The sequence below is a fragment of the Oceanobacillus polygoni genome (genome assembly GCF_008304605.1).
Taxonomy (GTDB): Bacteria; Bacillota; Bacilli; order Bacillales; family Amphibacillaceae; genus Oceanobacillus; species Oceanobacillus polygoni.
Genome location: NZ_PIJY01000016.1, coordinates 1 through 57,671, shown reverse-complemented (window position 1 = coordinate 57,671; position 57,671 = coordinate 1). Strand labels below are relative to the sequence as shown.

General features: G+C 37.7%; 48 protein-coding genes and 3 pseudogenes (1 of these 51 running past the window's edge). 18 read left to right on the top strand and 33 right to left on the bottom strand.

Features of this window, described 5'->3' with window-relative positions:
• The 5 genes from F1560_RS05770 to F1560_RS05750 all read right to left on the bottom strand — a co-directional run.
• Positions 1-26, bottom strand: the 5' portion of a protein-coding gene (locus tag F1560_RS05770) for a putative hydro-lyase (RefSeq protein WP_149473685.1). The gene continues 754 nt to the left of window position 1, outside the view; only the first 26 of its 780 coding nucleotides appear in the window; its start codon is at positions 24-26; the stop codon falls past the left edge of the window.
• Positions 27-130: 104 nt separating this feature from the next.
• Complete coding sequence (locus F1560_RS05765) at positions 131-1,096, bottom strand: 5-oxoprolinase subunit C family protein (protein ID WP_149473684.1); 966 nt, start codon at positions 1,094-1,096, stop codon at positions 131-133.
• Entirely contained in the window at positions 1,097-1,861 is a 765-nt protein-coding gene (locus tag F1560_RS05760; RefSeq protein ID WP_149473683.1) for a LamB/YcsF family protein, read from the bottom strand.
• 14 nt (positions 1,862-1,875) lie between these two features.
• Positions 1,876-2,598 carry a 5-oxoprolinase subunit PxpB gene (gene pxpB, locus F1560_RS05755; RefSeq protein WP_149473682.1) on the bottom strand — a complete coding sequence of 241 codons (723 nt, stop codon included), beginning with the start codon at positions 2,596-2,598 and terminating at the stop codon, positions 1,876-1,878.
• 72 nt (positions 2,599-2,670) lie between these two features.
• The gene (locus F1560_RS05750) at positions 2,671-3,897 is read right to left on the bottom strand and encodes an NRAMP family divalent metal transporter (protein ID WP_149473681.1); all 1,227 of its coding nucleotides are present in this window, start codon (positions 3,895-3,897) and stop codon (positions 2,671-2,673) included.
• 479 nt (positions 3,898-4,376) lie between these two features.
• Between F1560_RS05750 and F1560_RS05745 the strand changes: the two genes are divergently transcribed.
• Positions 4,377-4,892, top strand: a complete 516-nt coding sequence (locus tag F1560_RS05745) for a GbsR/MarR family transcriptional regulator (protein WP_149473727.1) — start codon at positions 4,377-4,379, stop codon at positions 4,890-4,892.
• Positions 4,893-5,071: 179 nt separating this feature from the next.
• On the opposite strand, the gene F1560_RS05740 is transcribed toward F1560_RS05745, so the two are convergent.
• Together F1560_RS05740 and F1560_RS05735 are read right to left on the bottom strand one after the other, a co-directional pair.
• Positions 5,072-6,250 carry a toxic anion resistance protein gene (locus F1560_RS05740; RefSeq protein WP_149473680.1) on the bottom strand — a complete coding sequence of 393 codons (1,179 nt, stop codon included), beginning with the start codon at positions 6,248-6,250 and terminating at the stop codon, positions 5,072-5,074.
• Positions 6,247-6,897, bottom strand: a complete 651-nt coding sequence (locus F1560_RS05735) for a 5-bromo-4-chloroindolyl phosphate hydrolysis family protein (protein ID WP_149473679.1) — start codon at positions 6,895-6,897, stop codon at positions 6,247-6,249. Before F1560_RS05735 ends, F1560_RS05740 begins: the two co-directional genes overlap by 4 nt.
• Before the next feature lie 731 nt (positions 6,898-7,628).
• On the opposite strand from F1560_RS05735, the gene F1560_RS05730 reads away from it, so the two are divergent.
• The 6 genes from F1560_RS05730 to F1560_RS05705 are packed head-to-tail and all read left to right on the top strand — an operon-like array spanning position 7,629 to position 13,984.
• A complete protein-coding gene (locus F1560_RS05730; RefSeq protein WP_149473678.1) occupies positions 7,629-8,666 on the top strand; it encodes an ABC transporter ATP-binding protein in 1,038 nt (345 codons plus the stop codon).
• Complete coding sequence (locus tag F1560_RS05725; protein ID WP_149473677.1) at positions 8,629-9,648, top strand: ABC transporter ATP-binding protein; 1,020 nt, start codon at positions 8,629-8,631, stop codon at positions 9,646-9,648. The genes F1560_RS05730 and F1560_RS05725 overlap by 38 nt, the downstream gene beginning before the upstream one ends.
• 14 nt (positions 9,649-9,662) lie before the next feature.
• Complete coding sequence (locus F1560_RS05720) at positions 9,663-10,637, top strand: P1 family peptidase (protein WP_149473726.1); 975 nt, start codon at positions 9,663-9,665, stop codon at positions 10,635-10,637.
• A 5-nt stretch (positions 10,638-10,642) separates the two neighbouring features.
• Entirely contained in the window at positions 10,643-12,199 is a 1,557-nt protein-coding gene (locus F1560_RS05715; RefSeq protein WP_246811908.1) for an ABC transporter substrate-binding protein, read from the top strand.
• Between the two features lie 15 nt (positions 12,200-12,214).
• Positions 12,215-13,156, top strand: a complete 942-nt coding sequence (locus F1560_RS05710) for an ABC transporter permease (RefSeq protein ID WP_149473676.1) — start codon at positions 12,215-12,217, stop codon at positions 13,154-13,156.
• A gap of 12 nt (positions 13,157-13,168) precedes the next feature.
• Complete coding sequence (locus F1560_RS05705) at positions 13,169-13,984, top strand: ABC transporter permease (protein ID WP_149473675.1); 816 nt, start codon at positions 13,169-13,171, stop codon at positions 13,982-13,984.
• Between the two features lie 44 nt (positions 13,985-14,028).
• On the opposite strand, the gene F1560_RS05700 is transcribed toward F1560_RS05705, so the two are convergent.
• From F1560_RS05700 to F1560_RS05690, 3 genes are read right to left on the bottom strand one after another with little or no spacing between them, the layout of a single operon-like run.
• Positions 14,029-15,471: an aldehyde dehydrogenase family protein gene (locus tag F1560_RS05700; protein WP_149473674.1), complete on the bottom strand. Its 1,443-nt coding sequence runs from the start codon at positions 15,469-15,471 to the stop codon at positions 14,029-14,031.
• A gap of 14 nt (positions 15,472-15,485) precedes the next feature.
• Entirely contained in the window at positions 15,486-16,232 is a 747-nt protein-coding gene (locus F1560_RS05695) for an SDR family NAD(P)-dependent oxidoreductase (RefSeq protein ID WP_149473673.1), read from the bottom strand.
• Between the two features lie 4 nt (positions 16,233-16,236).
• A complete protein-coding gene (locus tag F1560_RS05690) occupies positions 16,237-17,307 on the bottom strand; it encodes a tartrate dehydrogenase (protein ID WP_149473672.1) in 1,071 nt (356 codons plus the stop codon).
• A gap of 239 nt (positions 17,308-17,546) precedes the next feature.
• Between F1560_RS05690 and F1560_RS05685 the strand changes: the two genes are divergently transcribed.
• Both F1560_RS05685 and coaW read left to right on the top strand, forming a co-directional pair.
• The gene (locus tag F1560_RS05685) at positions 17,547-18,239 is read left to right on the top strand and encodes a FadR/GntR family transcriptional regulator (protein WP_149473671.1); all 693 of its coding nucleotides are present in this window, start codon (positions 17,547-17,549) and stop codon (positions 18,237-18,239) included.
• Positions 18,240-18,393: 154 nt separating this feature from the next.
• Complete coding sequence (gene coaW, locus F1560_RS05680) at positions 18,394-19,194, top strand: type II pantothenate kinase (protein ID WP_149473670.1); 801 nt, start codon at positions 18,394-18,396, stop codon at positions 19,192-19,194.
• Between the two features lie 39 nt (positions 19,195-19,233).
• Here the strand turns inward: coaW and F1560_RS05675 are convergent, their stop codons facing one another.
• A complete protein-coding gene (locus F1560_RS05675) occupies positions 19,234-19,524 on the bottom strand; it encodes a DUF3006 domain-containing protein (protein WP_149473669.1) in 291 nt (96 codons plus the stop codon).
• A gap of 175 nt (positions 19,525-19,699) precedes the next feature.
• Between F1560_RS05675 and F1560_RS05670 the strand changes: the two genes are divergently transcribed.
• From F1560_RS05670 to F1560_RS05660, 3 genes are all read left to right on the top strand, one after another.
• On the top strand, positions 19,700-20,914 hold the full coding sequence (locus F1560_RS05670; protein WP_149473668.1) for an MBL fold metallo-hydrolase: 1,215 nt from the start codon (positions 19,700-19,702) through the stop codon (positions 20,912-20,914).
• Between the two features lie 15 nt (positions 20,915-20,929).
• The gene (locus tag F1560_RS05665; protein WP_187773641.1) at positions 20,930-21,187 is read left to right on the top strand and encodes a DUF3006 domain-containing protein; all 258 of its coding nucleotides are present in this window, start codon (positions 20,930-20,932) and stop codon (positions 21,185-21,187) included.
• 801 nt (positions 21,188-21,988) lie between these two features.
• Positions 21,989-23,425, top strand: coding sequence for a dipeptidase (locus F1560_RS05660; protein ID WP_149473666.1), 1,437 nt, complete (start codon positions 21,989-21,991; stop codon positions 23,423-23,425).
• A gap of 114 nt (positions 23,426-23,539) precedes the next feature.
• Here the strand turns inward: F1560_RS05660 and F1560_RS05655 are convergent, their stop codons facing one another.
• From F1560_RS05655 to F1560_RS05590, 14 genes are all read right to left on the bottom strand, one after another.
• Entirely contained in the window at positions 23,540-24,415 is an 876-nt protein-coding gene (locus F1560_RS05655) for a Fe-Mn family superoxide dismutase (RefSeq protein ID WP_149473665.1), read from the bottom strand.
• A gap of 89 nt (positions 24,416-24,504) precedes the next feature.
• A complete protein-coding gene (locus F1560_RS05650) occupies positions 24,505-25,638 on the bottom strand; it encodes a M20 family metallopeptidase (RefSeq protein ID WP_149473664.1) in 1,134 nt (377 codons plus the stop codon).
• Positions 25,613-26,659: an ABC transporter ATP-binding protein gene (locus F1560_RS05645; protein ID WP_149473663.1), complete on the bottom strand. Its 1,047-nt coding sequence runs from the start codon at positions 26,657-26,659 to the stop codon at positions 25,613-25,615. The genes F1560_RS05650 and F1560_RS05645 overlap by 26 nt, the downstream gene beginning before the upstream one ends.
• 13 nt (positions 26,660-26,672) lie before the next feature.
• Positions 26,673-27,638, bottom strand: a complete 966-nt coding sequence (locus F1560_RS05640) for an ABC transporter ATP-binding protein (protein WP_149473662.1) — start codon at positions 27,636-27,638, stop codon at positions 26,673-26,675.
• Positions 27,639-27,856: 218 nt separating this feature from the next.
• Positions 27,857-28,723: an ABC transporter permease gene (locus tag F1560_RS05635; protein WP_149473724.1), complete on the bottom strand. Its 867-nt coding sequence runs from the start codon at positions 28,721-28,723 to the stop codon at positions 27,857-27,859.
• A 61-nt stretch (positions 28,724-28,784) separates the two neighbouring features.
• Entirely contained in the window at positions 28,785-29,699 is a 915-nt protein-coding gene (locus tag F1560_RS05630) for an ABC transporter permease (RefSeq protein ID WP_223116400.1), read from the bottom strand.
• A gap of 64 nt (positions 29,700-29,763) precedes the next feature.
• Positions 29,764-31,323, bottom strand: coding sequence for an ABC transporter substrate-binding protein (locus F1560_RS05625; RefSeq protein WP_149473661.1), 1,560 nt, complete (start codon positions 31,321-31,323; stop codon positions 29,764-29,766).
• A 412-nt stretch (positions 31,324-31,735) separates the two neighbouring features.
• Complete coding sequence (locus F1560_RS05620; protein ID WP_149473660.1) at positions 31,736-32,971, bottom strand: Zn-dependent hydrolase; 1,236 nt, start codon at positions 32,969-32,971, stop codon at positions 31,736-31,738.
• Between the two features lie 17 nt (positions 32,972-32,988).
• A complete protein-coding gene (locus F1560_RS05615) occupies positions 32,989-33,207 on the bottom strand; it encodes a hypothetical protein (protein WP_149473659.1) in 219 nt (72 codons plus the stop codon).
• Positions 33,208-33,376: 169 nt separating this feature from the next.
• Entirely contained in the window at positions 33,377-34,795 is a 1,419-nt protein-coding gene (hydA, locus tag F1560_RS05610; protein WP_149473658.1) for a dihydropyrimidinase, read from the bottom strand.
• Positions 34,796-34,835: 40 nt separating this feature from the next.
• Positions 34,836-36,104, bottom strand: coding sequence for an NAD-dependent dihydropyrimidine dehydrogenase subunit PreA (gene preA / locus F1560_RS05605; RefSeq protein WP_149473657.1), 1,269 nt, complete (start codon positions 36,102-36,104; stop codon positions 34,836-34,838).
• Positions 36,105-36,131: 27 nt separating this feature from the next.
• On the bottom strand, positions 36,132-37,505 hold the full coding sequence (locus tag F1560_RS05600) for an NAD(P)-dependent oxidoreductase (protein ID WP_149473656.1): 1,374 nt from the start codon (positions 37,503-37,505) through the stop codon (positions 36,132-36,134).
• A 428-nt stretch (positions 37,506-37,933) separates the two neighbouring features.
• Positions 37,934-39,394 (bottom strand): CoA-acylating methylmalonate-semialdehyde dehydrogenase, encoded by a 1,461-nt coding sequence (locus F1560_RS05595; RefSeq protein WP_149473655.1) that lies wholly within the window; start codon positions 39,392-39,394, stop codon positions 37,934-37,936.
• 117 nt (positions 39,395-39,511) lie between these two features.
• The gene (locus F1560_RS05590; RefSeq protein ID WP_149473654.1) at positions 39,512-40,867 is read right to left on the bottom strand and encodes an aspartate aminotransferase family protein; all 1,356 of its coding nucleotides are present in this window, start codon (positions 40,865-40,867) and stop codon (positions 39,512-39,514) included.
• A 218-nt stretch (positions 40,868-41,085) separates the two neighbouring features.
• Here F1560_RS05590 and F1560_RS05585 point away from each other — a divergent pair, with 218 nt between their 5' ends.
• A complete protein-coding gene (locus F1560_RS05585; protein ID WP_149473653.1) occupies positions 41,086-42,711 on the top strand; it encodes a PucR family transcriptional regulator in 1,626 nt (541 codons plus the stop codon).
• A gap of 158 nt (positions 42,712-42,869) precedes the next feature.
• On the opposite strand, the gene F1560_RS05580 is transcribed toward F1560_RS05585, so the two are convergent.
• The 5 genes from F1560_RS05580 to F1560_RS05560 all read right to left on the bottom strand — a co-directional run bounded on the left by F1560_RS05580 (position 42,870) and on the right by F1560_RS05560 (position 49,054).
• Positions 42,870-44,360, bottom strand: a complete 1,491-nt coding sequence (locus F1560_RS05580; protein WP_149473652.1) for an amidase — start codon at positions 44,358-44,360, stop codon at positions 42,870-42,872.
• A 268-nt stretch (positions 44,361-44,628) separates the two neighbouring features.
• Positions 44,629-45,690, bottom strand: coding sequence for a C45 family autoproteolytic acyltransferase/hydrolase (locus F1560_RS05575; protein ID WP_245347664.1), 1,062 nt, complete (start codon positions 45,688-45,690; stop codon positions 44,629-44,631).
• Positions 45,687-47,309: an amidohydrolase gene (locus tag F1560_RS05570; RefSeq protein ID WP_149473651.1), complete on the bottom strand. Its 1,623-nt coding sequence runs from the start codon at positions 47,307-47,309 to the stop codon at positions 45,687-45,689. The genes F1560_RS05575 and F1560_RS05570 overlap by 4 nt, the downstream gene beginning before the upstream one ends.
• A gap of 21 nt (positions 47,310-47,330) precedes the next feature.
• On the bottom strand, positions 47,331-48,836 hold the full coding sequence (locus F1560_RS05565) for a sodium:solute symporter family protein (RefSeq protein WP_149473650.1): 1,506 nt from the start codon (positions 48,834-48,836) through the stop codon (positions 47,331-47,333).
• Complete coding sequence (locus F1560_RS05560; protein WP_095310970.1) at positions 48,836-49,054, bottom strand: hypothetical protein; 219 nt, start codon at positions 49,052-49,054, stop codon at positions 48,836-48,838. Before F1560_RS05560 ends, F1560_RS05565 begins: the two co-directional genes overlap by 1 nt.
• Positions 49,055-49,752: 698 nt before the next feature.
• On the opposite strand from F1560_RS05560, the gene F1560_RS05555 reads away from it, so the two are divergent.
• The 4 genes and pseudogenes from F1560_RS05555 to F1560_RS22730 all read left to right on the top strand — a co-directional run bounded on the left by F1560_RS05555 (position 49,753) and on the right by F1560_RS22730 (position 53,099).
• Entirely contained in the window at positions 49,753-50,379 is a 627-nt protein-coding gene (locus F1560_RS05555; RefSeq protein WP_149473649.1) for a hypothetical protein, read from the top strand.
• A 51-nt stretch (positions 50,380-50,430) separates the two neighbouring features.
• The gene (locus tag F1560_RS05550; RefSeq protein ID WP_149473648.1) at positions 50,431-50,793 is read left to right on the top strand and encodes a hypothetical protein; all 363 of its coding nucleotides are present in this window, start codon (positions 50,431-50,433) and stop codon (positions 50,791-50,793) included.
• A gap of 819 nt (positions 50,794-51,612) precedes the next feature.
• Positions 51,613-52,869: pseudogene (locus F1560_RS22735) on the top strand (Y-family DNA polymerase).
• Positions 52,870-53,015: 146 nt separating this feature from the next.
• Positions 53,016-53,099, top strand: a complete 84-nt coding sequence (locus F1560_RS22730) for a putative holin-like toxin (protein ID WP_420874424.1) — start codon at positions 53,016-53,018, stop codon at positions 53,097-53,099.
• A gap of 641 nt (positions 53,100-53,740) precedes the next feature.
• Here the strand turns inward: F1560_RS22730 and F1560_RS22050 are convergent.
• Both F1560_RS22050 and F1560_RS05540 read right to left on the bottom strand, forming a co-directional pair.
• Positions 53,741-53,914 carry a hypothetical protein gene (locus tag F1560_RS22050; RefSeq protein WP_187773640.1) on the bottom strand — a complete coding sequence of 58 codons (174 nt, stop codon included), beginning with the start codon at positions 53,912-53,914 and terminating at the stop codon, positions 53,741-53,743.
• A gap of 666 nt (positions 53,915-54,580) precedes the next feature.
• A pseudogene (locus F1560_RS05540) lies at positions 54,581-55,812 on the bottom strand (IS110 family RNA-guided transposase).
• A 538-nt stretch (positions 55,813-56,350) separates the two neighbouring features.
• Between F1560_RS05540 and F1560_RS05535 the strand changes: the two are divergent.
• Positions 56,351-57,180: pseudogene (locus F1560_RS05535) on the top strand (ATP-dependent DNA ligase).
• A 124-nt stretch (positions 57,181-57,304) separates the two neighbouring features.
• Here the strand turns inward: F1560_RS05535 and F1560_RS05530 are convergent.
• Positions 57,305-57,671: Ger(x)C family spore germination C-terminal domain-containing protein (locus F1560_RS05530; RefSeq protein ID WP_281292626.1), on the bottom strand; the 367-nt coding region annotated here is incomplete at its 5' end.

Sequence of the window (57,671 nt, the reverse complement as noted above, 5' to 3'; positions counted from 1 at the left end):
CGAATTTCACTTACCTGTTCATTCATACGAGCCCTCCTAAATACATTCATCATACTATACAATTCTTTTCATTCACCTTAAAACATGCAATCATATCGATAAGACATTCATCCAATAGACGTTCAAGTAATTAATCTACCTGACCCGCTCCTAAGCTAATCTTTTTCAATAATCGTTCCCGTTCCACATAAAGCATTTGTGCATCTTCCACTTGCACCGCTTCAAATTGCAATTCACTTCCAGTAAATTTCTGAGCTACAAATGGCAGGTCAATAGAAATAACTGTCGCAATCCTTGTATATCCACCCGTTGTTTGGCGATCAGCAAGTAGTATAATGGGCTGGCCATTTGCAGGTACTTGAATCGTTCCAGCCAACACGGCATCGGATAAAATGTCTGCTCCATCCACATGATTAAGTTCTGGCCCTTCTAACCGATATCCCATCCGATCCGATTGAGCGGACACTTTATAACTGGACGATAGAAGTTGCTCGATGGAGCTTTTCTCGAACGCAGATTGATCTGGACCAGTGATGACACGGATTTTTTCTGCATTCTTGTAATTAGGTATAAATTCCTGAGATAACCCTCTACCAGTCACACTTCCTAATGAAATGTTGAGTGGACGGCTAGCTAAGTGATCTCCCTTTTGTAAATATCGCCCTTTAAAACCGCCTATTGCAGCCTTTGTATAAGTAGATCTACTTCCCATAACAACGGGGGTCTCAATACCGCCTGCCACGGCAATATAAGCATATGCCCCGTCTTGCGGTTGCCCAAAAGTGATAATTTGCCCTTTCCTAACAACAATAGATTTCCATCCGGGAATCCGTTCTCCATTTAACTTAGGCGATAAATCAGCACCACAAATAGCTATTACGGTATCCTCAAGTATGCGGAGCTCCGGCCCCATAATCACAATCTCAAGTCCTGCTGCACCTCGAGGATTTCCCACTAGAATATTTCCAACTTGTAACGCGAAGCTATCCATTGCTCCGGCTACAACTACGCCATATTGCTGAAAGCCAGTTCTTCCAAGATCCTGAACAGAGGTTGCTAGTCCTGGCTTTACAACTTCAATAATTGTATTACTCATTTACTTCCCTACTCTTTTTATAATAATTCCATGCTCCGTTAATGCCGTACATAATCGTTTAGCGAACTCCAACGACTTCGGCTCATCACCATGAATACAGATCGTATCTACATTGATTACAATATCTGAACCATCAATCGCTTCTACTTTCCCATCTTTCACCATGCGAATGACACGACTAACTGCTTCATTTGCATCCTCAACCATTGCATTTGCAAGCGTTCGTGGTGTTAGTGAACCGTCCGGCTGATACGTGCGATCAGCAAAAACTTCTTCAGCAACAGGTAAGCCTGCTTTTTTCCCCGCTTTCACCAATTCACTGCCTGCAAGACCAAATAAAATAAGGTTTGGATTAATTGCATAAACCGCTTCAGCGATAGCTTGTGCAATTTCGGCATCTTTACCTGCCATGTTGTATAATGCACCATGCGCTTTCACATGATTCAATTCATTTTGATTGATATGGGCAAATGCTTGAAGTGATCCAACCTGATAAATCACAAGATTATAAACCTCCTGTGGATCTATTTTCATTGGACGACGGCCAAATCCGATTAAATCCAGAAGTCCTGGATGTGCGCCAATTCCCACCTTTTTTTCTGACGCTTTTTTCACCGTATGCTGCATCACATTATAATCACCTGCATGGAAACCACATGCAATATTTGCTGAAGAAATATAGTTCATCACGAGATCATCCTGACCAATTTTAAACGCGCCAAAGCTTTCTCCTAAATCACTGTTTAAGTCAACATAATAAGTCACGCTCTAAAACCTCCTTATTCCTCAAATGCCTCTACATAAGGAATATACGTTCCTTCATCTACTTCCTGTTTAATCACTTCATATTCTTCCTCACTAATTGGTATAAAACGAATATAATTACCTGCTCGCAAAAGAATTGGAGATAGACTGTTCGGATCATATAATTTTATAGGTGTTCTTCCAATAATCTGCCAGCCCCCTGGCGATTCAAGTGGATAAATCCCAGTTTGTTCACCTGCAATCCCTACAGATCCAGCCGGAATTGCTGAACGTGGACTTTCAAGTCTTGGTGTTGCAATCTCCTCCGACATTCCCCCGAGATAAGCAAACCCTGGGATGAAACCCATCATATAAATTAGGTATTCCGCACTTGAATGCGTCGAAACCACTTGTGATTCATCAAGATTATGCAGGTTGGCAACTGTTGCTAAATCCGGCCCTTTTTCCCCTCCATAGCAAACTGGTATATGCATGATTTCTGCAGGTGGAAGTTCCATAGCTGAAAGTCTATTTTGTAACTTCTCCATTTGAATTATTAATGCTTTATATAAAACCGTACATGGATCATATACAATCGTAACTGCTGTATACGTTGGAATCCACTCGATAACACCTGGTATTTTTTCCTTTTCTAATAACATACAAAAGCTACGGATTTGTTGGTTCGTTTCTTTTGATATATGTTCTCCAAACTGGATCCGTAATCCTGTATCACCGTAAGCACTTATTTGAAACATACGTATCCCACCATTAAAATTAATCAATTTTTGTTTAAAACCCGAAATTTAAACTTATAGAAATACCCTTCACTAGAACAACTGTGGTAATGTTTGAATTAGTGTTCTGATTCCAAGGAATGTTGTCAATACAACAATAATCACACCAAAAACCGTCAACCAGACAGGGTGCTTATAATCACCGACAATCTTTGTATTGTGTGCAGCTAGTAAAATAGATCCTAGTGTTAATGGCAAAATTAAACCATTTAGGGCACCAGCTAATACGAGTAATGTAACAGCCTGTCCAATGAATACAAAGACTATGGTTGAAAATAAAATAAAACCAATTATCCAATAGCGATAATATTGGTCAATTTTTTTGTGAAAAGTCCGTAAGAATGATACAGATGTATAGGCTGCACCGATAACAGAAGTAATCGCTGCTACCCAAAGTACAAGTCCAAACATACGATAGCCGAATTCACCTGCCGCATATTGGAAAACAGTTGCAGCAGGGTTATCCGGGTCAAGGGATACACCAGCTGAAACAACACCAAGCACTGCTAAGAATAGTAAAATCCGTATAGTGGAAGCAATTAGAATTCCCATGATGGATGTTCGATTTACTTCAGGTATGCTTTCCTTACCTGAAATACCCGCATCCAATAAACGGTGTCCACCAGAGAATGTTATGTACCCACCTACTGTACCACCAACGATCGTGATAATCGCATAAACATCAAGCTCCAAAGGTACGAAGGATCGATAAATTGCTTCGCCAACCGGTGGTTGACTAACAAACATTACATATGCAATAAGGAGAATAAGCAATGCCCCAAGCCATTTCACAACTTGGTCCATAGCTGCTCCTGCTTCTTTTGATAAAAATACAAAAATGGCAATTCCTGCTGTGATAACAGCACCGATTCTCGGATCAATTCCCATCATTACATTGATTCCAAGACCCGATCCACCAATATTACCAATATTAAACGCTATTCCACCAATCACAATGAATAGCGCTACAACAAAGCCTAACCCTGGTAAAACTGCATTGGCAATCTCCTGACCACGCATTTTGGAAACTGCAATAATTCTCCAAACATTTAACTGTGCACCGATGTCTAATATGATCGAAGCTAAAATAACAAAGCCAAAACTAGCCAATAGTGCTTCTGTAAAATACGCAGTTTGCGTTAAAAATCCTGGGCCGACTGCTGAAGTAGCCATTAAGAAAGCAGCGCCAATTAACGAATTTCTTCTGCTTTTCTTATCTTTCTCTGTCATCACTTGATGACCTCTATTTTTATCTGTCATGATGTCACTCTCCTATGTTGAAATACGCTCAGATTGATTGTCACTTATCGAATGGATGAATGAAAGATTTTATTATTATAGCACAAAACGTATTTTTGATAACTCATGAAGTAATTATTCGGTAAATATAGATTAAAAGTTGTTGTTGTAGCTGTAAAAAAATGAACAATATAACTCATTTTTCCCCATGTGAAATTGTCAAGTATATAGTTATTATGATGAGGCAAACTAACATTAGATATTTTAAAAATTTATTGTTTACATACAATTTAAACTTTATAAACAGAATAAAGTTTAAATTTTTTATATACAATATTGATCACACTTAGTATAAGCTAATGCTTCCTTATAAATTCTTAGATTTTCTCTATTTTACGCTCTATTATAGGAGTTTTATTTTTTTATATTCTGTGGTAAAGTGGCTTAAGAAAGTTGAAAATTGGTAGGTGAGCCTATTGGAAGAAAAGGCATCTTTAAAAATGATGCAAATTGAAGATAAATTTATTGAAAATATCGCGGATAATATGCGGATGTATGGCATTTCAACAACTGTCGGCAGAGTGTTGGGGATTATTTATATTAATAGAAATCCAATGACACTGGATGAGCTATCTGAAGCTACAGGAATGAGCAAAACGAGAATGAGTCAAGTTGTACGTGAAATGGTTGATCATAATATTGCCGAGAAAGTCTTTGAAAAGGGAGTTCGCAAAGACATTTATAATGTCGAGCAGGATTATTATCAGACCTTTATTTCCTTATTTACATCGGGATGGCAACGCGTAATTAAGCGAAATAGATTGGTTGGTAAAAAACTATCTGCTGAATTAGCAAATCTCCTTGAGAACGAAACAATAAATGAAGAAACCGAAGCTAAGATCAATGACCTATTAAACGAAACAAAAGAATGGCTGAACTATTATGACTGGCTCAACCGTTTAGTTGAATTTTTTGATAGTGGAGAAGTATTTAACTATGTCCCAAAAGAGAAATAGTCGGCAATTATAGAGCTTTTGCCAATTTTAATATAACCCTTCTCCATAAGTTGAACTGTCTTAAACGGTCTTTCAAAATACCCTACTTTTGCCAAACAAAAGCTGTTGATTTTATTAAAACCAACAGCTTTTATTTAATGGAATTCAAGAAATCCAAATTCCTCTCACTCCAAGATATCTTATCGCAATTCTAGTAATTTCTGCTTCAATTCTTCTTCCATGCCTTTTAGCTCTTGCTCTGCTTGATTTCGCTTTGACCGTCCCTCAGTTTGAATTTGAATCGTTTCCTCAATCGTAGAAACTAAATGCTCCTGTGTTTGTTTTAACGTATCAATATCAACGAGACCGCGTTCATTCTCTTTCGCTGTTTCAATCGTATTCGTTTTTAACATTTCTGCGTTTTTCAGCAATAATTCATTTGTTGTTTTCGATACTTGTTTTTGCGCTTCTACCGCATTGCGCTGACGTAATAACGTTAATGCAATCGCAACTTGATTTTTCCATAATGGAATAGCTGTTAAGATAGACGATTGAATTTTTTCGACAAGCGCTTGATTGGTATTTTGAATCAAACGAATTTGTGGAGCAGTTTGCATCGTAATTTGTCTGCTTAATTTCAAATCATGCGTCCGCTTCTCCAAACGATCAGCAAATTGCATGAGATCATTCACTTCTTGAAAATCCATTTGGCTTTGATTTATTTCTGCTTTTCGCTTTAATTCCGGAATTAATGTTGTTTCCATTTCTTCCAGTTTCACTTCACCGGCGGCAATATAAATATTCAATGCATCATAATAATCTCTATTTTGATCAAATAGCTGTTCCAGCATACCATTATCTGTAATCAATGCATCTTTACTTCGATCTAGCTTCACTCGAATACGATCGATTTGAGCACCTGTCTTTTGATACTTCGATAAAATTTCATTTACCGTACCGGAAATTTTACCAAACATTCGAGAAAGCAAGCCACGTTTTTCTGGTCGCAGCTCGTCTGGATTAACTTGCTCAAGCTTCTTCATTAAATCACTTAAAATCGAACCAATCTCGCCAACGTCCTGTTTTTGCACATGATCCAGCATTCCATGTGAAAAATTCAATAGCTTCGACTGTGCCTCTGTTCCATATTGTGCAATCGACCCGTTATTTTTGGGATCAATTTGATCTGCCAATTGTATCGCTCTTTCTTGATTTTCTTTCGATAATGTATGAATCAATTTCTCAGGCTTATCTGTTTCCTGATGTGCTACTGTTTCTGATGACGATTTTGATGACGGGAGTTTGCTCTCGCTCCCAAATGGATTTGCTAATATATCATCAATTGCTTGTGAAGGTTTATGTTGATTATGTTCACTCATTTCATCATCCCCTTGTTGTTCTTATTCATTCGATGAATGGACTGTTTCGCAACATCGAGTTCGAAATGTAACGTATCCATATCATCGTTAAGCATAACATGTAAATCCTTTCTTATCGTTTCTCCAAGGGTTGTAATGGTTTGACGTGTTTCCCTTAGTGAACTTTCCATTTCTCGAGTTTTAGCAGGCTGTGAAGCCAAGAATGCGTATTTTTCTGCTAGTTCAACAAGCGAATCCAAATGATTATAGAAAAAGCCTTCCGCTTGGTAAAAACGATTCGGATCACGCTTTGCATTTACATATATTTTTTGAGCTGTACGTGCAATTTCCAAATTTCGTTTGGCATCCTGAAGTGTCCGAACTCGAAATAATGCTTTTTGCAAACGGGACACCTTTTGCTTTGCTTCTTTCAAATTCGATTCGATAAATTTGTACTCTCTTCTTGTTAACCCATTCCTTTTCACATATCGATAATTTAAAATTTGCTTGGAAGTAATGAAAAACATAATTCCTCCCCCTATCGCAATCAAACTTGATACTAAGAAGGTTTGACTAAATGCAAAAAAGCCAACTAGCCAAGTTAATACAGTACCCATAAAGCCAAGCATGGATTGAATAATAAATTGTAAAAACGCCCTCAAATCCATCAACTCCTATATAAAATCCCTAATAGAACGAAATCAAAAAAAAGATGAAAAGAACAATACGTTTGTGACGGAACAGTTCCCCGTACCAGGGTTCCACAATATGTGCTAACTTCGAAGTGTCATTTTCACCAGACTTTTTGAACTACCTCTAAAGGCAATCGTTTAATAAATTCATTCCCCTACTATTATACTATTACGTCAGAGAGTCGCAATAGGTTTCAATTTTTTAAAATCCAAACAAATATGCCATAAGTTTTGTCGTAAGTTTTTAGTGAAACCATTCAAAACAAGTATCATACAAAAGGTTAATATATATTTGTACACACTTTACAAAATGTCTAATGAAGCGACTACAATTATTTATTATAATTCATATACTAGAATATTTAGAATAAACGTTCAAATTTCCATTTATTGGCAGCGCTTTCAATAATATAGAATTGAAAGCAAGTATAATCTACCATGTGATCTCAAATAAGATGGTGATAAAGTACACGTAAATTGCTATTGAAATTTACTTCTATATCATTTATCTTATATAATAATATCTGAATATTTATTAATTTTTATTTAGGGGTTATGTTTTGAAATTTAAAACTTCAAATACTTATTTAAGAGATCAAAAACAGTAATTCAATTAACAAAAGAACTCATGAAAATCCCTAGTTTTTATAGGTAAACAGTCCTAACAGAAGGCTGCGTTGCAATTCTTAAATGAATGAGGTGGTAGTATGAAACAACTAGGGAAAGAAAAACTACTCGAAGTAAAGGATCTAAAAGTTTATTTTGAAATAGGCCACGACAAAATCGCAAAGGCAGTTGATGGTGTCAGTTTTTCTATAAACAAAGGAGAAACGGTAGCATTAGTTGGAGAATCAGGCAGCGGTAAAAGTGTTACTTCCCTATCCATTATGCGACTAATTCCCACCCCACCCGGAAAAATAGTCGGTGGTTCTATTGAACTGGATGGGCAGGATTTACTTAGCTACACTGAAAAAAACATGAGAAAAGTCCGCGGTGAGGATATCGGCATGATTTTCCAAGAACCGATGACATCCCTCGATCCTGTCTTTAAGATCGAAAACCAATTGATAGAATCAATTATCTACCATCAACGGATTTCTAAAAAGGAAGCGAAACAACGTGCACTGGAGCTATTACAACTTGTTGGGATTGCCAATCCGGAAAAAGTATTACATGAATATCCCCATCAATTATCCGGGGGAATGCGCCAACGTGTCATGATAGCCATTGCAATGTCTAATAATCCAAAATTGCTCATTGCTGATGAGCCGACAACTGCTTTAGACGTAACCGTTCAAGCACAAATATTAAAATTAATGCTCAAAATGAAAGACTCGTTTAATTCTTCTATTTTATTAATTACGCACGACATGGGGGTTGTAGCAGAGACTGCTGATCGCGTGCTAGTTATGTATGGTGGACAAATTGTTGAAGAAGCGCAGGTTAAAGAATTATTTTTAAATCCTAAACATCCGTATACTGCAGCCCTGCTTCGGACCATTCCGAGCTTGGAACAAAATACGCGAAGATTACCTTCCATCCCTGGAAATGTCCCTCCTGCACATAAATTTCCAAAAGGCTGTCGCTTTGCTGATCGATGTGAATTTGCAATGGACATTTGCAGAGAATCTGCACCAGCGTTAGGCCGAATTTCAGATGGGCATCAGGTTCGTTGCCATCTCCCTTTTATGAAAGGAGGGCAAGAAATTGGAGAAGAAACAAGAAGTATTACTGGAAGTGTCTAATTTAAGAACCTATTTTCCTGTAAAAACAAATAAACTCCGGAAAAAAACCGTATTAAAAGCAGTCGATGATATCACTCTAACCGTTTTTAAAGGAGAAACACTTGGAATTGTTGGAGAATCTGGCTCTGGAAAATCCACCTTAGGACGAACTATTTTAAGGCTAGTCGAACCAACGGAGGGTGAAATTGTTTTCGAAGGTCAGCATATCGAAAACTTAAAATTAAGGGAACTGCAAGTGATTCGAAATCAAATGCAAGTGATATTCCAGGATCCATTTGGATCACTCAATCCTCGAATGAGAATTGAAGAGATTATTGAAGAACCTATTAAAATGCATACGAGATTATCAAAAATAGAGAGAAAAAATAGAATAAAAGAATTGATTGAAAAGGTCGGTTTATCGGAGGAAGCATTAAAAAAATTTCCCCATGAATTTTCAGGTGGGCAACGGCAACGAATTGGCATTGCTCGAGCATTAGCCATTAACCCCAAATTTATCATTGCAGATGAACCAGTAAGTGCTCTGGATGTTTCCATCCAATCTCAAGTTTTGAATCTTATGATGGATTTACAAGATGAATTTCACTTAACCTATTTATTTATCTCTCATGATTTGAGTGTCATTAAACATATAAGTGATCGAGTTGCAGTCATGTATCTAGGGAGAATTGTAGAAATAGGTACCAAAGAATCCCTTTATAAGAATCCACTGCACCCATATACAAAAGCACTTCTCTCATCCATACCTGTTGTTGATTTCGAAAATAAACGGGAAGAAATCATGATTTCTGGTGAGTTACCAAGTCCAGTAGACCCACCGGTTGGCTGTGCTTTCCATACGAGATGTCCATTTGCGATGGATATATGTAGGCTTAAACGCCCACAATTAAAAGATAAGAATGAGGATCAACAGGTAGCCTGCTTTTTATATGAAGAAGAACAAACAATTGAGAGAGAACCTAATCATTTAGTAGAAATTTGAAGGTGATTAATTTGCTGAAATTTGAGAATATCACAGATGTCCCTGGTATTAAAGTAGGTAATGTCGAGGATATAGAGGCATTAACGGGTTGCACTTCGATTTTAACTGAAGATGGTGCAAGTTGCGGTGTCGATGTCCGTGGTTCTGCTCCTGGCACAAGGGAAACGGATGCACTCGATCCAATTAATGCAATTCAAGAAGTACATGCAATTTGCTTGGCTGGTGGGAGTGCTTACGGTTTAGAAGCAGCGTCTGGTGTAATGAGCTATTTAGAAGAAAAAAATATTGGACTTCATGTTGGCGTTGCAAGGATACCAATTGTTCCTAGTGCTGTTATTTTCGACCTTGATATTGGTGACCCAAACGTACGGCCTAATTTTCAAATGGGTTATGAATCTGCTAAAAAAGCTATGGTTGGAGATTTTCCTCAGGGAAATGTGGGTGCCGGTTGTGGAGCAACAGTAGGAAAACTAGCTGGCACAGATAAAGCAATGAAGTCAGGGTTAGGTAGTTCCTCTCTTGAAGGAGTTTCTGATTTAATAGTCGGAGCGATTGTTTCAGTAAATGCTGTAGGTGATATTAAACATCCGGATACAAATACAATACTTGCAGGAGCTTGGGACTCAGATGCGTCCGTATTCATCAATTGTGTCGAGTACATAAAACAGAACCTCTCTCTCCCAGCTCAAGCAGGAACAAACACAACAATTGGTGTTGTTGCAATGAATGCAAAACTAACAAAAGCTGAGGCTAAGAAGATTGCTAGCCTTACACAAAATGCATTAGCACGAACAATATTCCCTGTTCACACCATGTTTGATGGCGATACAATTTTTGTGTTAGGGACGGGTACGAAAGAATATCCAGTGGATTACTTAGGGACGCTGGCAGCTGAAGCAATGGAAAAGGCGATTGTAAAAGCTGTGAAAGCAGCAGAATCTATTAATCATATGGAATGTTATGCCAGTATACAGAAAAATAAGGGGTGAATGCAGTGTTAAAGAGAAAACTTTGGTTATCATTCGTTTTGATTTTCGTACTATTTTTAATTGGTGCTTGTTCAAATTCCGAGGGAGATAATAGTTCAACAGCAAAGAGTGGTGAAACAACTGGACAATCATCGTCTGAAGCACAGGAAATTCGCGTTCGTATCAATGACGATCCAGACTTTTTAGATCCGCATCATGCAACAGCATCGATTTCCTTTCAAATGATTTTAAATATGTTTGAAGGTTTATTTATTCCGGAACCAGATGGATCCTTAACTGAAGGAATTGCAGAGAGCTATGAAGTATCTGATGATGGTTTAACGTATACCTTTAAAATTCGTGAAGGGGTTACCTTCCATAACGGTGAAGATTTAACAATAGATGACATTATGTATACATTTGAGCGTTTAATGGGACTAGCTGGTGGAGAAAAGCTATCCAATAACTTTGATAATGTTGATTCCATTGACACACTTGATGACACAACCTTCGTTATGACATTAAAAGAACCAAACTCGAACTTTCTATATTCATTAACAGCATTACAATCAGCGATTATACCAAAAAGTAATGACGAAAAACATAATGAAAATCCAATTGGTACAGGTCCTTTTGCCTTTGTAAACTACTCACCTGGATCAAGTTTGCAAATGAAAAAACATGAGGAATATTGGCAAGATGGATTACCACATTTAGATAAAGTAGATTTTATTTTCCAATCGGATGACCAAGCAGCTGTAATGAATCTATTAGCAAATGAGGTAAATCTAACCGGAATTCCTGGGCATCGTGTTTCTGAAGTAGAAGGAAACTTTAATGTCTCGCATCAACATAATAACTCTAGCTTAATTATTACATTTAATGGTGATAAAGAGCCGTTTAATGATGTAAAAGTTCGACAAGCTATTAACTATGCAATTAATAAACAAGATATTATTGATTCTGTATTTTCCGGCTATGCAACACCAATTGGTTCGAATATGAGCCCTGCGATGGGTGATTATTACTTAGACGGGCTTCAGGAGGTTTATAACCGTGATGTAGAGAAAGCAAAGGAGCTCCTTGCAGAGGCTGGTTATGCGGATGGATTTTCAACAAAAATAACGGTATCTTCACATAACGATATTTACACCAGTATTGCTCAGATTGCTGTTGAAAACTTAAAGGAAATTGGAATTGATGTTGAAATTGAGGTAGTTGAATGGGGAATTTGGTTAGAGCGAGTCTACTTCGGTCGAGATTATGAAATGACAACCATTGATTTAACAGGGCGTCCATCTGCTTACGAAGTTCTAAATGACTATGTTTCTGAAAACGATGCAGAAAATTTCTTCCTCTTTCAAAATGAGGAATTTGACCAAGTCATGACAGATGTTCTAATGGAATCAGATCGCGATAAGCAGATTGAATACTATCAACGTGCTCAAGAAATTTTAAATGAACAAGCACCGGCTGTATATATAGCTGATTATCAAATTCTATGGGGCTCTACGAATAATATTACAGGTCTAAAAAGTTATCCATTCTGGTTCCACGATATGAAGGAAGTTAAATTCGAATAGTGAAGGGCTGGTACTATGTTCTATATCATTCGTCGCATCATTTTACTTTTTATAACGGTAGCACTTGTGTCGGTCATTACGTTTGCAGTCTTTCAAGTATTACCAGGTGATCCAATACGAACGATGCTCGGTACTGAGGCGGATGAGACGCAAATTGAAAACATGAGAAGCGAGTTAGGTTTAGATCGTCCTTTATATGAACAGTACTTCACTTGGATTAAAGGATTATTCACTGGTGATTTAGGGAATTCAATTCGTTTTTCAATGCCCGTCAGCACATTACTAATGGAACGCTTGCCTGTGACATTATCTGTAGCGAGTATAGCATTAGTAATCGTTTTACTTGTTGCACTTCCTTTAGGAATTTTCGCAGCTCGTCGAAAAAATAAAGCTAGTGATGTCGTATTATCATCTGTGACGCAATTGGGGATGGCTATCCCCTCCTTCTGGCTCGGAATGATTTTTATTCTCTATATCGGGATGAATGTAGACTTCTTCCGAATAAATGGATATGTTCCATGGACTGAAAGTATCCAAGGTGCATTAAGTACACTACTATTACCAGCATTAACAATTGCTATTCCACAAATTGCTGTGAAATTCCGATATGTTCGGACATCGATTTTAGAACAAGTTCAGCTTGATTATGTAAGAACCATTCGAAGTAAAGGACTACCAGAGAAAATCGTTGTCTATAAACATATATTGAAAAATGCAATGATCCCGATTCTCACCATTTTCGGATTGATCACTGCCGAAATAGTAGCAGGGACAATTATCGTTGAGCAGGTTTTTGCTTTGCCTGGAATAGGACAATTGTTAATTACATCGATTAGCAATCGGGATTTCCCACTCGTACAAGGAATCGTAATGTATATAACCGTTGCTGTTGTCTTTATAAACTTTGTTGTGGACATTTTATATTCTGTCGTCGATCCACGAATCCGGTTACGTTAGGAAGTGTAAACCATGCAAAAACACAAAAAAAATATCAATCTCCTATTGGGATCGGGAATACTACTTATCTTTGTCGGCGTATTAATTGTAAGTTTTTTCTATACTCCTTACGATGTTAACTCGATGGATATTCCGAATAAACTAAAAGAACCAAGTGCAACACATATCTTTGGGACAGACGAATTTGGTCGTGATATTTTCAGCAGGATTTTAAAAGGCAGCCAAACGGCGTTTTTAGTTGGCATACTGACCATTGCTATCGGCGGATTCTTCGGTGTATTAATTGGAGGAATTGCTGGCTATGTAGGTGGTTGGCTTGATGAAGTGTTCATGAGATTTATGGATGCTCTCATGGCCTTCCCAGGCATTATTTTAGCTTTAATGCTTGTCGCCGTTTTTGGTCCAGGAATAATTAACACTTCTATCGCACTTGGCATTATTGCTATTCCAAGTATCGCAAGGGTAACAAGGAGTGGTTTTGTACAGCAAAAGGAAGCAGAATATGTGACTGCAGCCAAGCTAATTGGAGTGAAAAACTACAAAATAATGTTTAAGCATATTTTACCAAACGTTTCTTCACAAATTATCGTAGCTCTATCCATTGCCTTTGCAATTGCCATGCTAGCAGAAGCAGCACTCAGTTATTTAGGTTTGGGCGTACAGCCTCCAGATCCAAGCTGGGGAAGAATGTTAAAGGACGCTCAAAGCTATTTAATCAACTCTCCTTGGTACACGTATGCACCTGGTGGGGCAATCACATTACTCGTATTAGGTTTATACCTATTAAGCAACGCATTAAGGGATTTAATGGATCCTCGTTCAAAATAAAGGGATGGTTCTTATGCAACTTTCGCATAAGAACCATCCCTTCTTTACATGTCATATTTCACGGCAATATTTTTAATTTGAACATAATTATTCAAAGCTTCAAACCCTTTTTCTCTGCCTATTCCGCTTTTCTTATAGCCTCCGAATGGCATTTGAACCCCGCCACCTGCACCATAATTATTTACAAATACTTGACCAGACTTGACTCTAGATGCTGTATAATGAGCTGTATTAACATTTGAAGTCCAGATTCCTGTTACTAAACCATATTCCGTCTGATTAGCAAGCCCAATTGCTTCTTCTATATCTTCAAAGGTAAAAACAGTAAGAACCGGGCCAAAAATTTCCTCCTGTGCCAATATGCTATCATGCGACACTCCGTCAATAATGGTTGGTTGAATATAATAGCCGCCTGCACCTTCAACTGTAATCGGCTCTCCCCCAGTAAGAATTTTCCCTTCTTTTTTACCTAATTCTAAGTAAGACAATACCTTCTCATATTGACATTTATTTAAAATTGGTCCAATATCTGGATCATCTATTCCTCGACCAACTTTTAGTGCAGCAAATTTTTCTACCAATTGATTAACAAATGTCTCTTTAATCGATGAATGGACAAGTAATCTTGAGCCAGCTGAACATGTCTGCCCTGCATTTTGGACGATTGCATTCTTAACACCTTCTGCAGCCTTTTCTAAATCCGCATCCTGAAACACGATGTTCGGAGATTTTCCTCCTAACTCCAATGTTACTGGTGTAACACTTTCCGCAGCAGACTTCATGACAGTAATTCCTGTTTGTACAGAGCCAGTGAACGTAATTTGGTCGACACCTTCATGGGAAACCAGATAACTTCCAGCATTTGCACCAAGCCCTGTCACATGTTGGAAAATTCCTTTTGGCAGCTTACTTTCAGAGAAACCTTTTGCCAAGGCATCAGCTGTTAATGGCGTATCTTCTGCGCTTTTGACAATAACAGCATTCCCTGTTGCAATTGCAGCAGCTACACTTCTGGACATAATTTGAATCGGGTAATTCCAAGGGATAATATGCGCTGTTACTCCCATTGGCTCGAGTACGGTTACATCAAGAAGTCCATCCTCAATCGGAATGCTATCCCCCATAAGCTTATCTGCTGCTCCAGCATAGAATTCAAAGTACCTTGCAGCTGCCTCGATATCATTCCTGGCTTGTGTCATCGGTTTTCCAACATCAAGACATTCCAATTCACTTAGCTTATCTGCATGTTCACGAATGTAAGTTGCCATCTCCATTAACAACTGTCCACGCTCATGCGGTTTAAATCCCTTCCACTCCTTACTTTCAAAAGCTGCACATGCAACTTCTACAGCATTATCAATTTGCTTTTTCGTTGCATTCACAATTTCCGCTAGCTTTTCACCTGTTGATGGATTATATACTGGAAGCCATTCATCTTCCTCAGCTCCAACCCATTCTCCATTAATTAGCATTTTTATCTTTTCCATTTCTTTTCCCCTTTCTACAAACTTCTTCCACCATCCACATGGAGTGTTGCCCCAGTAACCATCTTTGCTCCATCTGATAACAGATAGTTAATCGCTTCCGCAATATCAGTCGGTTTAATTAATTCACCTAATGGTACACTCATTTTAAAATCGTCTAGTGTTAATCCATTCTCTTGGTCCTTCTCGGATGGAAATTGCACCAGCATTTGTGTTTCCGCTGGCCCCGGATGTAGTACGTTAACACGAATTTTATCTTGGGCAACTTCAATTGCAAGTGCTTTTGAAAAAGCTTCTACAGCACCCTTGGTTGCGATATAAGCTTGGAGACCTGGTCTTGGTCTTGCAACAGAAACAGAGCCAACATTTACAATTGCCCCTCCTTCTTGATTTTTCATGTAAGAAACGGCTTCCTTACATGTTAAAAATATAGAAGTAGCATTAATACCAATAATTTTATTCCAAAAATCTAAAGAAACATCCTGAATTGGAGTCGATGGTTGGGCTATCCCAGCAAGATTCACTAGCCCATTTATTTTTCCATATGTTTCAAAAACCTGTTTAAACACTTCTTTAATTCGGTTACTATCTAAAAGATTTACTTCTTCCTTTTGGAAGTTTTCATGCGTTATGTGTGTCATACCTTCTAGCGAAATATCAATACCAACAACGATTGCTCCTTCAGAAAGTAATGTAGATACGACTTCGTTTCCCATACCTCCCCCGGCACCGGTTACGATAAAAACTTTTTCCTGCTGCTTCATTCTCTCACCCCTCTAGAATTTTATTAACAATCTGATCAGCCAACTCAGTTGTCGACGCATTTCCACCTAAATCTGGTGTTAAGTTATCACCTTTCATTAACACGCTTTCAATTGCATTTAAAACTACTTCGGCTAATTCGAAATAACCAAAATGATCCAGCATCAAACTGATACTCCAAATTTGTGCAACCGGATTAGCTATTCCTTTGCCCGCAATATCCGGTGCGGATCCGTGAATTGGTTCAAACATAGATGGATACGTACCTTCCGGATTGATATTTCCAGATGGGGCAATACCAATACCTCCCGCAACCGCTGCACCTAAGTCCGTTAAAATATCTCCAAATAAATTACTCGCAACGACCACTTCAAATTCTTCTGGCTTTAAGACGAAAAAAGCAGCCAGGGCATCTATATGATATAAATGGAACGGGATCGAAGGATAGTCTTTCGATATTTCGCGGACGATATCATCCCAAAACGGCATCGAATAATTCATCGCATTCGATTTTGTCGCAACGGAAAGCTTGTTCTTCCCCTTTTGTTTGGCATACTCAAATGCATACTTAACAATCCGTTCTGTCCCATACCTTGTGAATACACTATTTTGGATAACCGTTTCATGAGGTGTATTCTCATGAAGTTTCCCACCGCTATTCGAATATTCACCTTCTGTATTTTCCCGAATCACCGTAAAATCGATATCTTCTACCGACTTGTAACGCAGTGGACTCTCAATCCCTTTTAATAGCTTAATCGGGCGTAAATTGACATACTGCTGGAAAGCTCTGCGAATGGGCAATATTAGCTCCCACACAGAAATATGGTCTGGAACCTCCGGTGCGCCTACCGCCCCAAATAGAATGGCATCATAGTCTTTCAGGATCTCTAAGCCATCCTCCGGCATCATCTCACCAGCTTCTAGATAACGCTTACAATTCCAATCAAATTCGTTTCGCTCAAATGAAAGACCCCCATGCAGCTCTTCTAATGCTTTTAATACTTTATACCCTTCGTTCATAACTTCTGGACCGATACCGTCACCTGGAATTGAGGCGATGTTAATATACTTCATTTTTTCAGCTCCATTCTTAGTACATCATACGTATTATGTATATGGTATAATAAAAAACAAGTGTTGTAAACGGATAAATCAAAAAATTCATTATACTCTCAAAAAACGAATACGTTGAGCTAGTTAAAGGAAAACAAGTACGAGGAGCGACTAGTTTTTTTGGTCTATAGCTAACTATGGAACCTCGTCCATTTTGTTAGAATTTGGTTTAAATACAATATAAATTTGGAGTGAATAGAATGAGTCATTTTAAAAAATTAAGTTCAGCAAATAAACGATCAACAGAGATTGTGTCACAAATTAAAACCCATTTATTAAATGGTTTATTAAAGCCTGGTGATAAACTACCAACCGAAGAAGAATTAGTAGAACAATTTGGCGTAAGCAGAACACCAATCAGGGAAGCAATTAAAACATTGGAGGCAATCGGGATTGTTCAAATTAAACGAGGAGAAGGCATGTTTATTACCAAACAACCTACGAGTGTTTCGCTTAATCCATTGATTTTCAGTCTTTTATTGCTCAATGAAAGTTTGGATAAACTGATTGAGTTCAGACAACACTTTGAAGTCATGATGATGAATGTAATAAAATCAAATTGGTCAGAAGAAAAAATTGCGAAGATTAGACAAGTATATGAAACTCAAAAAGAAACGCTAGTATCCGATATTTCTACTGAAAAATTAGTAGAAATTGATTTAACGTTCCATTTTGCGATACTTGAAACTACAGAAAATGAATATATGATGGAGATCGGTAAAACCATTTATGAATTGTATAAACCAAAAATGCTCCAGGCCAAACATACATTTGATGTAGAAAAAACCTTAAAAGCGCATAAATACCATCTAGAGCTACTTTCAACTAAAGAACCACTCACACAAAAGCAGATAGATGAAATGATCAAGTATAATAAAGAATGGATTGGATAAATGATCCAGTCTAGTTATTTACCATTTCTTATCAATATTCTAGATAAATCGCTTTACTTAACTTGAATTTTGTCGGGATTTTCTTTTTGGTGAATCCAACTTAATACGTTATGCTATTAGAAAATCAATAAAGGACAAAGTGAGGGATTATACGATGGAAAGAATCGGAATTGATGCTGGAGGAACGCTTATAAAAATAGCCTATGAAGAACGTGAAAATCTTCACGTTAAGACGTATTCCATCCAAGAAAAAAATGAGCTACTTCAATGGTTACAATTCATTTCTCCCAATGCTACATTACATGTAACTGGAGGCAAGCGTAATTTAATTTCTAACCAGCCAAGCCAAAACATCCGTCTTTTAGATGAATTCCAATCCATCCTAGAGGGAACGCGCTATTTATTAAACTTAGAAAAGCAACAAAGGAAAAAGGATTATCTTGTTGTAAATATCGGTACTGGTACATCCATTTTTCATGTCACACAGCATAAGTTTGAACGACTAGCCGGAAGCGGTGTTGCTGGAGGAACATTAATGGGGCTTGGTTCATTAATTACAGGAAAGAGCACATTTCAAGAACTTATTACATTAGCAGAAGAAGGTAATCATGAAAACAGCGATTTATTAGTGAGGGATATTTATGCACCAAATAAGCCTCCTATTTTTGGAGATCTTACTGCAGCTAATTTTGGTAAAGCCAATAACAATACAACAGCTACAAAAGCAGATCATATGGCTGCACTTATCCAATTAATCGGAGAAATTACGATATCACTTACTAGTCAAGTTGCATTCCAAAAAAATATAGATACCATTGTTTTTATTGGCAGTACGTTAAATGGTAATGCTCCTTTAAAAAATGTTTTAAGCAGTTTTCAAGATAAGCTATCCTATGAGCCGGTCTTTCTTGATAAAGGAGCATATACTGGAGCAATTGGCGCCTTACTAGCTTGATTATCGTCGCAGAGATTCAGTCATCACGCTAACAATTTCTTATCTATTCATGGAGTTCAATTGCTTTGGTTCATCGTAAACTTCAAATCGGAGCCACATGTTGGCTTCGATTCCGGATGGGAAAAGGTTTTTTGAAACAATCATTTCTTCGCCTACGTCCTCTAGTAAAATAACAGCTTGATTATTTTCAAACCGGTCGACTACTCCAGTAAACTCCCCCACCTTCTCCATATAATTATGACTACTTGTTTCTATACATATAAAGAGTCCACATACGAACACGTAAGCTAGGATAACGACGCTTCGTTTCTTTTTACGTTTACTTACCATCTTTAAGATACACCACCTCTTTTATTTTGTTCATGTACCAACAAACCATTGCTAAACTTGTCTGTACCGCTCAATAGAGTTTCGTAGTTTTTCATCCTGTCCTATTAACAAGCATAGATTTCACTACTATTTTTTGGTACGCTTAATGTGAACATTACGTAATGGAGGTTTACAATTGAATAGAAGATTTTTTCTAACTATGATTTGCATCATCTTTCTAACTGCTTGTGGACAAACTAGCACTGAAAGCAGTCAATTAGAGACAGCATCACTGGAACAGACTACAAATGATGAGCGAACCACTACGAGTGAAAATGAAGATGAAGATATAAGCCACACCTCCTCCCTTTCTGATTTAAAAGTTCATTACATCGATGTTGGGCAAGCAGATGCTACGCTTTTCCAATATTCCGATCAGGATAAGTCGTATACAATCCTTTTTGATGCAGGTGATTGGAAAGGCGATGAGGTCATCGATCACCTCCAGGCACAGGAAGTTTCTGCAATTGACCTTGTTGTTATTAGTCATCCAGATGCTGATCACATCGGCCAATTAGCTGATCTCGTTCAACGTTTTGAGGTTGGTGAGGTTTGGATGTCTGGAAATGAAAGCTCATCGCAAACCTTCAGGCGTGGTGTAGAAGCCGTTATTAACAGCGATGCAGATTATCATGAGCCGAGAACTGGTGAGGAATATGATATCGGTCCTCTTAAAATTAAGGTTCTTTATCCGGATACAATCACTGGAAAATCAAATGAAGAATCCATTTCCTTACTGCTCACATATGGTAGCACAAAATTTTTATTTACAGGTGATGCTGGAAAAAGCGACGAACGAAACATCCTAAACAGTGGAGTCGACATAGGGGCGGATATTCTTCACCTCGGTCACCACGGCTCAAACACATCAAGTGACCCTGCTTTTATTCATGCAGTTGATCCAGAAGTTGCAATCTATAGTGCGGGTATAAATAATAGCTATGGACACCCTAGTCAAGAAGTCGTCTCACATATTGAAGATGCTGGCATTAAACTGTACGGAACGGATAAAGATGGAACAATTGTAGTCACATCTGATGGAGATAACTTTCATATTGAAACAAACAAGAAAGATACAGCGACAGCAGATTCCAATACATCAAATAGTTCGGAGCATGATACAGGCGCGAATGCTGAAACTGAAGAAACGACAGGTGATAATTCTTGTATTAATATGAACACCGCTACGGTTTCTGAAGTTCAAGCAATCATCCATATTGGCCCAGAGCGAGCTGCTGAATTAATAGATTTAAGACCATTTAGTAGGTTAGATGACTTAACGCGTATTCCTGGAATAGGGCCAGCTAGAATTGCAGATATTAAGGATCAAGGTATAGCTTGCATGCATTAACAAGGAGGTATTCATTTGAAAGGGATACTAGATCGATTTGAAGGTGAAAAAGCAGTAATTCTGATTGAAGAAACGAAAGAGGAGTATATTGTAAACAGAAGTGCACTTCCAGAGGGAAGTAAAATCGATACCGTATTTGCTCTTGAAAAAAATCGTACTACATACAAAATAAAGTGTATTGACGTTTCTAACACAAAGGTTGCTTCACAACAATCGTCTGATTTAATGGCAAAACTTAGAGCGAAAAGCAGGGGTAGCAAATTTAAAAAATAGAGATACTATTTGTTGGAAAAAGGTTAGCTTTATCATTAATTTAGAGGATAGAGCTAACCTTTTAATTAGCTTCCTAGGGTAATTTAGTAAATTACCCCACTAAGTATAGCTTCGAAATCAAGCTTTACCATTAATGATACGTTGCAAGCTTACATTAAATTCTTTGCCCCAAATCATGATCTCATCAATGATAACTCCCTCTTGTTCTGCAATTTCCTTTGTTGACTGGACACCCTGATCTGGCTGAAATGCAAATATACTCCCTATCCCAACATCAACGTAGGTATCATAAATCTCTAATCGATAAATGTGATAATAAAACCTTCTACGATTCTCTTAAAAAATCCCCTCTAGGTAGAAACTCTTTACAGTCTCTATTACTTCGCCTCTTTCCTCTCTATTAATCTTTTATATAACATCAAAAATTTAAATTTTTACATATTTCCCACCCAACATCCATTATAGGAAATAGGTAATGCAAATTCAACAATAAAAACTAAATTTAACCAAATTTTTAGACACTTAGAACTTTTAATTTCTATCCAAAATAAATATTATGTGTCTATTAACACGAAAACCTACATTTATAAAAGGTTTCGCAAAACGAATAACTAGTAAAAAAAGACCATTTTCGATAAGTGACAGCCTTCTAGATTTTCTGTACAATGAAGTTAATTCTATCTACTCTTATACCACGCTACCTACTACTTTATTGGATAGATTTATTTTAAGCTACAAGTTGAATTTTGATCTAGTTAGAAAATATAGTGTCTGTTCCAATCCATGAAAGGAGTTACAGCAATGCCTGTTTCTTTATTTTGGCTACTCATTACGTTGTTCTTAACTTTCCCTACTACATTGGGTACCCTTGATCATTTTCCTATCCAATTGAAGCACGAATCCATCGAAAATGCGGACCGTATACATAATGAAGCAATAATCGTTGATAGTCATATCGATACGATGATGAACGTACTTCATGAGAACACATGGCTCCCAGATATCGATATCGGGGAAAACACTTCCCTCCATGCTGATATACCAAAGCTTGAGGAAGGTGGAATAAATGTAGGTTTTTTCGCAGCATTTACAGAGGGATATTATGATAATAACCCACGCAGTATTAGTCGTACACTTGCATTAATTCATGCACTTTATTGGATGGAGGAAAATAATCAGGACCATTTTCAAATTGCCAAGACAACATTTGATATTTGGAATACTGTACAAGCAGGTAAAATTGCAGCCGTCCCTACAATTGAGGGTGCTTATTCTTTAGAAGAGCACAACGCAATTGAATTGCTCCATCAATATCACGACCTTGGTATTAAAGCGATTGGTTTTAATTGGAACTATTCCAATGCGCTCGGTGAAGGTGCGAATCAAATATATGGAGATCCAGCAAGAACTCCTTCAAACGGTGGATTAACGCAGCTTGGTGCACAGGTTGCAAAAGAAATGAATAAGTTAGGCATGGTTATTGATGTCTCTCATATGTCAGAAAACACGTTTTGGGATGTATTAGAAATTACCGATGCACCTATTATGGCAACACATTCTGGTGTAAAAGCGTTAAAAAACCATCAGCGCAACCTAACAGATGAGCAACTAATAGCCCTAGCTGAAAATGGTGGTGTCGTTGGAATTGTCTTTTATCCGGTATTTTTAACGGATAATCCATCTGCCTATGTTACCGATATCGCTGATCATATTGATTATGCTGTTGATCTAATTGGTATTGATCATGTTGCAATTGGATCTGACTTTGACGGTTCGGATATGCCTTCAGACCTACAAAGTGCTACCGAGCTTTATAAACTTACAGATGAATTACAAAATAGAGGATACTCTGATGAGGATATTGAAAAAATCCTTGGAAAAAATACACTTCGATTATTACTTGAAGTTGAAAAGGCTGCAACTATCAATCCATATGCAAAAGGGTTAAATATCGAAATTAATCCGGAATATAAAATGGGAGAAATAATTGAGGAGACAACGCCAACTATAAAAGCAACTATTGATGCACCAGCAGATGCAATTAAAACGTTAGACTTCCGAGTGATTGTCGATGGCATTGCTTATGAAGCCGATGTTGATGAAAGCTCTTCTACGTTATCATTTAAACTAACAGATTCATTAGTCGAGCAATTTCATGTGGTAACATTTGAAGCTACCGACAAGGATGGAAAAGTCGAACGAACTACGCGGATTTTCTACTTGGACGAGGAAGCATAAATTAATAAAGGCAAAATAAAATATCAACAGAGATCAATCGTAATCCTGTTGATATTTTTTATATTTTTTGTAGAATATTTTACTACAAGTTGATTACTACTAGTGTAACCCCTACTAGGCAAGTTTCCAGCGAATCGTTTTTGCTTTATTATATCGGTCTGCAACTGCTGGCCAATTGACGAGGTTCCACCACGCTTCAACATAATCTTTTTTCTCATTTAAATACTGCAAATAATAAGCATGCTCCCATACATCAAGGACTAACAAAGGAATCATATCTTGTTGGGAGAGGTTTTGGTGCTTTTCGGCTTGTAATATTTCCATTCTTCCTGAACGTGGCGCCCAAACAAGCATCGCCCAGCCTCCACCTTCCACTTGATCAGCTGCTTGAGTAAAATGCTCCTTAAACTGTTCAAAACTGCCAAAGTCACGCTCGATTGCTTGAAGTAATTCTCCTTCCGGTTCTCCTCCCGCATCAGGTGCCATAATCTCCCAAAATATCGTATGCAAATAATGGCCAGCACCATGAAAAGCAGCCTCTCGCTCCCAATGTTTAATCAGGTCAAAATCACCTGTTTGTCTCGCTTCTTCCATTTTCATTTCAGCTTTATTTAGTCCATCCACATAACTTTGATGATGTTTATCATGGTGTAAATACATAATTTCCTTCGCGATATATGGTTCTAATGCGTCATAGGGATATGGCAGTGGCGGCAGACGATGTCCACCTATTGGCACAAATGGCTGCCTTCCCTCTGCACGCACAAACGCTTTGTTTTGCTCATACAACGCATAAACTTGTTCAACTAATTTCGAGATATCCTGTTCCCCAATAGGTTCTCGATCTTTATCTGTAAACACGTTTTCAAATTGAGCTAATATGCTAGCAAACGCTTCCTTTGTCCGTCCTTCAAAATACTGTAAATCATATTCGAGTTGTCCTTTGTTTTCCTGATACCATTTCTGCACTTCTAATAAGTATGAATTCATAAGTCCCTCCTAGATGCCATGCTGATACCATCGTATGTGTCAATTGCCTATACGTTCCTCCAACAAAATTTATGTTGTTAGCTTCTTACTTATTCCGAAAGCTTTGATATCGTCTCTGCCAACAAGAAGCATCTTTCTGTCAATGAATCTATTTCTAAATATTCATCCTCATTATGAAGACCACCACCAACGGGACCTAATCCATCAACGGTTGCTACTCCTAAATTAGCAGGGAATGAAGCGTCAGAGCCACCTCCAGTATGAACGGCTTTTAATTCAATTCCTATCGCATCTGCAACATCTTGAATCACATGTAAAAGTTTCTTGTTTGCTTGGTTTAATTCAAGGGGAAGCCGGTTAATTCCTCCCTTTAATGTAATATGCGTACCTTTAATATCAGGTTTAGAGCAAATCTCTTCAATTCTTTTTCTTACATACTTTGCTTGATCACGACTCGTAATTCGAACATCCACCATACCCTTTGCTTCAGATGGTACAACGTTAACCGCATCTCCCCCTTCAATCACACCGACATTGATCGATATTCCTTTTTGTGCATTATTCAGCTGCTGCAGCTTAATGATTTTATGAGCAAGTTCTTCAATCGCACTTTTCCCTTCTTCGGGGGAGACACCGGAATGTGCTGCTTTTCCTTTCACAGATAAAATATATTTTCCACCACCGCGCCTTGCCGAGACAATGGAGCCATCTTTTCGTGCTGGTTCCATAATCAATGCATATTTTTTAGTAGTAGAAATTTCCTCAATCAGCTTTCTGGATGTTGGTGAACCGATTTCTTCATCACCATTTAAGATAATCGTTATGTTTTTATACGCATCGTTATTGTGATGGTATAGCGCTTTTACTGCATATAGTAGTGTTATTAGACTTGATTTCATATCAATAATTCCTGGTCCATAAGCGCGATTGCCCTTAATTTCGAATGGGCGGTCACGTACCGTTCCCACAGGAAAAACAGTATCCATATGAGCTACTAGTAAAATATCTGTTGATATATGTTCATCATATTGAATGACAATGTTATTTCCATACTGTTTGTTCTTTTGCATCGTAATCTTAAAGCCCATTTCTTTAAATGGTTTTAGCAGTATTTCTGCTACTGCATCAATGCCTTTTTTATAATTCGATCCACTATCTATGTTAACTAATTGCTCAATTAACCCAAGCATTTCCTTTTTATGATTCAAAATGTACTTCTCCATCATGGTTACCTTCCCTCGAGTAGATAGTCCCTTTCCCCTCACTTAAAGGATAGTGACAGGCTACAAAATGCCCGGCTTCTTTTTCTTCAAATAATGGTTCTTCCTGTGTGCATAGCTCTGTAGCATATGGACAGCGTGGATGAAAAACACAACCTGAAGGTGGATGAACTGGGTTTGGAATATCTCCTTTTATTAATACTCTATGTTCTTTCAAATCCCGCTGTGTGGGGTCTGGTACTGGAATAGCGGATAAAAGTCCTTCGGTGTACGGGTGCTTAGGCTTTAAAAACAGATCTTCCTTTGTTGTTAACTCAACAATTTTACCTAAATACATGACAGCAATGCGATCACTAATATGTTTCACAACAGGAAGACCATGTGCGATAAAAAGATACGTAATCTGAAACTCCTTTTGAAGCTTTACAAGTAGATTTAAAATTTGTGATTGAATCGATACATCAAGCGCAGATACAGGTTCGTCGCATACAATTAGCTTTGGGTTTAACGCGATTGCTCGGGCAATTCCGATACGTTGCCGCTGTCCTCCGCTGAATTCATGAGGAAAACGCTTTGCATAAGATGGATTTAATCCAACAACTTCCATTAAATCCAGCACTCGTTCTTCTAGCTCTTTTTTAGATAATGACTCGTGGGTGCGAATTGGTTCTGCTATTAAATCAAATACACGCATTCGTGGGTTAAGGGAGGAATAAGGGTCTTGGAAAATAATTTGAATATCAGATCGCTTCTTGCGTAATGCTTCCCCTTTTAATTTTGTAATATCTTCGCCTTCAAAGTAAATTTCTCCTGCAGTTGGTTCTAACAACTGAACAATCATATTCCCTGTCGTAGATTTACCACATCCAGATTCTCCAACAATCCCAAGTGTTTCCCCAGCATCAATAAAAAAGCTAACATCATGTACTGCTTTTAAATCATTTTTATTCCTCTTTAAAAAGCCACTTTTGATTTCAAAAAACTTCGTTAATCCTTTCACCTCAAGTAAATGGTCTTCACGCATCACTACCCCCCTTTCATTCATGTAACCAACATCGAACCGTATGTCCTGGTTTAATCTCTTTTAATTCTGGATGAACAGTTCTACACGTTTCCATAACTGATTCACAACGGTCGGCGAATCGGCAGCCAATTGGGTAATCAAGTGGATTTGGTACAGTGCCAGAGATCGATATAAGTTCTTCTTTTAATTCATGCACTTTTGGTGTACTAGCGAGTAGTCCCTTCGTATATGGATGTTTCGGATGCTTAAATAATGTATAGACATCCGTCTCCTCAACGATTTGACCACCGTACATGACAATGACTCGATCTGCCATCTCTGCAACGACACCTAAATCATGGGTTATGAGCAAAATTGACGTTTCAAACTCACGAATTAATTCTTTCATTAAAGTTAAAATCTGTGCCTGAATCGTGACGTCAAGTGCTGTCGTTGGTTCATCTGCAATTAATAATTCGGGATTACAGGAGAGTGCCATCGCAATCATCACCCGTTGTCTCATCCCACCACTTAAGGCATGTGGATAGGAATGGAACACCTTTTCAGGCCTTGGGATGCCAACTTTTGTTAACATCTCAATTACTAACTGTTTCGCTTCTTTCTTACTTTTATTTTGATGTTCGATAATAGATTCTGAAATTTGATTCCCCACCGTAAACACTGGATTTAAAGAGGTTAGCGGCTCTTGGAAGATCATTGCTATTTTATTGCCACGAACTGCTCGCATTTTTTTCTTTGAATAGTCTACTAGATTATGACCTTCAAAGAGAATTTCTCCTGATTCGATACGACCTGGCGGCTCAATTAAACGCATCAACGATAGCGAGGTTACACTTTTACCGGATCCTGATTCCCCTACAATCGCCAGTGTTTCCCCTTTTTTTATCGATAAGGATACATCATCAACCGCAGGCACAGTCCCTTCTTCTGTATGAAAATAGGTTTTAAGATTTTTAAGTTGAATGAACGATTCCCCCATCATTATTCCTCCTTAACATGCGTGTTCAAAAGGAAGATGAAAAGACCGAGCAGTTCGAGGCCGCGTAGCTTTGAGCAGCGGAAAAGCAAGCCAACGAGCTTCCACAGGATGTGGTGACTTCGACGTTCGACACAGGACGTGTCGGTAATTAGTCGAAGGTCTTCTACTCCTGATGCGTCATTTTCACCGGACTTTTTTGAACAACCTCTTACCAGTATCTATTTTGTACGTGGGTCTAGAACATCACGGAGCCAATCACCTAAAAAGATAATACCGAGGACCGTTATAGTTATTGCAATACCCGGAAAAGTTGCTAGCCACCAGCTTGTAGCTAAGTAGTCCCTTCCATCACTTAAAACCGTTCCCCATGATACAGTCGGGGGTTGTATGCCTAAACCAAGAAAGCTTAAAGAAGATTCTAGGATAATCGTTGACGCTACACTCAATGTTGAAATTACAATAAACGTGGAGATAACATTGGGCATCAGATGTCTCGTGATAATTTTATTATTTTTTACACCAATGGACCTGGCCGCTCTTACAAAATCTCTTTCTTTTATCGATAAAACCTCACCTCGCACCAGCCGTGCATATGATGTCCAATTTGTTAAGCCAAGCACAACAATTAGCGTCATAATACTCGGACCAAAAACGGCTAAAAAGACGAGTGAAAATAGAATTGTTGGTATGGCAAGAAATGAATCTACAAAGCGCATTAAAATATTATCTAAGAACCCACCGTAAAACCCGGAAATTAACCCGATACTAACACCAATTATGCCAGACAAGAGAACTGCCGCAATGCCGACAAGCAACGATACTTGAGAACCATAAATAATTCTGCTTAAAATATCTCTCCCAAGATTATCCGTTCCTAGCAAATGCGCTGTGCTTCCCCCTTCCATCCATGAAGGTGGCACATGCAAGCTACTTGGATTAATAGCATTTGGATTATATGGTGCAAGTAGTGGTGCAAAAACAGCTACGAAAACAATAAAGAGAACAATGAGCAGTCCTACTGTTCCTGTCTTACTTCTGAGTAATAGCTTACTCCATCTTTTAAACGTTCCATTTCGCTTTCTCATATATGCTTGAGAATCCGCATCTATTATTGTTTTCGATTGTTCCCCCAATCATTCACACCTCCTAATCCAATTTAATTCGGGGGTCTAGAATACGGTAAATGATGTCGGCTAATAGGTTCATTAGTATGACGATTGCGGCTATAATCATGACACATGCTTGAACAATTGCCATGTCACGCGTATTAACAGCCTGTATGAGTAATTGCCCAATTCCCGGCCATGCGAATACTGTTTCGGTGATTAAGGCACCGCCAATCAGTGTTGATGTTTGTAATGCTGTTATCGTTACAAAAGGAATAAGTGCATTACGAAAGGCATGTTTATAAATTACTTGCACCGACTTAATTCCTTTGCTTTTTGCAGTGCGTATATAATCCTGATTTAATATTTCAAGCATGCTGGAACGGATCAACCTTGTCATTTCAGCAGCAATCCCTGTTCCTAATGTGATAGCAGGAAGGATAAGATGAGCAAAACTCCCTCTCCCCGAAACCGGTAATACACCTAAGGTTACGGAGAAGAATAAAATCAGCATAATACCGAGCCAGAAATTCGGCATCGCTTTTCCAACAACTGCAGCACCAGTAGCGATTAAATCGATACTTGAATTTTGCTTCGTCGCTGACCAGATTCCAAATGGTATAGCGACCATAATCGCAATAATAATTGCGGCAATCGCTAACTCAAACGTAGCTGGCAGGCGCTCCCAAACGACAGACAATGCATCTTGTCCATAGCGAAAGGATTCCCCAAAATCTCCCTGAACCACACGAAAAACATAGCTGCCATACTGTACATAAAATGGTTCATTTAGTCCGATCGATTCTCGTAACTGTTCAATCTCTTCCAATGTAGCATCGTCTGGAAGCATAAGCGCAACAGGGTCACCAGCAATGAAAACGAGTGTAAAAACAATAAATGAAATGATAAGTAGGACTGGAATAATTTGCAGCATTCTTCTAACGATATAATTCACCGGCTATCGTCACCTCCGAATTGCCTTTCATGGAAGAATGGAGGCCTCCCCACTCTTCCAACAGTTATTTTCTAGTGATCGATTCAATATAAATCATCTCATCCATTGTTGGTGTATAATCAATCCGATCAACCACCCCTATATTTATTGACTCCTGATGCAGGACTAGATGGGCAACATCTTCAGCAAGCAGTTTTTGAATTTTTATATATTGTTCATTTCTTTCTTCGACATCCATATTTTGCTCAGCAGCGACTAACAATTCCTCTACTTCATCATTTTGATAATCAAGCTGTCCAATAAAACGGTCATATCGGTAATAATCCAAGGCATTAGCGGCATCAAACATCGAGTTACCAAGCCCTAATAAATAGGCATCTTTGTTCTCTCCCGCGTTTCGCAGCTCAAGATAATTACTCCACTCCATAAACTCGATATGCATGGTTACCCCAATTGCAGCTAACATTCCAGCTACCATCTCTGCAATTTCTGCATCCTGCAGGTAACGTCCTCTTGGCGAATGAAGTGTCATTTCAAAACCATCTTTAAACCCGGCTTCAGCTAATAATTCCTTTGCTCTTTCCGGATCATAATTGTACGTATCATATAAATTTGCTGCATGGCCAACATCTCCCGGTCCAACACGTGTTATCGATGGTGTACCAGCACCGCCTAAAATATTGTCTACAATTGCCTGATTATCAATCGCTAAATCCAACGCTTCTCGCACTCTTTTGTCTTCTGTTGGATACCCTTCCGTCGACCTTAAGAAAATCATTAACGTTCGGTTAGAAATTCCTTGTGCCAAATAGGTCCCTTCATTTTCATTTACCCGCACCCAATCACTCGGCGGAATATTGACAGCCATATCCACCCCAGCTGTTAGCAATTCCGAAACCCTCGTTGAATTCTCTGGAATAATCCGATATACAATTTCATCCCATTCTTCATTTTTGCCGTTAAAATAATCCTCAAAAGCTGTCAGCACAATGCGATCATCCCGAACCCATTCGACAAACTCGAATGGCCCAGTCCCTATAGGATTTGCAAGAAAGTGATCAAAACCATTTTCTTCAATATAATTTGCAGGTAAAATACTTGAGCCAATTCGTGAAATACGATTTAAGAGGGCAGGATCCGGTTCATGTGTATGAATACGAAACGTAGTATCATCGATAATTTCAACTTCCTTAATTTGTCTGTAGTTTGCATGATCCAGAAGTGTCGTATCAGTTGCTGCACGTTCTAGGGAATACTTAACATCTGCTGAAGTTAAGGCGTCCCCATTATGAAACGTCACTCCATCCTTCAATTTAAATTCCCATGTTAGGTCATCGATATTTTCATAGCTTTCCGCTAAATCCGGCTCCATTTCTCCTGTGTCGTTATTACGTTTAACCAAGTAGTTAAACATATTAATATGAATCGCTTCTGTTGAGGTATTATTGTGATTATGCACATCGAACGATACCATGTCTGTTCCAAGTGCAATCGTTAGTGTACGATTATCTTCGTTAACCTCTTCCGTTTCACCAGTTTCGTCTTTATTCTCACCTGTACAACCAACTAAAAGCCCGATTGCAACAAACAGCATACAGATAAACCAAAGCTGTTTTCTCTTCATTTTATTGCCCCCTTTGGATAAAAAGTTCTATTTCTATTGAAAATCAGTAAACCCATTATTTTTTCATTAAGTTGTAAAGTGATTGAGAGAACTAGTGGATTTATACGATGGTTGCACTGTGAGAGTTGGCTAGCGAGAGGATAGATTAAGACTTCGATTATATTCAATTGATTATATGTTGTTGGATAAAAATTGATGATTATTTTTCTATAGGGCTATGTTCGAAACTTTGGGATCTAAATCAATGTTTTTGTCCATTAAAAAGATGAGTAAGAAATAATCATTCTACTCATCTTTTTAATTCTTTATTTAAGGAAGTTTTTCCAAATTACTATCGGTCAAGTGACAGGAAACCTATCTATTTTAGGTTTTATATCTAGCAAACATAGAAATCGCCTGCTTATATATTGCTTTAAATGCTGGATAAATCCAAAACTGTCTGTAAAACGACATTTACCCCTTGTTCGCAATCTTTCCAAGTAGTCAGTTCATCTTCGGCATGACTTTTTCCATTCACACTTGGCACAAAGATCATAGCAGCAGGTAGATACGTCGCAATAAATTGTGCATCATGTCCAGCACCACTCGGCATGCGTTTATATGAATAGTCTAGAGATTTACAAGAATCTTCTAAAGCGTTTACAAGTTTATCATTAAACCATACTGTGTCACGCTCCCAGAGTTTCCTAGCCGTTACTTTACATTTCTCTTTACCTTCCGATTGTGTTAACCTCTGAATAATTTCCTCCACCTGCCAAATCGTAGTCGCTTCTTTATGGCGTGCCTCAAGTGTAAAAACAACTTTATTCGGAATCACTGTATGGATATTCGGACTTACATTCAGCCGACCAATGGTATAAACAAGATCACTGTCCAATTTGCTCATTTTCTCTCGTATTTCATTGATTAAGGAATTGGTAGTAAATAAGGCATCTTTTCTCATTTGCATTGGAGTAGTTCCCGCATGGTCAGAATCTCCAACTACTTCAATTTCATAGCAGCACATGCCTACCACACATTCTACTATTCCGATATCGATGGATTCACTTTCTAAAACAGGCCCTTGTTCAATATGCAACTCCAAAAAAGCCTTTGCATCTGTCAAACGGTTTTCTTTGCTTCCTTTATAACCACTTGCATGTAAAGATTCAGCAAATGTTATGCCATTTTTATCGGTCGATCTCAACATCTCATCTTTATCGAACCTTCCTGATAAGACCCCTGAAGCCATCAGCGAAGGTTCAAATCTAGCACCTTCTTCATTGGTGATATTGGCTACCACGACCGGAATCTGTGGCTTGATATTATTTTCGACCAATATTCTTACTACCTCAAGGCCAGTTAAAACACCTAGTACACCGTCAAATCTCCCACCTTTTTCTACGGAGTCTAAATGCGATCCGATAACAACTGGTGGCTTGTCATTTTCCACTCCTTCTAGCGTTGCATACATATTACCCATATCATCCCATTTCACCGTCATCCCTAACTCTTCACAGACTGATTTAAAATGATCCCTTACTTTTATATCGATTTCGGATAATGCTAAACGAGTGACACCGTTATTTTTTGTTCTTCCAAAGTCTGCAAATTCTTCCACGGTTTGTTTTAATCTTTCTCCATTAATTAATACTTTTTGTTTCTCCACTGGAACTCCTCCTGCGTTTATTGTTTTTGAAGTTGTCGTTTAATTAGTAGTGTCGTTACATACTTTCTACTGTCAGCGTTCAAAAGCAGAATGGACTTCATTTTCATTAAGCCCTCTTTTTGGAACTCCACCTTATCACCGTCCAGGCTCCCTGTAATCGCAGTGATTTTATAACCATTTTTAACAAACTCATCAATTAGCTGTTTTTCTTGTAAAAACGCTTGATAACTTGACAATGTGATACCCCCTAATCTAATCATTCTATTATTTGCCTGCTAATTTAGCTTTTTCTAATCATATCCCTTTACCGAATACAATCGACCTCTTCTTCATTTAAAATAAAACCGAATAGCTGCTTAATTTTTTTTATTCATCAAGCAGCTACGGGGAATTTCATAAGTTCAATTACACGCTTTTAACTTTTTCTTCTTCATTCGTTTGCACAGAATTAAATTTAGCTCGTTTTAAAAACTTTCCTGTCCCTGGTTTGGCAACTAATTCCTTGTCCTTGATGACAAATTCTCCACGAGATAGAACTGTTACAGGCTGACCAATTATCCTCATTCCTTCTAAAGCGCTATAATCAACGGCCGAATGATGTGTATTAACGGAAATCGTACGTTCCATATTTGGATCAAATAAGACGATGTCAGCATCTGTCCCAGGCGCAATCGTTCCTTTTTGCGGGAATAAACCAAACAGTTTGGCAGTCTGCGTCGAAACCATGTCAACAAATTGATTAATTGTAATGCGTCCTTTTTTCACACCTTCTGAGAACAGAACGCTAAAACGATCTTCGACAAATGGCCCACCATTTGGAATCTTTGTGAAGTCACCTTTTCCCAAATCCTTTTGTCCATCAAAGTCGAAGGAACAATGGTCGGAACCGATTGTTTGCAACTCGCCACTTTTCAAGGCATTCCACAATACTTCATGATTTGATTTATCGCGTAATGGTGGAGACCATACGTATTTTGCACCTTCGAAATTAGGTTTTTCCAAATAGGTTTGATCAAGTACTAAATATTGTGGACAAGTTTCTCCGTAAACAGAGAATCCTTTGCTTCTAGCTTCGGCAATTTGTTCTACTGCTTCTTTACAAGTGACATGAACTACATATAATTGAGAATTAGCTAATGCCGTTAATTTCGCAGCACGGCCTGTTGCTTCACCTTCCAGTTCTGGTGGACGAGTTAAGGCGTGATAGATTGGATCGGTATTGCCTGCTTTTAACGCTTCTTGTGTCAAGTGTTCAATAACATCCCCATTTTCTGCATGTACCATAACTAATCCACCATGGTCTCTTGCAGTAATCAGGGTTTGGAAAAGTGTTTCATCATCTGCTTGTAAAACATTTTTGTAAGCCATAAATACTTTAAAGGAAGTAACTCCTTCTTCTTCAATAATAGAGGGTATTTCCTGTAAAATATTTTCATTTGCTTCTACGATTTGCAAATGGAACCCATAGTCAATCACTGCTCTGCCTTCTGATTTGGCATGCCATTTTTCCAGTGCACTTTTCAGCGTTTTTCCTTTTTCCGTTAAACAGAAGTCAATAATCGTCGTTGTTCCACCGTGTGCAGCTGCAATGGTTCCGCTTTCAAAATTATCCTTTGTTACAGTTCCGCCAAATGGCATTTCCATATGAGTATGCGGGTCAATGCCCCCAGGAAAAACGTAAAGTCCTGTTGCATCAATAACTTCTGCATAGACATCACTTAAGTCCTGTCCAATCGCTTTCACTTTTTCATCTTCAATTAACACATCCGCTTGATAAGTGTCTGTTGCTGTGACAATCGTTCCATTTTTTATAATTTTTTTCATCTATGATTCCTCCCTCAAATAAAAAATCTGCAGCCAGTAATTAGCGTCTTTCCAGCATTTGAATTGCTGCCTGACGGTCATTCCAGGACATCGGGGCTTCAGTTGGAATTAAATCAATCATGTCAATCGCGCCATCCACCGGACAGACGATGGAGCATAGGTTACAGCCAACACAGTCATCTTCTCTTACTCTCAGAATATCATTTCCATTTTCATCTGTAAGCATATCAATACATTGATGGGATGTATCTTCACAGGCAATATGACATTTATTACAATTAATGCAAACATCATTATTAATACGGGCAACCACTTTATGATTTAAATCCAGGTTACTCCAGTCCGTATACTTGTCAACAGATTTTCCTATTATGTCACTTAGGGAATCAATCCCTTTTTCATCCAGATAATTTTCCAAGCCCTCTGTTAAGTCATCAATAATCCGGAATCCGTGATGCATTGCTGCTGTACATATTTGTACACCACCCGCACCCATCAGCATAAATTCCACGGTATCTTGCCACGTAGAAATTCCACCAATCCCTGATATTGGGATATTCACTTCTGGATTTCTTGCGCATTCTCCAACCATATTTAATGCAATTGGTTTCACTGCTGGTCCGCAATATCCACCATGTGCCCCTTTTCCGTTCACATTTGGAAGCGTGTTCCATGTATCTAAATCTACACCTATTAAACTATTAATCGTGTTAATTAAACTGATGGCGTCTGCCCCACCTCGAGCAGCAGCCTTTGCTGTTGCTGTTATATCTGTAATGTTTGGGGTTAGTTTAGTGATGACCGGTACCTCAGCAGCTTCCTTGGCATACATCGTCGTCATTTCTACTAAATCTGGATGCTGACCAATAGCTGAACCCATTCCTCTTTCAGACATGCCATGTGGACAGCCAAGATTCAGCTCAAACCCATCAACTCCGACGTCCTGAACTCTTTTTACAATCTCATGCCATTTTTCACGCTTAGGCTCTACCATCAAGGAAGCGATAATGACTCGGTCAGGAAAAAGCTTCTTCGTTTCATAGATTTCTTTCAAATTAACATCTAATGGTCGATCTGAGATTAACTCTATATTGTTAAAACCAGCAACTCGCTGTCCGTTAAAATGAGAGGCGCCAAATCGAGAGGTAACATTTAATACTGGCTCTCCTAATGTCTTCCATACGGCCCCTCCCCATCCTGCTTCAAAGGCACGCTGTACTTGATATCCGGTATTCGTCGGGGGTGCAGATGCCAGCCAGTACGGATTAGGTGATTTGATTCCAGCAAAATTAATACTTATATCAGCCATTTACATCCTCCTAATTAATTAAATCTATTATGCATAATCTGTTACAGATTCTTTAAAGCGTTCGTGAATTGCTAATGCCGTATCTTTTCCTTGTTGAGCAGCAGTTACGACCATGGCTTCTCCAAGCCCTTTGCCAAAAATCATGTCTCCTGCAGCATACACTTTTGGATTAGATGTTATAAAAGTTTCTGGATCGACTTTTACAACCCCACCATTATGCTTCAAACCAAAATCCTCAATCATTTTCATATGTCTTGTTTGACCAATGGCTTTGACAACTATATCTACATCCATCAAGAATTCGGAGCCTTCTTTTTCCACTGGTCGAGGGCGTCCGTCCCCACCAACCTCATGTAACTCCATCTTCACACATTCCATTTGTTTTACATGACCATTTTCATCACTGATAAGTCGTTTTGGGTTGGTCAGCCATCTAAATTCCACACCATCTTGTTTGGCAAACTCATATTCAAAATCATAAGCGGTCATTTCTGCTTCTGTTCTACGATAAAGAATTTTCACATTGTCAGCACCAAGTCTAACAGACGTTGTCGCACCATCAACCGCGGTATTCCCTGCACCGATAATAACAACACGTTTTCCAATAAACTCCTCTGCATAATCACCATTTTTCGTTCTTTCTACCAAGTCAATAGCGTCGTATATTCCTTCTAGTTCCTCGCCTTCAATTCCAAGCATTGGAACTTTGGACATTCCAATAGCTAGTACTACCGCATCATATTGTTCTACAAGATCATCCGCAAAAATATCCTCACCGATTTCGGTATTCGTTCGAATTTCCACTCCTAAATTTTCCACTTGTTCCACTTCCCAAAGTGAAATATCTTTCGGTAGACGGAAAGGAACAATTCCAAATGTATCCAACCCACCAGCTTCACTTTTAGCTTCAAATATAGTTACTTCATAGCCTAATCGAGCCAGTTCACGTGCCGTTGATAAGCCAGCAGGTCCACTGCCGACAATAGCAACCGTTTTCCCGTTCTTTTTGCCTGCTTTAAATAATACTTCTTCATTCTTAATTGCCCAATCTGTAGCAAATCGTTGCAAATCCCCAATTGGAATGGGTTTGGTAGAGTAATTTAGTACACAGGCACCTTCACAGAGTTCTTCTGTTGGACAAACTCGTGCACAACTAGCTCCGACTGGATTTGAATCCATAATCGTTGTTGCAGACCCCTTCAAGTTCCCAGAAACAATCTTTTTAATGAATCCCGGAATATCAATCCCTGTCGGGCATGCAGTGATACAAGGTGCATCATAACAGTATAAACACCGATTCGCTTCATCCAGTGCTTGCTCGGAGTTAAAACTTGGTTTAGATTCCTCAAAGTTTGCTGCAAGTGCCTCACCAGATATAAGATTTTTTAATAAATCTCTCAAAGATAAACCTCCCTTTAAAACTCTTTTTAAAAATGAAATAGAAGATTACTATATACTTATGCGGTAACCTATTAGCAAATCACCATTTTAACTATAGCAATCTTCTTATTAAGGATTATTTACTTTTTTGGCTGGAATAATTTATTTAGTGGTGTAAATAGAAAATCGAGGAAAGTGTGATACCAAAAATTTATTGAGTAAGACGTGAATCTACTAGTAGGTATTTTTCGTGCATTTAATATAATAAATTTATTATTTTCATCATTCGACAAATGGTAAAATCGCTATTTATATTTTAATGTAACAATATAAGTTATTTTGCTAAATATATTTCCATGTGCTTTCAATAGTGGCTTTTTATCCCTCCTTAATCTTAACGGAGCTTACCATTAGTAATTCTGGTAAGCTCCGTTATTGTTACAGATATATTAAACCCACTTCGTCGTAATAACCTTCTTCCTCGTATAAAAATGCAATCCATCTTTTCCATTCGCATGAAGGTCGCCGTAAAAAGAATCTTTCCATCCAGAGAATGGGAAGAATGCCATTGGCGCAGGCACTCCGATATTGACACCAAGCATCCCTGCATCAATTGTTTCTCGGAACCTGCGAACACTTCCGCCATCCTTCGTAAAAATACAAGCGCCATTCGCAAAACGGGACTGATTGGATAAATCAATTGCATCATCTAAGTTCTTCACCCGTGCGATTGATAATACTGGTGCAAAGATCTCATCTTGCCAGATTTTCATTTCTGATGTAACGTTATCAAAAATCGTCGGTCCAACGAAATAACCTTTTTGCTGTACTGCTTCATCATTTCGACCATCACGAACGAGCTTTGCTCCCTCTTGTTCTCCAGTTTCAATATAGCTCAGTGTTCGCTCTTTATGTTGCTCGCGAATAACAGGTCCTAGGAAAATTCCATCATCTAACCCATTGCCAATTTCAATTTCATTGGCCTTTTGCGTTAACAGAGAAATAAATTCATCCGCAACAGAATCCTCTACCGCAACAACTGATGCTGCCATACAACGTTCACCTGCAGAACCAAATGCTGCATTCATGATTTGGGTTGTTGCATTATCCAAATTAGCATCTGCTAGAACGATCGAATGGTTTTTCGCACCAGCTAAAGCTTGCACACGCTTTAAGTTATCCGTTCCACGTTTGTATACATATTCTGCCACTGGTTGTGATCCAACAAAAGAGATTGCTGCGACTTTTTTATGATCTAATAAACCATTAACGACGTCATGTGCCCCATGCACAATATTAAACACACCATCTGGTAACCCTGCTTCTTCTAGTAACTCCGCTAAACGATTGGCCAAAAGCGGGGTGCGTTCAGACGGCTTTAAAACAAATGTATTTCCAGTGGCGATTGCCATCGGGAACATCCAGCAAGGTACCATCATCGGAAAGTTAAATGGCGTAATCCCACCAATAACACCGATTGGGTAACGGTACACACCAGACTCTAGTTCTGTTGCAATCGACGGAAGCTGTTCTCCCATCATTAAGGACGGAGCGCCTGCAGCAAACTCTACATTTTCAATTCCACGTTGCACCTCTCCATAAGCTTCTGCGTAACTTTTTCCATTTTCAATCGTAATAATTTTCGCTAATTCTTCCCAATTGTCTACTAGTAACTGCTGATATTTAAATAGAATGCGAGCACGTCTTGGTACCGCTACTTCCTTCCAAGATTGGAATGCCTCTGCGGCTACCTGTACGGCATGATCAACATCCTCAAGTGTTGATACAGGTACGTTTGCAATGACCTCACCTGTGGCTGGGTTGTACACGGCTTCTGTTTTATCTGTGTTCGCTTCGATCCATTTCCCACCTACATAGTTTTTTACTTCTTTTACTGCTGTTTGTGTCAATTGAAATCCTCCTAGCACGGTTTTATTATTGAAATATAGTTTCCACCAAGTCTATCATTTTTGCATCTTACATATATGATCGATAGTATATCTGATTTCAGTACATAGCTACCTTATTTATGCCTCATTCTCACTAAATACTTTTCGTAAAACAGAAATTATAAAATCAATATCTTCATCTGTAGAGGATAATGGAGGACTAAGTGTCAAGATATTATTATATCCAGCAACCGTGTCTCCATTTTTGCCAATAATTAATCCCCTGTCCTTACAATCCGCAATCAGTTTACCTACACGTTCCTTCGAGCCTGGTTCCTTTGTCAGCTTATCCTCAACAATTTCGATTCCAGCGATTAAACCAACTCCGCGTATATCCCCAACATAACCATAATCTTTCAACTCATCTAACCCATTTAGCAAACGCTCCCCTAATTCTACAGAGCGGTCAACTAAATTTTCTCTTTCCATAATTTCAATATTTTTTAATGCTACTGCACATGCAGCTGGATTGCCACCAAATGTATTCACATGACGAAAATGACTATTATCTTCATTGCTTTTAAATGATTCGTAAATATCCTTTCGAACTGCGGTTACAGATAGCGGTAAATAGGCACTTGTTAAACCTTTTGCCATCGTTATCATATCTGGCTTTATATTAAAGTGCTTGTGTCCAAAAGATTTACCTGTTCTTCCAAATCCACATATTACTTCATCAATTATCAGGAGTACTCCGTGACGCTTACAAATTCTCTCAACCTCTTCCACATAAACAGGATCAGGAATTAATACACCGCCACCAGTAATTAGTGGTTCCATAATAACCGCGGCAATCGTTTCCTTTTGCTCCCAGATAATCGTTTCTTCAATTTCTTTCGCTTTTTGTAAATTATATTGCTCGACAGAAATTCCTTCTGGTTTTCGATAGTTATCCGGTGGTGCAACATGTAAGAATCCGGAAGAGAGTGGTTCATACTTATATTTCCTTAATGCTTGCCCTGTTGCAGATAAAGCTCCCATCGAGCTTCCATGATAAGCACGGTAGCGCGAAAGAATTTTGTAACGGTTTGTATCGCCATTCTGTTGATGATATTGACGGGCAATCTTAAATGCCACCTCATTGGCATCTGAACCGCTATTCGAGTAGAAAATCATATACTCATCGTCAAGCATTTCATTTAATTTCTCTGCTAACTGAATTGCTGGAACGTGGCTTTGTGTCATTGGAGTGTAAGCCATTTTTTTTACCTGCTCATAAGCAGCCTGCGCTAATTCCTCACGTCCATATCCAACATTGACACACCATAATCCAGACATTCCATCCAAGTACCTGTTTCCTTCATGATCCGTAATCCAAGAACCTTTCCCTTCCTCCACAATCATTGGAGAACTTTCCTTACTATAAGGTGAAATGTGATGCCAAACATTTTGACGGTCTTTTTCAACTAGTGATTGTTTTTGAAGCGTTTCCATTTTTACCTTCTCCTTCCACTTTTTAATTTATCTTTTTAACGAAATGTCCACCTTGTACTTCATGATGCTATTTGTTTCCTTCTACAAAAGTCTAAATTATTAAGTTTGACATAACTTTCTTTCTATTACATAATTATTTTATATTGTTTATTCAAAAAAAGCATTTTACATAAGGTAAAATAGTTCAACTTTTTATTTTACAATCTGGAGGGCAGTCCATGGAAGATTGGAAAGTAACCATAAAAGCTATATTAAACAGAGACATATTTAAACACGCGATATTAATTGCAGGAGAAACAGGAGAAAATCGTGAAATCAAATGGACACATATTTTAGAAATGGAAGCGTTTGATTCGTTTATAAATGGCGGGGAATTAATTCTTACTACAGGCTCTAACATCCAATTTGACTCTTCGGCTGGAATACCTAAAATTAAAAAATTAATCGAGAGAGATGTTGCAGGAATTTGCATCGAACTTGGAACACATGTGAAATCGGTAGATCCTGCAATTATTGAATTTGCTAATCAACATCATTTTCCTATTATAGCATTTGAACGAATCGTCAAATTTGTAGATATCACCCAAGATTTACATACTATTATTATTAATAGTCATCATCAAATGCTGAAACACCTCCATGTTCTTTCTAATCAATTTAATGAATTATCCTTGGAACCAAACGGTATTTTAAAAATCCTAAAAAAGCTATATGATCTCTTTCATACTACTGTTTTACTTATTACCGATGATAAAAAGATATTTTACTATCCACTTAAACTTAAAGAACGTACAGAATTTATGCATGCGCTGATGAACAACTCTATAAAAATGGAACCATACAAAGATCTTCTATTGGATCATGAATATTACACTGCTTTTCCGATCAAAGGGCTTGGTCACTCATGGGGAAATCTCTGTTTACAAAAAAGAGAAAATGAGTTGGACGAGTTTTCATTTTCAGTATTGGATCGTGCTTCCCTAGCAATTGCACAAATCTTACTTCGAAACAGAACAATTGAAGAAAGAAAACAAAACCAAGAAGAGGAAATTGTTCAAAAGTTACTACATGGTGAGGAATATGAATCTTCTATTGCACATAAATTCCTGCCAGCTCCAGCTAAAAATTGTTATTATAGACTGATTCTTATTGAAAATAATTCATTTAAAGAAAACATGAAAGAAGAAGATTGGGAAGAGATAAAGCTCCAGCAGTCTATTATTCTGAGATCAATATTTAAAAAATATGGTTTCTTTCCTGCTATGTCTGTCACCAAAAATAAAATTGCAGTAATAGCCTCTTTCTATAAAAATAGCAATACAAAAAAAGATATTGATAGTTTTTCTTTAGTAACGAAAGAAATTCACAACATTTATGAAAAGAACATTTTCCATGGGAATGATTATGGTATCGGGATAAGCAGTCTCCAAAAAGAGTACGCGAAATTGGATAGCTGCTATCATGAAGCAAATGAGGTACTCTTTATCCAGAAAAGGCAGATTTTGAATGCTTTATTCTATGAAGAAATTGGAGTTTATCGTTTATTATCAAAGCTTAATCAAGGTGAGTTAGAAGCATACGTATCAGAGTATTTGGGTCCTTTATTAGAATATGAACAAAAAACGAAGAGTAACTTACTTTTAACGCTTTCCATATTTCTTGATACCATGGGATCCAAAAAAGAAACCTCTGATCGTCTCTATATCGTACGTCAAACACTGTATCACCGTTTGGAAAAAATAAAAGAGTTACTTGGAGATGATTTTATGGAACCTACCAATCGGCAGGCAATTGAACTAGCAGTAAGTGCCTATGAAATGTTGAATTACAGTAATAATAACTAATATAAGGGATCTATCCATGTAAATGATAAGACGGCTCGTAGTAGAGGTGACTCTAAGAAGAAAAAATAAGTGTGATACCTACCAGAATGGATGTGCAATTGGTAAAGGTATCACGCTTATTTTTTTAAAACCTTCTTTGTTTAAACGGTACAACCTGCTTACCGTACGTTTAGTTTAATTGACGTCACGTGAACATCAGGTCGTCTGCCATGGTTCCATTTTCCATCCAATGCTCGTTCGATCTGTGCACCCAGTTGCAGAAGCAATCCATCATTTCCTTGTCGTGCAAGCGCGTGAATTCCTAATGGGAGCCCGTTTTTAAGCTCAGCCATCGGTAACGAAATGCCTGGAAGTCCACAAAGATTAGCAATCGAAGTATAAGCAAATATGCTCCAAAGATTCTCAAACCAATCATGAACAGATGGGTTATCACTAGTAGTCAAATATTCCTTCGTTCCAATCTTCGGTGTAGGTAATGCCATTGTTGGGGTTAAGATGATATCCCAGTCCTCAAAGAAGGTGCCCAATTTACGGGAAGTACGATTAAAGGCAGCTTGCATTTTTGCGCGGTCCGTATAGGAAGCAATACGTCCTTCTTCCCATACTTTAGTACACATTGATTCGATCAAATCGACAGGTGGGCGTTCTAATCCTTTTTGCTCCAACAAATCTGCAATTACTTGTGAAAAATTCATGATATAGCATGAAGTCTGCGCACCGTAAGCAGTTTGGAAATCAATATCAGGAATAACCCACTCGACATGATGACCAAGTTTCTCAAGAAAACGTGCTGACCGTTCCAGTTCTGCAACAATTTCCGGTGTGGCCCGGTAGTCCCCCCACTCATGCGAAACCGCGATACGTAGTTTATCTGGATCCCGACGGATAAGCTCAGCGTACGGTTCCGTTGGCATCCAATATGGCATGAACTCTCCAGGAGCTCCACCTCTGCAGCTGTCCACAAAGGCAGCGGTGTCACGGATTGTGCGTGTAATGCAACCTTGAGCAGAAACAGCTCCCATCAAGTCTGAACCATAAGGTGCGACTGAAAAAACACCACGAGACGGCTTTAGACCGATGTTTCCATTTACACCCGCGGGAATTCGAATCGAGCCACCACCATCCGTCGCATGAGAGATAGGTATGATACCTGCCGCGACTGCAGCTGCTGTACCAGCAGAAGAGCCACAGGTTGTATAGTCTAGATTCCAAGGATTTCGTGTAACATAGACTGCTGGATTCTCGGCAGAACTGCAGAGCCCAAACTCTGGTGTTGTCGTTCTGCCTATAATATTAAGACCCGCTTTACGAATCTGCTCGGTCAGGAAGCTGTCGGCTTTAGAACGATTTCCTTGCATAAAAAGAGAACCCATCTCCTGCAGACGCCCTTTGACAGTTGGGCCTAAATCCTTCATTAAAAAAGGTACTCCCGCGAATACTCCGTCCGGATTCGTTCCATCTTTCATAGGGTCATGGACCGCATCATCAAAAATCTCAATAACAGCGTTAATTTCAGGATTTAAGGCTTTGATAGCAACGGTAACCTGCTTGGCCACCTCTTGCGAAGAAATTTGTCCATTCTTTACTAATTCAGCAAGACCGATGGCATCAAGATCAGCCCATTCATCCCAGTTCATCACTTTTTCCATAAAATTTCTCCCCTTTAAACCCGCTCTGATTGGATAGTTGTACATGGTTAGAATTAATCATCATTCCATAAAGCGATTTCATAAAAAACAGTACAAATCTATTGTTATTCCTATCCTACAAGAGATTAATTTAATTTGCATTTTACAATATGTCTAATAATTCGAAAATTTTCATGCGAAGTGTACATAACACCATTAACCTTATATTGAGTAAAAAGTAACAATAATGATGCATAACCAGAAGATCGATTATGCATCCTCCTTCTTATTATTTAATACGATTACATGGTTTCCCTTTTATCCAGGATAACTTATTATCTGTTAAATTCATAACGATACTAAACACGGTTTCCATCCCCACTAGGGCAGTTTCTTCGTTTGTATCGTTCGTAACATGGCTACAAATAGAATTCGGATAATTTTCATGATTGGATAGGAAGTGAAATAGATCTTCGGCTTCTAAATCTTTTTCTTTTAAATCTTTCACTTGGTTACGTATTGTATCAAATCGATTGTAAGAGTTTGGTACTACCTCTTCCCTAATTAAGTCTCTCATTTCCGTTGAACAGAGATGATTGGTATGGACAAGCGTCCCATTTGTTGCTTCCATTCTTGCGGTATGAATTGGTGAAACTTCCAAGCTTGCTGCATTTCCCGACTTCGATGCGATTAAAAAATGTGCAGGAGATGCCATTTGATTACGATCGACTTTAGAGATAGCTTCTTCAAATGATTCCGATTCTAAAATAGCTCTTAACCCTAAATGAATAGGGACTTTGGGTTGCCATGTATTGGTTACTAATGCATTGAGACACACACCAACACCGGCACTGTTGCAACCGATTTTCCCAATAATTCCAGCTTCTGTAACGATTTGTACTGTTGGCATATTGTCTTGCTGAATTTCAAGGTGAACTAAAGAGTCTATTTGTGCACCTTTCCAATCCCAGTTTTGTGCTAACCATGTTTTAGAAGTTTTCGGTTTCGTTAATGCAAAAGAAGTACAACCATCTGGTGCGGTGCTTAATGCAATCTCACTTCTAGCGTTCAGTGCAAGTATGTCTTCAAATTGTACTGCTGCTCCTTTAGCTAATCCTTCCATCTCCTTCATGTAGTTTGCATGATATTTTTCAATTGCGGTAGCATGTAATAATGCTTTATCACATGCTTCCTTCCAAGAAATTCCAGATGTTTCTTTAAACAGCTTTTCATACGTTTGTATGCTGCTGTGCACCTGCTTTTTTGCGAGGCTTCCATGTTCAAATCCTATTTCATAGGGTGTTCCTGATAGAGTATGAACGGTATCTACATTCGATAGCAATCCACTCATGCTTGGACACCAACCTTAGAATTTCTATATACGATATCTCCATCAATCATCGTCCATTCTACTTGGACATCTGGTATCTCATCGATATCTGCATTTAAAATCGAACGATCGAGTAATACTAAATCAGCAAGTTTACCAGTTTCAATACTTCCTTTCATGTTTTCTTCAAATGATGCGTAGGCTCCGTTTAATGTATACATACGAATTGCTTGGTGTAGAGACACTGTTTTATCTTCACCGATAACCTGACCTGAGTTTGATTTCCGGGTCATAGCAGCATGGATACCACGCATTGGATTAAAGTCTGTTACTGGGCAATCAGAAGCGATTGCTGCAGGAATTTCTGCCTGTTGATAATCACCCATTGGGTACATCGAATTGGCTCTTTCACCATAATTTTTAACATAACCATCACCATACTCAAAGAGGAAAGCTGGATTAGGAATTGGTACGACATTTTGTTTTCTCATTCGTTCAATTAAGTCAGGTGTTGCAATTCCTGCATGTTCAATCCGATGTCTCGTATTTTCTCGTGGATGTAATTCATTTGCTTTTTCAATCGTTTTTAAAAGCATATCGATTGCAGCATCCCCTTGCGCATGGGCAGTAATTTGCCATCCTTTTTCGTGAGCAGGTATAAATAGTTCGTCTACTTCTTCTTGCGAGAAATAATGTATTCCATAATTATTTGAATCACTTGTGTAGCCTTCGCGAGTCCAAACGGTTGGTCCACTACTGCTACCATCAAGGAAAAGTTTTACAGGACCGATTCGGAATTTATCATCTCCTAAGCCAGTATAGATTCCAGCCTCAACCATATGCTTGACAACCTCTTGAGCATCATTTAGAGCACCAACCATAGCATAAACTCTTTGTTTTATCACGCCGTTTTTACTATCAGCTTGCAGAGATCTGAGATTATCTAGACCATAGCCAGTAGCATCGTGAATGGATGTAATTCCTTTTTCTGCAAAATGTTCAGAAGCGACTTTATGTGCATTCGTTAGTTCTTCCTCTGAAAAAGATGCAATCGAAAACATCTTCATATGTGCATTTTCAAGTAATAATCCAGTTAGCTCACCATCAGCATTGCGATCAAACTTTCCCCCATCAGGGTCTGGTGTATTTCTGTCAAACTTTGCAATTTGAAGTGCTTGACTATTAACGACTGAAATATGACCACATGTTCTCGTAATCATGATAGGATGCTCAGTCGTAATAGCATCTAGTTCTTCTCTTGTTGGAAAACGTTTGTCCGCAATGGTTTGCTCATTATATCCCCATGCCCTAATCCATTCTCCCTGTGGTGTTTTACTAACCTTTGCTTTGATTTCCCTCAGTAAATCATCAATTGATTTAATACTTTCGCTTTTACACGAAATCGATAAACTATTTGTTCCGTACATTGATATATGCAAATGAGAATCTATAAGTCCAGGAATAAGTGTTTTTCCCTTTAAATCGATTATTTCACTGTTGTCCTCTTTTAATTGTAATATAGTTTTATTGGAGCCAGCTGCAATAATTTTGTTTCCCTTTACAGCAACCGCCTCAGCTATTTGGTCTCTCTCGTTTACTGTAATAATTTCTCCGTTAATAAGAAGATATTGCTTTTCCATGTAAAGACCCTCCTGTAGTATTTATTTTATTTCAACACGTAATGATGGTGGTGCTTCATCCTCGTAAAGTTCATCAACCATGTCAGGAAAGAAACGTTCAATTGTCTCTCTAGATACGGGTTGAGTAATTAATGAAGCAACAACAAAGATTACAGTGTTTGCAGCTAATCCCCAAATACCAGCATGTATATCTAATGGATGAGGAATTACAAATGAAAAGATTACCGTTATAATGAAACCTGCTAATATCCCCCAGAAAGCACCGTGTTTGGTAGCTCTTGGCCATAGGAAAATACCAATAATTGCTGGGAATGCCTGTGCAATAAATCCATATCCAATTAGTAGAATATATACTAGACTTGCAGGTTCCAGAATAGAAATTGGCGCAATAATAAATGCCATAATTGGGAATATTAATCGTCTTGTCCATTTCCCTGTTGTTTCCTCATCCCATTTAAAGAGCGGTTGCAATACATCTTTACTATAACTAAGTGCAGTTGCATGAACACAAGGTTCACTAGAGGACATTGCTGCAGCAAGTGTTCCAGCACCTAGTAGACCGGCAACGACTGCGGGCATCGTATCAACTGCGAGTTGAATAGCAACTTGATCTGGTGTGCCGATATTAGGATACATGAAGACCCCAATAAAGCCTACAACGATCATTGGAATTAGTACAACATAAAATGTAGGTAGTAAAGTTGCAGATTTTCTGATAGATTTTTTTGAATCAGCTCCCATCCACTGGATCCAATGTGTTTGCCAAATGGAAAAGAAAGATATTAAAATTGATGTTGTCCAAAACGTAGCATTCATATCACCCAATGCACCAGGAAGTGTTAAAAACTGCGGAATATCCTCTTTTACGCGCTCAAAAATTGGTGCAAATGAATAACCACCAGTAAATTGCTTCGTTGCCCATAATCCAACAAAGAAGGATACAAATAACATTAAGGCTCCTTGAAATGCGTTTGTTACACCAATTGCTTTAAGTCCGCTTTTATATAGATAGATTGAAATTGCACCCAGGGATAAAAAGACACCAACCCAAGTAGGAATTAATCCATAACTCATGACATTTAGAATATAAGCTGCACCAGTTGTTTGAATTACTGCATATGCTAAAACACCAATTGAGGTAACAATAGATGCTATACCACCTAAAACTTTACTTTCATAACGATCAGATATGGCAGTGGACTGGGTGACATGATTGTATTTTTTACCTAATTCCCAAACTTTCGGTCCAAAATACCAAGCAAGTATTGCCATATACGTTAAATAAACAACAACATATAGCGCAGGGACTCCCTTTGAATATGCCCAACCAGGAGAACCCATAAACGTATAAGCACTTACTCCGCCTGCCCCGATTAATAAGTACATCATAATCGGACCCATACTCCTGCTGCCAACCCCCCATTCTTCCACGTTATCCATGTTTTTCCCTTTTCCAGCAAAAAATCCTAAAATAACAGCTATGAATATATAAGCAACGGTTATTATAAAGGGGATGTACGCAACCATCAATCGACCCCTCCAATCTTATTAATGAATGCCATGGAGAAAGTTGTTAAGAAGATAATCAAAATAGACCAGACCATAATTAAAGGTAGCCCAAACACAATAATTTCTTGATTAAATATATTTATGATTGGCCAGCCTCCTAACAAAATAATAATAGCTATTAGACTTACACCAAACCAACCTTTTTTTGTTTTTGGAAGTTTAAATGTAGCTTTCATAGTAGTACCTCCTTGGATTGAAATTTAATTAATATCTAACTAGATGAGGAGTGCCAGAAGTACATATCAGCATATTGTTCATTATTCTATCATCCTACAAAGTTACAATAATTACTTTTCTTCAATTAGAAGATAGATATTCAATTACTTCGTCTATATTTTTATCTGGGGAAAAACAGGATAAAATACTTTTTCAATTGTTCCATCTTGAATGATAAGTATAACTCTTTTATTAAGTGACATAGGACACCTCAAATAGTGGCAGGTTTAGAGAATTCGATAAGGCCAAACCTTTTAAATCATTACATGCACCATCATCAAGTGGTACAGGATGGTTGTTAGGGAGTTCATTATAATTATTAGTTGTCATTGATCAAGAGTTTTCTATACCTTCTTAGAACCATTCCAGCTCAAAAGTCTTTATACTAGCGATATACTTTTAGTCATTCCTCCTTAATTTTGTTATAATTAATAGAATATTTATAATTATAGTTATTGTTGTAAGCGATTGCATTAATCACAGTGTAAAAAATATTAGTTCGTTATGTTACAATCTGTCCAAACCTTTTCATTTAAATCACAGAAAAATTTACGATCTCTTGCTAAAACACTACTAAATAATTATTCTATATTTAGGAATACTTTTCTTTTGAACTGAAGTATGATGTGAAATCAGTCTAGGAATTGGAGTTAAACAAATGAAATTTATGAATAACAGCTATGTTAAAATCTATCGTTTTGATGATGCAGGTTTCTACTGTAAGCCTAACACATCAAAAGCTTTTCATCATGTATTCGAATTTATTAATGTAGAAGTTACAGACTTATTTAGTGTTAACCAGTCTATTCCTAAAGCAAGATTACATAAGCCTGAATTTAATGATTATAACTGGTCTGGATGTTTTTGTTTTCTTGATAATTTTAATAAGGATTTGGTTAGTGTGACCGGTGCCTTATCAATGAGGAGTAAAGAACAATTGAATTTGGCTCTATTACCGGGAGACACTAAAGTATGGGTACGTAATTGCAGCCATTTTGGTAAGGAAATGCCGTTTTTTAAAGAATTTACCTACTCATATACACATGAAGAAAAAGAGTATCATTATTGGGATGAAAGTCGTTATGATTGCTATCGATGGGTTAGATTGAGTGCAGACTTAGCTTTAGAACGCACTCGATTATGGAAAGAGTCAAATATAGGAGAGTCATTACCTGAATGGCTAACGGAGTTTTATTTAATGGAAAGTCAATTAAAACTGTTTCTACCGCCTCCTTTATCTACAAGAACTAGATTATATATAAGGAATTTATTGCGAAAACGCTAATACTTCCGATTACTGATTCAAGATTAATTATTTTTAAAAGGGAGTTTTAATTTGAAGAGACCTTTTGGTAGATTCATAGCGATTATGATATTTTATATTGCTCTTATGTTCATTTTAAGTTTCATAAATGAAGGTATTGGTATTGAAGTTTACCTATCCTTCTTTGTATTTTTTGCATTACTCTATGCCGATATTGAAGCTTTGCTTTCTTTAATAAATAATGGTAACTACTTAGTTATAATTGGTTTTTTAATCCTTATAATATCAGTTATCACTTTTGCTGGAGGATTATGGGAAGAAAATAATAAATTCATTTATAAGCCGTTTATTATTGCCATAGCTGCAGCTGCTGTTTATATTACTTTTAGGGATCTATTGGATATAGCTGATTTTTCAGAACGAGCAAAAAAATAATCAATATTTGTTCATTTATAGCCGTATCTTGCTTTATAATTATTATTTTGATGGTAACGCACCCTTTTATTAGTGATAGAGTCGAAAACTTAAACACAGATTATCTAACTTTCATTTCTTTGGGGATAGCAATATCTACAATGGGATTAAGACAATAGAAACTAAGTAGTAGTGAGAAAAAGGATACTAACCCGAAAAGAGCTATAATATGTAAAAAGCTTTAAAATAGTTTAAGGAGGAATTGTATTATGGCTCATTATTTTCTTGTTAATGGTTTCAAAGTTTCAAAGGAAGACAGAACTGAACACCTTGTTAGTTATAGGAAATATATACCTGACTCCAAAAAACCAGAAATCTTAATTAATAATTTAGATATAAGTTTACTCTGCGTACATTTATCGGAAAAATCACAGAATGCTAATCTAATTATAAAGGCCACTAATGATACTTCAGCAGTTCGTTTACGAATCCCCTTTTCTTCAACCACACCGTAGACATGTCACCAGCAATTATATTCCCTAATGCATAAAAAAGAGGAAAATATTTTGCCTCCGAACGGCATTCCAAATATTGTTTCCAATAATACTAAAATGAATAGAATTACTTATAATTACCAATTTCATACGTCTACCAATATTAATATCGGACTTTGTAATCTTAAATTAAGAGTAAATGTTATTGAATGTTTTCCCAACACCTTACTAGTAATATTAAAAAATACGTATTTACTGCTATTTATTGACATTGATAATTTACATTTTCTTGCATATAATAAGAACAAACGTTCCAAAAATGAATGAAAATGTGAGGTGAATGCAAGTGGATTATTCGAATTATCCGCGTAATGATATACTTTGTATCGATATGAGATCCTTTTATGGAAGCTTAGAGGCTATGAAATTGGGCAAAGACCCGATGAAAGTCATGCTTGCTGTTGTTGGTGACCTTAACCGCCCAGGGAGTATTGTACTTGCTGCATCTCCCGCCCTTAAAAAGCGGTACGGAATCAGTAACGTAAGTCGTTATTACGAATTACCCAACGACCCTAATATTATTGTTGTACCCGCACATATGGGGGACTACTTAAAAGCATCCATAGAGATAACCAAACTATTACATGATTACGCTCCACCGGAGGCGATACACTAATATTCCATAGACGAGCTATGGGTGACAATTAACGGCCTAGAGCGGCTTTTCGGGAATCGCTGGGAGATTGCCCGAAAGATACAGAAAGATATATTAGACCGGTTCGGTATCACATGCTCTATTGGAATTGGTGATAATAAGTTTCTCGCAAAGGTTGTCATGGATTTGCACGCCAAAAAGACAAGGATTGCGGAATGTAAATACGAGGACGTAGCCGAAAAAATATGGCCATTCCCTGTACAAGATATTTGGGGGATTGGTCACCGTATGATGAAAAACTTGCACCGCATGGGGATTGTCACTCTCGGTCAAATCGCAAATTATAAATTTGAACGTCTGCAACAGCGTTTCGGTGTCATGGGGGAGCAATTATACTGGCACGCATGGGGGATCGACTTAAGCCCTGTTTTTGGCGACTTCACCAAACATGAACAAAAGAGCTTCGGGCATGGAATAGCACTCTTGCGTGACTACTCGAAAGAAGATGTGGCTACCTGTATTCTTGATTTATGCGAAGAAGCATGTCGCAGGGCACGTACTGCAGGTAAAGCTGGAAGAACCATACAGCTCGGTATTTCTTACTCCAGAAACACAGCTGGTGGATTTTCTCGTTCGAGATCCATTGATATTCCCACCAACGTGACCATGGATATGTACGACGTCTGCATACAGTTATTCCATGAATTTTATGATGGTCAAAGCAAGATTCGGCATGTGCACGTTGGATTAACGAAGCTACACGATAAAGAAGATGTGGATATACAACTTGATTTATTTGAAGACCGTACGAAGAAAAATGATATAGGGTATGTAATGGATGCCGTTAGAGATAAGTATGGTTCTACTGCTATTCTTCGTGCCTCCAGCTATACAGATGCAGGAGTAACACTAGAACGGAGCAAAAAGATTGGTGGACACTATGCTTGATGTCCTAACTTAGTATTCTTCGCAAGGGTATTGAGGTTATCCATTTATAGTATAAGGAATCCTAAAGACGTGATATAATAAATTTAAGTGCATAAGGTTTTTCATGGGTGGTGGCTCTCTCCCTTTGTAGAAAGGGGGTGTTGCCAATGACAGTTTACGAGTCCCTCGTAGTTATGATTTCTTTCAGTACGCTGATCGTGACGATACTGTCATTTAATCATAAAAAATAACCACCCTGAGCCTGGCAGCTAATAGGGTGGTTATTTAATCCGCTTTATTTAGCGAGTCGCCCCCTTGAAGGGCTATTGCACCAAACCGTTTGGTGTTCCTAGCACCAAGCGGTTTTTATTATCTTATGAATATCTATCTATAGTATACCCCATTTTTGTCTAAATGAAAACAAAACAGACTATAAGAATACACTTACAGTCTTATTTATAATTTTTTTTAAAACAAACTAAGTTGCACAACTTCAGATACAACTTCTTTTTCAAAGTTTATTTCAACTAATGGTTCAACCGTATCATTATCTTTTGATTTATTACGTTGATAACAAAAGCAATGCTTCTTTACCTCTGGATCAATATCTTCATAATAGCATTTCCTCTTCCCATATAAGCAAATGTTGTAGCGAGAACATGAAGCGAAGCCCGCTTTACTAAAACCAGTCTTTGTAAAACCTGCTCTTTGATTTTCTTTTAATGTTGCTGTCCCTTCGAATTCAGCAGCTGCATTAATTCTTCATTTGACATAAATAATTCCCCTTTAGATATATTATGCTTTTATAACAGATAATCGGAATATACAAACACCCACAAAAGTAAAAGTTTGCGGGTGTATCGATTTATCATTATTTATTCGCTCCCTCTAACTACAAGATTCTTTCCTTAGTTATTTTTTCAACTCCATACCTTACTATATTGAAACTTTCCATTTCTTCCTTTGCTTCAATTTTAGCTTCCCCATCATTTTTAGCATTTAAATAAAAATGTTTCCAAACTGTTCCGCTCGGTTTATAAAAGAGCTTATATTCAACTTCTTTCATTATTTTTCTCTCCTCATATTTATATCCACTTCGTATTTCACTCTTACTATGACATATTCAAGCATATACGATTGAATATGTCCCATCCTTGTTGTCTTGATGTATGATCAATAGAATACATCATCCATTTCATTAGTGATTACAGCCACTGAAATGTACCACCTAAAATGTGAGGTGGTAATCACCTGTCATTTACTGGTATATTCCGTGTCATTCTGTGGTAAAAACTATGTCTGGCTCAACATTTTTTCTTGGGGAGTGTTAGAAAAGATGCAGATTTATAACGATAAAAGATTTGCTATACAAGTTTTTATGCAAATTAAAGAACTCGCTCAGCAAGTATAAAAGCTGCTTTAGTAACGTTTCAGCGACTTGTATATAATCCCGTATAAACAATGTTCCAATAAAAAATCGGTAAACGCTGCTACAACAACGTTTACCGATTTTTCTTATGCCCTCAAACTTGCATTTGGTAACGTTATTAATTTTTATTTTGTATATTATATGAATCTTTTCAGTGTCGTTAATTAAACGACCATTCTCACTGTATTTTAGAGAGAATGACGATATTTCTAAATTATTAGATTATACAATTACTTTTTATAAATTTCTTTTAAAGCTTCTTTTAATGCCATTGGTTTACGGCCTAAAATCATTTCAAAATCGTCACTCATGGAAGGTTGTATTGCTTTTTAATAATGCGTAAATCCAATTAATAGCTTGTTTGCACATGCAATTATGGCTACTTTATAAGGCTTTCCTTCTTCTCGTTTTTTATCATAAAATGCTCGTAACTTCTTATTACGCGGGATGATTTCATCAGTTGTTTTCTGTTTGCGAGAATCACGGATTGCAGAGCGTACTGCCATAAATAAGGCATGTCTTAGTCGGCTAGATCCTCTTTTAGTAATACGATTTACGGTTCCTTTAAATCGTCCGGATTCAAAGAGACTTGGGTCTATACCGGCAAAAGCGACTAGCTTTTTAGGATTATCAAACAAATCTATCTCCCCAATTTCTGAAATAATCGTTGCAGCGATTTTTTCACCAATACCGGGGATAGATTGGAGAAGCTTGAATTCTTCTATTTCATTTGCCAAAGCATCTTTTTTATCTTCAAGTTTGGATAGGTGCTTTTGGTATTCCATAAGCATTTTTATATACATTTCTTCTATGCTCAAGATATGACTCTGATAAAGTGTTTCCTGAAATGGATTTCGGATCGCTGCAGCTATGAGCTTTTCAGCCTTTGATTCTGCCCATTTCACTGAACGACTTGGACAGAACTCATGAATTTTCTTATCTAAGGTCCCTTTATCTATTTCTAAAACATCTTTAGATGTTGGGTATTCTAAGAGAGTGAATAAAGAAACACTAGAATATAAATCCCCAAAAACCCCACGATATTCAGGAAATACCTGATCCAACACAGAATGAAATTGTAATTTAGTTTGTACATATATACTTGTGATATTGTCATGTTGTCTTGTAAGATTCCGTAAGTTTAATAGGTGTATACCACGTTTCTTTTGTGGTTCCAACTCTTCTTTATAGTACAGCTCGCAGAGGTGTCTTGCGTCAATAACGTCAGTTTTCACCTTACGTAAACTGGAACTCTTTGCCCTATAAGAAATTAAAGGATTAACAATGATTACCAAGTAACCATGTTTATCTACATACTGAATTACCGGTGTATGATAATGTCCAGTAGATTCGAGTACGACTGAAGGTCTTACCCCAGCTATATTTTCAATTTCAATTAAAAAGTGAAGCAACGTTTCTAATTCTTCCAAGGTATGCGAAACTTTAAAACTAGCTTTATAAGGTTTCTTTTTATCTTGAAAACCTTGAACCTGACTTTCTCCTTTAACTACATCCAGACCAACAACTGGATTCATTCATTATCTCCTCCTAAGAAGTATTTGCCGGTACCCCTATCCTTCTTGCAGTATCATAGCTTCGCTTGTTATACGAGATCTTTGTCCCAACCAGCCTCAATCATGTTTCTACAAGTAGGGGGCGAACAGTTTAGTTGACGAGATCACAAGTCCCACTGGTGCTTCCGTTCTGCCCCGGCTACAATGTAATCATAAGACCATATAAAATAAGGTCAACCAGAAATATTTAGCAACTGGTTAACCTTATAATACGAAATGGTGCTTTAGTGAAATAAGGATTACTTTTTAAACTTTATTCTAAAGGTACTGAATCTCAATGTTTTTCCAATTAAACATGTTCCTATTTTTTCTGTTGCCGAGAACATTTACTTAAGTAAAATATTAGCTTAAGCTAACTAAAAATTCATACATAAAATCACCCTAGTAGGTGCTTTGTTTTATAATTCAAAGAACGATTAGCAATAACTGGATATCTCACCATTGATATTTTGTTTCGGACCACTTGTATAGTTGTTACAATAGAGTTGAAGTAGTACGTATGTTTATAAATCCGATGTTACTGGAAAGAGTATCAGAGCCATTCGTCTCGGAGGTATATATCACCGAACTCAAATTTGATGGAATTCGTCTAATACTCTCTAAATTCAACAACAAAAATACGCTTATATACGCGACATAATAACGAAGTAATAGCAATGTTTCCTGAAATATATGAAGGTCTGGATATACCAGATGGAACAGTTCTAGATGGAGAACTTATTGTACCTGGAGTAAATGGAGCACCTAATTTCGAAGCAATGATGGAACGATTTAAAAGCAAAAAGAGCCAACATCAAATTCAGTTTTGTGTATTCGATGTTATGTATTATGCTGGTGAAAAGATTACATCCTCTACCACTTATCGAACGTAAAGATATACTGAATCAGTTGGAATTCAATTCTGAACGGATTGTACAGGTCCAGTGGATTGAAGGGAATGGAGTACCTTATTTCCATTTGGTAGAGGGTCAAGACCTAGAAGGAATTGTCCTGAAACGGAAGGGATCTAAGTACCAGATAAACAAACGCTCTGATCAATGGTTAAAGGTGATCAATTATAAATACATTGATGTAATGGTAACTGGAATGGTTAAAAAAGACCGTTCTTTCTTATTAAACTCTATGGAAGACGGGAAGGCAATTGGATTAATGGAATTTGCACCTGTTAATGAAAGAAAAAGGATTTATAGAGAAGTGGAAAATAACGGTGTGAAAGAAACCGATAAAATTATACGGTTTAATCAAGGGATTCCTTGTAATGTGAAGTTTCGTAACTGGACCAGTACTAATAAATTAAGAATACCATCCTTCCATAAATTTGTTTCTTAGAAAGGGCATACATATGCTCTTTCTTTATGACTGTGTCTCCGTTGTATCGCTGTTATGAATAGAAGTCTAATAGAAATAGGTCAAAAAATAATAGCAGAAAGAAAAAGGTGATCAACTTCAGTAATCACAAAATGATTCCACTACTACTAACATTGACTTTTACCTTTGGATTAACAAGGATATGCTCATAATAATTTTCTCCCCTTATTTCTTTCCATATAGATGGATGAAAGGCAATGAGTTCTCTGCCTAATCCAAGTAAGTCACTTTGATTAGCTGCAAGTTTTTTGAACAGAGCATCCGCTTTTTCAGTGAGAATCTTTGATAATCGATTTTCCAAAAAATTGATCATTTCCTGCTTATCTAAATGGTCTGGAGGATAGTCAACAATCTCTACGTCCAATTGCAGCATAATATCAGCATGTACCTTTTCTTCTTTTTCCAGCTTAAGTTTTCTTGATACGCTTTTTACATTATAGCTGACGGATCCG

Coding starts and splice junctions, on each gene's coding strand:
- F1560_RS05700 (WP_149473674.1), bottom strand. CDS start 15,471: ATGGAAAAGATAAAAATGCTAATTAATGGAGAATGGGTTGGAGCTGAG.
- F1560_RS22050 (WP_187773640.1), bottom strand. CDS start 53,914: ATGAAAGAAGTTGAATATAAGCTCTTTTATAAACCGAGCGGAACAGTT.
- F1560_RS05750 (WP_149473681.1), bottom strand. CDS start 3,897: ATGACAGATAAAAATAGAGGTCATCAAGTGATGACAGAGAAAGATAAG.
- F1560_RS05565 (WP_149473650.1), bottom strand. CDS start 48,836: ATGGTTGCGTACATCCCCTTTATAATAACCGTTGCTTATATATTCATA.
- F1560_RS05650 (WP_149473664.1), bottom strand. CDS start 25,638: ATGGAGAAGTACATTTTGAATCATAAAAAGGAAATGCTTGGGTTAATT.
- F1560_RS05735 (WP_149473679.1), bottom strand. CDS start 6,897: ATGGATTTGAGGGCGTTTTTACAATTTATTATTCAATCCATGCTTGGC.
- F1560_RS05685 (WP_149473671.1), top strand. CDS start 17,547: ATGAGTCATTTTAAAAAATTAAGTTCAGCAAATAAACGATCAACAGAG.
- F1560_RS05740 (WP_149473680.1), bottom strand. CDS start 6,250: ATGAGTGAACATAATCAACATAAACCTTCACAAGCAATTGATGATATA.
- F1560_RS05645 (WP_149473663.1), bottom strand. CDS start 26,659: ATGCGTGAAGACCATTTACTTGAGGTGAAAGGATTAACGAAGTTTTTT.
- F1560_RS05655 (WP_149473665.1), bottom strand. CDS start 24,415: ATGAATTCATACTTATTAGAAGTGCAGAAATGGTATCAGGAAAACAAA.
- F1560_RS05580 (WP_149473652.1), bottom strand. CDS start 44,360: ATGGAAAAAGTGATGAACTGGGATGAATGGGCTGATCTTGATGCCATC.
- F1560_RS22730 (WP_420874424.1), top strand. CDS start 53,016: ATGACAGTTTACGAGTCCCTCGTAGTTATGATTTCTTTCAGTACGCTG.
- F1560_RS05730 (WP_149473678.1), top strand. CDS start 7,629: ATGAAACAACTAGGGAAAGAAAAACTACTCGAAGTAAAGGATCTAAAA.
- F1560_RS05765 (WP_149473684.1), bottom strand. CDS start 1,096: ATGAGTAATACAATTATTGAAGTTGTAAAGCCAGGACTAGCAACCTCT.
- F1560_RS05570 (WP_149473651.1), bottom strand. CDS start 47,309: ATGGAAAAGCAATATCTTCTTATTAACGGAGAAATTATTACAGTAAAC.
- F1560_RS05625 (WP_149473661.1), bottom strand. CDS start 31,323: ATGAAGAGAAAACAGCTTTGGTTTATCTGTATGCTGTTTGTTGCAATC.
- pxpB (WP_149473682.1), bottom strand. CDS start 2,598: ATGTTTCAAATAAGTGCTTACGGTGATACAGGATTACGGATCCAGTTT.
- F1560_RS05635 (WP_149473724.1), bottom strand. CDS start 28,723: ATGAGAAAGCGAAATGGAACGTTTAAAAGATGGAGTAAGCTATTACTC.
- F1560_RS05590 (WP_149473654.1), bottom strand. CDS start 40,867: ATGGAAACGCTTCAAAAACAATCACTAGTTGAAAAAGACCGTCAAAAT.
- preA (WP_149473657.1), bottom strand. CDS start 36,104: ATGGCTGATATAAGTATTAATTTTGCTGGAATCAAATCACCTAATCCG.
- F1560_RS05640 (WP_149473662.1), bottom strand. CDS start 27,638: ATGGGGGAATCGTTCATTCAACTTAAAAATCTTAAAACCTATTTTCAT.
- F1560_RS05710 (WP_149473676.1), top strand. CDS start 12,215: ATGTTCTATATCATTCGTCGCATCATTTTACTTTTTATAACGGTAGCA.
- F1560_RS05575 (WP_245347664.1), bottom strand. CDS start 45,690: ATGAGTGGATTGCTATCGAATGTAGATACCGTTCATACTCTATCAGGA.
- F1560_RS05555 (WP_149473649.1), top strand. CDS start 49,753: ATGAAATTTATGAATAACAGCTATGTTAAAATCTATCGTTTTGATGAT.
- coaW (WP_149473670.1), top strand. CDS start 18,394: ATGGAAAGAATCGGAATTGATGCTGGAGGAACGCTTATAAAAATAGCC.
- F1560_RS05585 (WP_149473653.1), top strand. CDS start 41,086: ATGGAAGATTGGAAAGTAACCATAAAAGCTATATTAAACAGAGACATA.
- F1560_RS05745 (WP_149473727.1), top strand. CDS start 4,377: ATGATGCAAATTGAAGATAAATTTATTGAAAATATCGCGGATAATATG.
- F1560_RS05705 (WP_149473675.1), top strand. CDS start 13,169: ATGCAAAAACACAAAAAAAATATCAATCTCCTATTGGGATCGGGAATA.
- F1560_RS05660 (WP_149473666.1), top strand. CDS start 21,989: ATGCCTGTTTCTTTATTTTGGCTACTCATTACGTTGTTCTTAACTTTC.
- F1560_RS05560 (WP_095310970.1), bottom strand. CDS start 49,054: ATGAAAGCTACATTTAAACTTCCAAAAACAAAAAAAGGTTGGTTTGGT.
- hydA (WP_149473658.1), bottom strand. CDS start 34,795: ATGAAAAAAATTATAAAAAATGGAACGATTGTCACAGCAACAGACACT.
- F1560_RS05690 (WP_149473672.1), bottom strand. CDS start 17,307: ATGAAGTATATTAACATCGCCTCAATTCCAGGTGACGGTATCGGTCCA.
- F1560_RS05695 (WP_149473673.1), bottom strand. CDS start 16,232: ATGAAGCAGCAGGAAAAAGTTTTTATCGTAACCGGTGCCGGGGGAGGT.
- F1560_RS05675 (WP_149473669.1), bottom strand. CDS start 19,524: ATGGTAAGTAAACGTAAAAAGAAACGAAGCGTCGTTATCCTAGCTTAC.